This is a genomic window from Brevibacillus sp. NRS-1366, assembly GCF_050467985.1.
Map to the genome: position 1 here is coordinate 1 of NZ_JBITPN010000028.1, position 57,671 is coordinate 57,671.

The 57,671-nt window shown below is 45.2% G+C and carries 51 protein-coding genes, 1 pseudogene, 1 riboswitch and 1 other annotated feature (1 of these 54 running past the window's edge); of the genes and pseudogenes, 34 read left to right on the forward strand and 18 right to left on the reverse strand.

Going from position 1 to position 57,671, the window contains the following annotated elements; all coding sequences use genetic code 11:
* Positions 1-56: 56 nt before the first annotated feature.
* Positions 57-323 (reverse strand): KTSC domain-containing protein, encoded by a 267-nt coding sequence (locus ACIFQN_RS23475; protein WP_429835456.1) that lies wholly within the window; start codon positions 321-323, stop codon positions 57-59.
* A gap of 450 nt (positions 324-773) precedes the next feature.
* On the reverse strand, positions 774-1,700 hold the full coding sequence (locus ACIFQN_RS23480) for a LysR family transcriptional regulator (protein WP_429835457.1): 927 nt from the start codon (positions 1,698-1,700) through the stop codon (positions 774-776).
* 140 nt (positions 1,701-1,840) lie between these two features.
* Here ACIFQN_RS23480 and ACIFQN_RS23485 point away from each other — a divergent pair, with 140 nt between their 5' ends.
* The 6 genes from ACIFQN_RS23485 (at position 1,841) to ACIFQN_RS23510 (ending at position 8,875) form a co-directional block, all read left to right on the forward strand.
* Positions 1,841-2,596: an SDR family NAD(P)-dependent oxidoreductase gene (locus ACIFQN_RS23485; RefSeq protein WP_429835458.1), complete on the forward strand. Its 756-nt coding sequence runs from the start codon at positions 1,841-1,843 to the stop codon at positions 2,594-2,596.
* A gap of 35 nt (positions 2,597-2,631) precedes the next feature.
* Positions 2,632-3,375, forward strand: a complete 744-nt coding sequence (locus tag ACIFQN_RS23490) for an SDR family NAD(P)-dependent oxidoreductase (RefSeq protein WP_429835459.1) — start codon at positions 2,632-2,634, stop codon at positions 3,373-3,375.
* A 150-nt stretch (positions 3,376-3,525) separates the two neighbouring features.
* Positions 3,526-3,801, forward strand: coding sequence for a spore germination protein (locus ACIFQN_RS23495; protein WP_429835460.1), 276 nt, complete (start codon positions 3,526-3,528; stop codon positions 3,799-3,801).
* Positions 3,802-4,147: 346 nt separating this feature from the next.
* Positions 4,148-5,293: an alpha-hydroxy-acid oxidizing protein gene (locus tag ACIFQN_RS23500; RefSeq protein ID WP_429835461.1), complete on the forward strand. Its 1,146-nt coding sequence runs from the start codon at positions 4,148-4,150 to the stop codon at positions 5,291-5,293.
* Positions 5,294-5,553: 260 nt separating this feature from the next.
* Entirely contained in the window at positions 5,554-7,704 is a 2,151-nt protein-coding gene (locus ACIFQN_RS23505) for an EAL domain-containing protein (RefSeq protein ID WP_429835462.1), read from the forward strand.
* Positions 7,705-7,960: 256 nt separating this feature from the next.
* Positions 7,961-8,875 (forward strand): DMT family transporter, encoded by a 915-nt coding sequence (locus tag ACIFQN_RS23510; protein ID WP_429835463.1) that lies wholly within the window; start codon positions 7,961-7,963, stop codon positions 8,873-8,875.
* Between the two features lie 68 nt (positions 8,876-8,943).
* Here the strand turns inward: ACIFQN_RS23510 and nadD are convergent, their stop codons facing one another.
* From nadD to ACIFQN_RS23535, 5 genes are all read right to left on the reverse strand, one after another.
* Positions 8,944-9,573: a nicotinate-nucleotide adenylyltransferase gene (gene nadD / locus ACIFQN_RS23515; RefSeq protein ID WP_429835464.1), complete on the reverse strand. Its 630-nt coding sequence runs from the start codon at positions 9,571-9,573 to the stop codon at positions 8,944-8,946.
* A gap of 37 nt (positions 9,574-9,610) precedes the next feature.
* On the reverse strand, positions 9,611-10,168 hold the full coding sequence (locus ACIFQN_RS23520) for a cysteine hydrolase family protein (RefSeq protein WP_429835465.1): 558 nt from the start codon (positions 10,166-10,168) through the stop codon (positions 9,611-9,613).
* A gap of 43 nt (positions 10,169-10,211) precedes the next feature.
* Positions 10,212-11,000 (reverse strand): NUDIX hydrolase, encoded by a 789-nt coding sequence (locus ACIFQN_RS23525; protein ID WP_429835466.1) that lies wholly within the window; start codon positions 10,998-11,000, stop codon positions 10,212-10,214.
* Positions 11,001-11,187: 187 nt separating this feature from the next.
* Complete coding sequence (locus ACIFQN_RS23530) at positions 11,188-13,326, reverse strand: RNA degradosome polyphosphate kinase (RefSeq protein WP_429835467.1); 2,139 nt, start codon at positions 13,324-13,326, stop codon at positions 11,188-11,190.
* A gap of 76 nt (positions 13,327-13,402) precedes the next feature.
* Positions 13,403-14,938 carry a hypothetical protein gene (locus ACIFQN_RS23535; RefSeq protein ID WP_429835469.1) on the reverse strand — a complete coding sequence of 512 codons (1,536 nt, stop codon included), beginning with the start codon at positions 14,936-14,938 and terminating at the stop codon, positions 13,403-13,405.
* 151 nt (positions 14,939-15,089) lie between these two features.
* Positions 15,090-15,330 (forward strand) — a binding site (T-box leader).
* 84 nt (positions 15,331-15,414) lie between these two features.
* Here ACIFQN_RS23535 and ACIFQN_RS23540 point away from each other — a divergent pair.
* On the forward strand, positions 15,415-15,915 hold the full coding sequence (locus ACIFQN_RS23540) for an Lrp/AsnC family transcriptional regulator (protein WP_429835471.1): 501 nt from the start codon (positions 15,415-15,417) through the stop codon (positions 15,913-15,915).
* Complete coding sequence (locus tag ACIFQN_RS23545; protein WP_429835472.1) at positions 15,912-17,093, forward strand: aminotransferase; 1,182 nt, start codon at positions 15,912-15,914, stop codon at positions 17,091-17,093. Before ACIFQN_RS23540 ends, ACIFQN_RS23545 begins: the two co-directional genes overlap by 4 nt.
* 190 nt (positions 17,094-17,283) lie before the next feature.
* Here ACIFQN_RS23545 and ACIFQN_RS23550 read toward each other — a convergent pair whose 3' ends face one another.
* The 4 genes from ACIFQN_RS23550 to ACIFQN_RS23565 form a co-directional block, all read right to left on the reverse strand.
* Entirely contained in the window at positions 17,284-17,787 is a 504-nt protein-coding gene (locus ACIFQN_RS23550) for a DinB family protein (protein WP_429835473.1), read from the reverse strand.
* Positions 17,788-18,032: 245 nt separating this feature from the next.
* The gene (locus ACIFQN_RS23555) at positions 18,033-18,521 is read right to left on the reverse strand and encodes a GNAT family N-acetyltransferase (protein WP_429835474.1); all 489 of its coding nucleotides are present in this window, start codon (positions 18,519-18,521) and stop codon (positions 18,033-18,035) included.
* Between the two features lie 238 nt (positions 18,522-18,759).
* Positions 18,760-19,434: an LrgB family protein gene (locus ACIFQN_RS23560; RefSeq protein ID WP_429835475.1), complete on the reverse strand. Its 675-nt coding sequence runs from the start codon at positions 19,432-19,434 to the stop codon at positions 18,760-18,762.
* On the reverse strand, positions 19,431-19,802 hold the full coding sequence (locus tag ACIFQN_RS23565; protein WP_429835476.1) for a CidA/LrgA family holin-like protein: 372 nt from the start codon (positions 19,800-19,802) through the stop codon (positions 19,431-19,433). Before ACIFQN_RS23565 ends, ACIFQN_RS23560 begins: the two co-directional genes overlap by 4 nt.
* A 110-nt stretch (positions 19,803-19,912) precedes the next feature.
* On the opposite strand from ACIFQN_RS23565, the gene cidR reads away from it, so the two are divergent.
* On the forward strand, positions 19,913-20,794 hold the full coding sequence (cidR, locus tag ACIFQN_RS23570) for a cidABC operon transcriptional activator CidR (protein WP_429835477.1): 882 nt from the start codon (positions 19,913-19,915) through the stop codon (positions 20,792-20,794).
* Positions 20,795-21,017: 223 nt separating this feature from the next.
* Positions 21,018-21,455 carry a hypothetical protein gene (locus ACIFQN_RS23575; RefSeq protein ID WP_429835478.1) on the forward strand — a complete coding sequence of 146 codons (438 nt, stop codon included), beginning with the start codon at positions 21,018-21,020 and terminating at the stop codon, positions 21,453-21,455.
* Positions 21,456-21,547: 92 nt separating this feature from the next.
* Here ACIFQN_RS23575 and ACIFQN_RS23580 read toward each other — a convergent pair whose 3' ends face one another.
* The 3 genes from ACIFQN_RS23580 to ACIFQN_RS23590 form a co-directional block, all read right to left on the reverse strand.
* A complete protein-coding gene (locus ACIFQN_RS23580) occupies positions 21,548-22,996 on the reverse strand; it encodes an amino acid permease (protein WP_429835479.1) in 1,449 nt (482 codons plus the stop codon).
* A 119-nt stretch (positions 22,997-23,115) separates the two neighbouring features.
* Positions 23,116-23,301, reverse strand: a riboswitch (Lysine riboswitch).
* 95 nt (positions 23,302-23,396) lie between these two features.
* On the reverse strand, positions 23,397-24,746 hold the full coding sequence (gene speD / locus ACIFQN_RS23585) for an adenosylmethionine decarboxylase (RefSeq protein WP_429835480.1): 1,350 nt from the start codon (positions 24,744-24,746) through the stop codon (positions 23,397-23,399).
* Positions 24,747-24,911: 165 nt separating this feature from the next.
* A complete protein-coding gene (locus ACIFQN_RS23590; protein ID WP_429835481.1) occupies positions 24,912-25,406 on the reverse strand; it encodes a DinB family protein in 495 nt (164 codons plus the stop codon).
* Between the two features lie 170 nt (positions 25,407-25,576).
* Here ACIFQN_RS23590 and ACIFQN_RS23595 point away from each other — a divergent pair, with 170 nt between their 5' ends.
* Positions 25,577-26,131 (forward strand): CGNR zinc finger domain-containing protein, encoded by a 555-nt coding sequence (locus tag ACIFQN_RS23595; RefSeq protein WP_429835482.1) that lies wholly within the window; start codon positions 25,577-25,579, stop codon positions 26,129-26,131.
* Positions 26,132-26,277: 146 nt separating this feature from the next.
* Complete coding sequence (locus tag ACIFQN_RS23600) at positions 26,278-27,018, forward strand: alpha/beta fold hydrolase (protein WP_429835483.1); 741 nt, start codon at positions 26,278-26,280, stop codon at positions 27,016-27,018.
* Here ACIFQN_RS23600 and ACIFQN_RS23605 read toward each other — a convergent pair.
* The 3 genes from ACIFQN_RS23605 to ACIFQN_RS23615 form a co-directional block, all read right to left on the reverse strand.
* On the reverse strand, positions 27,008-27,406 hold the full coding sequence (locus ACIFQN_RS23605) for a hypothetical protein (protein ID WP_429835484.1): 399 nt from the start codon (positions 27,404-27,406) through the stop codon (positions 27,008-27,010). The genes ACIFQN_RS23600 and ACIFQN_RS23605 overlap by 11 nt on opposite strands.
* 48 nt (positions 27,407-27,454) lie before the next feature.
* The gene (locus tag ACIFQN_RS23610) at positions 27,455-27,979 is read right to left on the reverse strand and encodes an ImmA/IrrE family metallo-endopeptidase (RefSeq protein WP_429835485.1); all 525 of its coding nucleotides are present in this window, start codon (positions 27,977-27,979) and stop codon (positions 27,455-27,457) included.
* 75 nt (positions 27,980-28,054) lie between these two features.
* Positions 28,055-28,501 carry a helix-turn-helix domain-containing protein gene (locus tag ACIFQN_RS23615; protein WP_429835486.1) on the reverse strand — a complete coding sequence of 149 codons (447 nt, stop codon included), beginning with the start codon at positions 28,499-28,501 and terminating at the stop codon, positions 28,055-28,057.
* A gap of 299 nt (positions 28,502-28,800) precedes the next feature.
* Here ACIFQN_RS23615 and ACIFQN_RS23620 point away from each other — a divergent pair, with 299 nt between their 5' ends.
* From ACIFQN_RS23620 to ACIFQN_RS23690, 15 genes are all read left to right on the forward strand, one after another.
* Positions 28,801-30,723: a hypothetical protein gene (locus ACIFQN_RS23620; protein WP_429835487.1), complete on the forward strand. Its 1,923-nt coding sequence runs from the start codon at positions 28,801-28,803 to the stop codon at positions 30,721-30,723.
* An 18-nt stretch (positions 30,724-30,741) separates the two neighbouring features.
* A complete protein-coding gene (locus ACIFQN_RS23625; RefSeq protein ID WP_429835488.1) occupies positions 30,742-36,153 on the forward strand; it encodes an RHS repeat domain-containing protein in 5,412 nt (1,803 codons plus the stop codon).
* Between the two features lie 15 nt (positions 36,154-36,168).
* Complete coding sequence (locus ACIFQN_RS23630; protein ID WP_429835489.1) at positions 36,169-36,495, forward strand: hypothetical protein; 327 nt, start codon at positions 36,169-36,171, stop codon at positions 36,493-36,495.
* Positions 36,496-36,902: 407 nt separating this feature from the next.
* Entirely contained in the window at positions 36,903-37,364 is a 462-nt protein-coding gene (locus ACIFQN_RS23635) for a hypothetical protein (protein ID WP_429835490.1), read from the forward strand.
* 520 nt (positions 37,365-37,884) lie between these two features.
* Positions 37,885-38,058, forward strand: coding sequence for a hypothetical protein (locus ACIFQN_RS23640; protein WP_429835491.1), 174 nt, complete (start codon positions 37,885-37,887; stop codon positions 38,056-38,058).
* Positions 38,059-38,713: 655 nt separating this feature from the next.
* Positions 38,714-39,124 (forward strand): hypothetical protein, encoded by a 411-nt coding sequence (locus tag ACIFQN_RS23645; protein ID WP_429835492.1) that lies wholly within the window; start codon positions 38,714-38,716, stop codon positions 39,122-39,124.
* 412 nt (positions 39,125-39,536) lie between these two features.
* On the forward strand, positions 39,537-40,943 hold the full coding sequence (locus tag ACIFQN_RS23650) for an MBOAT family O-acyltransferase (RefSeq protein ID WP_429835493.1): 1,407 nt from the start codon (positions 39,537-39,539) through the stop codon (positions 40,941-40,943).
* Between the two features lie 21 nt (positions 40,944-40,964).
* The gene (locus ACIFQN_RS23655) at positions 40,965-42,251 is read left to right on the forward strand and encodes a DHHW family protein (protein ID WP_429835494.1); all 1,287 of its coding nucleotides are present in this window, start codon (positions 40,965-40,967) and stop codon (positions 42,249-42,251) included.
* Between the two features lie 146 nt (positions 42,252-42,397).
* Complete coding sequence (locus tag ACIFQN_RS23660) at positions 42,398-42,769, forward strand: BlaI/MecI/CopY family transcriptional regulator (protein ID WP_103109708.1); 372 nt, start codon at positions 42,398-42,400, stop codon at positions 42,767-42,769.
* Positions 42,762-44,627, forward strand: a complete 1,866-nt coding sequence (locus ACIFQN_RS23665; protein WP_429835495.1) for a M56 family metallopeptidase — start codon at positions 42,762-42,764, stop codon at positions 44,625-44,627. Before ACIFQN_RS23660 ends, ACIFQN_RS23665 begins: the two co-directional genes overlap by 8 nt.
* 241 nt (positions 44,628-44,868) lie before the next feature.
* Positions 44,869-45,642, forward strand: coding sequence for a DeoR/GlpR family DNA-binding transcription regulator (locus tag ACIFQN_RS23670; RefSeq protein WP_429835496.1), 774 nt, complete (start codon positions 44,869-44,871; stop codon positions 45,640-45,642).
* A complete protein-coding gene (locus ACIFQN_RS23675) occupies positions 45,639-46,730 on the forward strand; it encodes a four-carbon acid sugar kinase family protein (RefSeq protein ID WP_429835497.1) in 1,092 nt (363 codons plus the stop codon). Before ACIFQN_RS23670 ends, ACIFQN_RS23675 begins: the two co-directional genes overlap by 4 nt.
* A 21-nt stretch (positions 46,731-46,751) precedes the next feature.
* Entirely contained in the window at positions 46,752-47,123 is a 372-nt protein-coding gene (locus ACIFQN_RS23680; protein ID WP_429835498.1) for a hypothetical protein, read from the forward strand.
* A gap of 346 nt (positions 47,124-47,469) precedes the next feature.
* Positions 47,470-48,096 (forward strand): hypothetical protein, encoded by a 627-nt coding sequence (locus ACIFQN_RS23685; RefSeq protein ID WP_429835499.1) that lies wholly within the window; start codon positions 47,470-47,472, stop codon positions 48,094-48,096.
* Between the two features lie 616 nt (positions 48,097-48,712).
* Entirely contained in the window at positions 48,713-49,579 is an 867-nt protein-coding gene (locus ACIFQN_RS23690) for a replication initiation factor family protein (protein WP_429835500.1), read from the forward strand.
* Positions 49,580-49,582: 3 nt separating this feature from the next.
* Here ACIFQN_RS23690 and ACIFQN_RS23695 read toward each other — a convergent pair whose 3' ends face one another.
* Positions 49,583-49,783, reverse strand: a complete 201-nt coding sequence (locus ACIFQN_RS23695; RefSeq protein WP_429835501.1) for a helix-turn-helix domain-containing protein — start codon at positions 49,781-49,783, stop codon at positions 49,583-49,585.
* Positions 49,784-49,958: 175 nt separating this feature from the next.
* Between ACIFQN_RS23695 and ACIFQN_RS23700 the strand changes: the two genes are divergently transcribed.
* The 7 genes and pseudogenes from ACIFQN_RS23700 to ACIFQN_RS23730 all read left to right on the forward strand — a co-directional run.
* On the forward strand, positions 49,959-50,735 hold the full coding sequence (locus ACIFQN_RS23700; RefSeq protein WP_429835502.1) for a recombinase family protein: 777 nt from the start codon (positions 49,959-49,961) through the stop codon (positions 50,733-50,735).
* Between the two features lie 140 nt (positions 50,736-50,875).
* On the forward strand, positions 50,876-52,111 hold the full coding sequence (locus ACIFQN_RS23705; protein WP_429835503.1) for an IS110 family transposase: 1,236 nt from the start codon (positions 50,876-50,878) through the stop codon (positions 52,109-52,111).
* 45 nt (positions 52,112-52,156) lie between these two features.
* Positions 52,157-52,276, forward strand: a pseudogene (locus ACIFQN_RS23710) (RHS repeat-associated core domain-containing protein); the annotation flags it as partial.
* Between the two features lie 593 nt (positions 52,277-52,869).
* A complete protein-coding gene (locus tag ACIFQN_RS23715; protein ID WP_429835504.1) occupies positions 52,870-53,388 on the forward strand; it encodes a hypothetical protein in 519 nt (172 codons plus the stop codon).
* Positions 53,389-53,633: 245 nt separating this feature from the next.
* Positions 53,634-53,933 carry a hypothetical protein gene (locus tag ACIFQN_RS23720; RefSeq protein WP_429835505.1) on the forward strand — a complete coding sequence of 100 codons (300 nt, stop codon included), beginning with the start codon at positions 53,634-53,636 and terminating at the stop codon, positions 53,931-53,933.
* A gap of 551 nt (positions 53,934-54,484) precedes the next feature.
* The gene (locus ACIFQN_RS23725; RefSeq protein ID WP_429835506.1) at positions 54,485-57,583 is read left to right on the forward strand and encodes an ATP-binding protein; all 3,099 of its coding nucleotides are present in this window, start codon (positions 54,485-54,487) and stop codon (positions 57,581-57,583) included.
* A 4-nt stretch (positions 57,584-57,587) separates the two neighbouring features.
* On the forward strand, positions 57,588-57,671 hold the beginning of the coding sequence (locus ACIFQN_RS23730) for a response regulator (protein WP_429835507.1). The gene runs 1,020 nt beyond the window's last position; the window shows 84 of its 1,104 coding nt (coding positions 1-84); its start codon is at positions 57,588-57,590; the stop codon falls past the right edge of the window.

Genomic DNA, 57,671 nt, shown 5'->3' on the forward strand with positions numbered 1-57,671 from the left:
TACCCGAAAGGGAGCATATCACTCTCAGAGGGCTTTTGACTTGAACAGGAAGCAGGCTACATCACTTGGTAATTCAAGTAGCGCTTGTTGATGAAGGAGTGAAAATGATCGCTGAACGAATCAGCATTCAAAAAAGCATTATAGGCGTAGGGCGTGACACGACAGTAGACGAATTCCCGGCCGTCGTGAAAGCGGATGTAGAGATGGTTGGCATCGAGGTCATAACGTGTCGATTTGATTAGCTGTGAATTTAGTTCTTTGTACGTGTACTCTTCTGTTTCTTGCGTTTGACTTGAAAATAACTGGCGAAAAAATGATCTCACTTCGCTGCAAACTCCTTTTGCGTAATCTAATGAGGATTTCGATTTCTTCGAGCCTTTATTTTACTCAAAAATTTGTATTCGGAATACAAAAACAGCACACCGATCGCAAAATAGGCCAAGAGAACTGTATTCAGGATAATGCCCGAAAAGTTGGCTAGTATGTAAGTTCCTCCTGTTTGAGAGCATGAAGTCACTATGTAGACGTGATCTACTCGAAATAGGTGGGAATCTCCTTTTTGCTTCATTCTAAGGACCTATCATCAACCTACTTATTGCTTTGTCGAATTAGTCTATATTACTTATTTGTAAATTGTCAATAATTACATAGATTTAAAATTAGGCAAACCTTTATTGCGTAGGCAGCTACTGGTCTCTGTTTCACATTAACCTTCCAGGCATCTTCAAAATAAAAAAAGGTTGCCCCCGGATTAATGGCTCCCTTTTTCCATACTAAGGAAGAAGCGAGGGGCTCTTGTGCTTCAGAGCGTATTGCAAGCGATTGGTAAAGCTCGCAGAAATGCGGGAAAAATGACGTTCCTCAGAGCGAACCCAGCCGAGATAGATGGGCTGCTGGCCGGGAACTTCCAAATCGAGGGTGACCAGGTCGATATTTTGCAAATAAGGCTCGTGAATAAAGGAGTAGTCCAAGCCGATTGTGACAGCCATGTTTTCGCGGACAGCATTGCGGATGGCGTCGGTATTGTTTGTGGTAAATAAAATATCGACAGGGCCGTACTTGGCGGCAAAATCCTCGACAAACCATCTGACGTATTCGTCATTGTACAGCACAAACGAATGACGGCGCAGTTCCTCGGGCGTGACGGAGTCCTGAAAGGCCAGAGGAGAGCTTTTGCTCACACCTACGACCATTTTTCCCTCCAGCAGCTGCTCGAAGGCAAGGCCTAGTCCAGCGCTTTTCTTGATGAGGCTCTCGTACATGATGATCAGACCGATATCAATTTTGTCACGGCGTATGTCTTCTAAAATTTCTTGCGTTCCCTTTTCGGCGATTTCCGTTCGGATGTGAGGGTAATCCTTTTTGAAGCTGGAAATGGCATTTACAAGCAAATTCATCGGGCCAGGAATCGTCGCTAGACGCAATTCACCGCTCAATGTATTTGTATAGTTTTGCGCTTCTTCCTGGATCTCCTGAATCTTCATGAGGACTTCAAACGCCTTCTTGATAATGATGCGTCCCTCGGGTGTGGGAACCGCTCCGAGACGGGAACGAGTGAACAGAGTGACACCGAGTTCCGCTTCCAGGCTGGAAAGAGATTGACTAATCGCAGATAGCGTGACGTGCTTGTTTTGAGAGGCTTTGGTCAAGGAGCCTGTTTTCGCCACTTCGACGATGTATTCAAGCTGCTCCAAATTCATGAGAGTAGATTCACTTCCTTTAATGAAACTTAAGGAACGGTAAATATGTTTACATATGATTTAATATAATAGAGGTTTATAATGGAATCAAGGCAAAGGAAAAAAGCTTGCCGTGAACATTTGAAATGGAGGCGTTTGCGATGGCGAGATTGGAAGGAAAAGTAGCGATTGTCACCGGTGGGGGCACAGGCATCGGGAAGACCACTGCTCTTCGTTTTGCAAAAGAAGGGGCAAAGGTAATCGTTACCGATATTAATCTGGACAGCGCCAGTCAGACAGTAGCCGAAATAAAGGAAGCGGGTGGCGATGCGCAGGCACTTGCCCACGATGTCAGTCGTGAGGAGCAGTGGGAGCAAGTCGTCGCAACAACCGTAGAACAATATGGAAAAATAGACATTCTGTTTAATAACGCAGGTATTTATATTATCAAACCACTGGCGGAGATTACGCTGGAAGAATGGAACCGTCTGATGGCCATTAACGTCACAGGCGTATTTTTGGGAATGAAGCACACCATGCCAGTCATGGCTAAACAACACAGCGGATCGGTGATCAATGCTTCTTCGATCGCTGGCTTGATCGGTGCCCCGGGACACGTCTTGTATGGAGCGAGCAAAGGGGCTGTGCGCATCATGACCAAGGATGCGGCTATCGAATATGCAAGACAGGGTGTGCGCGTCAACTCGATTCATCCCGGCTACATTGATACAGGCATGGTTGCTTATGCATCGGAGACAACTAAACACTCGAAGGCAGAGTTGGCACAAGGCGTTCCGAGCGGTCGACTGGGTACCGTAGAGGATGTATCCAACATGGTATTGTTCCTTGCTTCTGATGAATCAGGACATGTCACTGGAGCCGAATTTGTAATTGATGGTGGGGGAACTGCACAATAAGCGGCCACATTTATTTGAGAAAGGAGAGAGGAAGAATGAAACTGGTTAATAAAGTAGCGATTATAACAGGAGGAGCTAGTGGAATCGGTGAGACTACGGTACGTCTGTTTGCTAGTGAAGGGGCAAAGGTAGTGATTGCCGACTTTTCCCCACGTGGGATTGAGCTGGCAGACCAACTGAGCGCAGAGGGCTACGAAGCCTTGTATGTGAAAACGGATGTAACCAAGGAAGATGAAGTCAAGCATATGGTGAGCGCTACGGTTGAGAAGTTCGGAAAGGTGGACATCCTATTCGCCAATGCGGGTATCGCCAAAGACAGTGCTGCTCACAAGCTGAGTCTGGATGATTGGCAAAGAACGATTGATATTAACCTGACCGGTGTTTTCTTGTGCGATAAGTACGTCATTGAGCAAATGCTTGCGCAAGGAACTGGCGGGGCAATCGTTAACTGCGGCTCGATCCATAGCCATGCCGGGAAAGCTGGGGTCACCGCTTATTCATCAGCAAAAGGCGGGGTGAAACTCCTGAGCCAAACACTGGGAATTACCTATGCCAAACAAGGCATCCGCGTCAATGCTGTCTGCCCTGGTTATATCGATACGCCGCTGATTGCCGGACGTAACGAAGAGATGAACCAGCACCTGATAAACTTGCATCCAATGGGTCGTCTGGGCAGACCAGAAGAAGTAGCCAAAGCCGTTCTGTTCCTCGCAAGCGACGATGCTTCGTTTGTGACAGGGACAAGCTTATTGGTAGACGGTGGGTATACAGCACAATAACATAGGAATGTGGCTAGAGAGAAACCGGACCAGGCAACTGTGTCTGGTTTTTTTCATTTAATCACACCTATCAACCAACGTCCAATCACCGAGAATTCCTCTTTCATACAGTATAAGCAGTCCCATCGTGGAGCAAAGGAGGGAGGGAGCTTGCCGGCGAGTGTTGGGAGTGTACATATTCAAAATAACTTTGGCACGATTCAATTCGGGGATACGGCAAACAACTCTCCGAAAAGCAGCACCAAAACTTTTTCCGGTGCAGGAGGCGGCAACAACGGGAATAATGTGAGCGTCACCAATGAACAGAGTGAAACGAATACATGGGTGTACGGAGTGGATAGCAGAAAGAGAGGAAGCTGTCCGAGGAGGCGTCCGACCAAAAGATTCAAAAAACGCGAGAGAAAGTACCTGAAAAAACGAACTTGATGTCCGGGAAGATGGAAAAGAAGATGACTTTGTAAGCAACACATCGTATCACATTGGCGGCCAATATAAAAAAGAGTAAGACAAGGACGGAAGGTATAGACAAAGGATAGGAGAAAAAGCTTTATATATCGAAAAAGAGAATGCGATCGCAACGATTGTGATCAATCGTTTAGACAAGCGAAATTTCTTTACACGGGTATCTTTGCCATTACGCCGGCCAAGCTGGGAATCGGCTATAATTAACAAGTATGAAGCATTGGTCGATCTCATCGGGGCATCGCGCGCAAATGAGCGTTTCTAAAGTTTCTAACGAACAATTTCAACGCAAATGGAAGGAAGAGAAATTATGGCTGAATCAAAAACAGAATCCCTCCTGTTTACCCGAGTGAACAAAGATACCCAATCGCTGCCTATCTCCATCGAGGATTGGGAGCAAAAAGCGCGAGAAATCTTGCCGGATGGACCGTTCGACTATATCGCGGGAGGATCGGGTGCCGAAGAGACGCTGGCCGCGAACCGGACAGCATTTTCGAAGTGGGCAATCGTACCGCGGATGATGCGTGATGTGACGAATCGTACACTTGGCATTACGCTGTATAATCAGTCGCTGCGTGCACCAATCATGCTGGCCCCTGTAGGGATGCAAGCGATTGCCCATCCGGAAGGCGAGCTGGCGACAGCCAGGGCAGCGGCAGAAGCGGGAGTCCCGCTCGTAGTCAGCACGGTTTCCGCTCATTCGCTGGAGAGAATTGCAGAAGTCATGGGTGATGCTCCGCGCTGGTTCCAGCTGTATTGGTCCAATGATCGCGAGGTTTCCGCGAGTATGGTCAAACGGGCCGAGGCGGCAGGCTATTCTGCTATCGTCCTGACGGTGGACACGATCATGCTGGGCTGGAAACGCCGCGACTTCCGCAACGGATACTCACCACTGCGCGAAGGAAAGGGACTTGCCAACTATATCACAGACCCTGTCTTTTGCTCGCGACTGACTGAAGTCACCCCTGAGAATGCAGTCGAGGAAATTTTGAAAAATATTTATCATCCTGCGTTGAACTGGAACGATATCGCCTTTTTACGCGAGCAGACCAGTCTACCGATTCTTGTAAAAGGCATTTTGCATCCAGAAGACGCCAAGCTGGCTATAGACCATGGAGTGGACGGCATTATCGTCTCCAACCACGGAGGCCGCCAGATGGATGGCGCGATTTCGACGCTGGATGCCCTGCCTGCGATTGCAGAGGTAGTGGCGGGCCGGATACCTGTTTTGCTGGATAGTGGGGTTCGCACCGGAGCTGACGTTGTCAAGGCAATCGCGCTGGGAGCGAATGCTGTCCTGATCGGACGTCCATTCCTGTTCGGCCTTGCTGTGGCAGGAGAGAGGGGCGTAGCGAGCGTGCTCGATACACTAAAGAGCGAGTTTGATGTTGCGATGGCTTTGTCCGGAAGCAATTCTGTAGCTGATCTGAACAAAAGTATTCTCGCTCGCATGTAAAACTCCGTTGAGAGGCCAAAAGTCATGTAACAAGCGCTGCAAAAGATGAAGGAGATCGATTTTGACAAACAGGGACAGGATCTAATGTTATTCTCCAGAAAGAAAGATTTTGAAAATATGTCGCGCAAATCGCTCGTCCTCTCGTTGAAGTTTGGTAAATACATGGTAAAATGAATCGAACTTACCATTCCAAATAATTCGATCCTTCCAGCAAGGATCTTTTTTTTTTGAAATTCTACTTCCGCAGATAGGTGATTGAGATGAAAAACGAGATAATAGCTACGCTTGGGCCACAAGATTGGGAAGATCTTTTACACGAGAAAGACGAAAAACTGAAAGGTGCACTGCGTGAGCTAGCAGATGTCAGATATGCGTTGGATCAATCGACTATCGTAGCTATGACTGATCAACGTGGTGTGATTTTGCGCGCCAATGATCAGTTCTGTAACATCTCCAAATACGATCGCAGTGAATTGATCGGTCAGGATCATCGCTTGCTAAACTCAGGCTATCATCCCAAATCATTTTTCAAACAGATGTGGGCCTGTATCGGCTCAGGACAAATTTGGCGAGGGGAAATCCGCAATCGTGCAAAAGACGGCAGCTTTTACTGGGTGGACACAACCATCGTGCCGTTTACGAATCAGAATGGGAAAATATATCAATACGTATCGATCAGAAGCGATATTACAGCCCGCAAGCAAATGGAAGAGGAAGTGCGAAAAGGCGAAGAAAAGTATCGCATTATTGCAGAAAACACCTCTGACATTATTAGTATGGTGGATAGGGAAGGTCAGTTTCTCTATTTGTCTCCAGCACATAAATCGGTTTGGGCACATGACGTACCAGACGATGAGATTCAAAATATATTCAAGTGGATCGCTGAAGTCGATCGAGACAATTTGGCGTATGCCATCGAGCACACCTTTGCTACACGAAAAGAATACATGGTGGAATGCCGTCTTAACTCGAAAAGAGAGACACCGATTTGGACGGAAACCAAAATCAATCCACTCATGGACGAGCAAGGCAATGTGAACAGCTTGATTATGGTTACGCGTGACATCACGGATCGCAAGCATTCCGAAGAGATCATCCATTACCTGGCTTACCACGATGCGCTGACAGACTTGCCGAATCGCCGGATGTACGTCCAACAATTGACCAAGGAAATCGTGCAGGCCAAACGCTTCCAGTCGAATATAGCGGTGCTTTTCCTCGATTTGGATCGCTTTAAGGATGTGAACGATTCGTTCGGACATGATGTAGGCGATATGCTGCTGGTAGAGGTGGCGAAGCGATTGCAAGATTGCATCAAGCCGCAAGATATAGTTGCCCGCTTGGGCGGGGACGAATTTACGATTCTTTTAAGTCAATTGAACGATCGCGAGGAAGCGGCGGCCGTGGCCGAACAGATCATGAGTGAACTGCAGAGGTCCTTCTCACTGAATGGCCAAGTACTTAACGTTTCCAGCAGCATCGGTATTTCCATGTTCCCGCAGGACGGAGACAATGCGGAAGACTTGTTAAAGCGTGCGGACACTGCTCTCTACACCGTAAAGTCTCGCGGCAAAAACGGCTATGACTTTTTTGATCCGTCGATGGAGGCCAAGTCGTTGGAGCGCATTCTGATGGAAAATGAACTGCGCAAAGCGATTGAACAAGAACAGTTCCAGATCTATTACCAACCCAAAATGGACATCATCACAGGGTCGCTGACAGGAATGGAAGCACTGGTACGATGGGTGCATCCAGAACTGGGAATTATCTCACCCAATCGCTTTATTCCGATCGCCGAAGAAAGTGGAATGATCATTGCTTTGGGCGAATGGATATTAAAAGAAGCGTGCAAGCAAAACAAGCTTTGGCATGACGAAGGATACGAGCTAAAGGTGTCCGTCAATCTGTCCGCACGACAAATTTACCAAAAGGATTTGCTCTCCATGATCAAGGCGACTCTGGCAGAGACGCAGCTATTGCCGGAGTGGCTGGAGCTGGAGATTACGGAGAGTATTTTTGTCAAAATGGAAGAGGCAACAAAAGTACTGCAGCAAATACGGGATATTGGCATCGAGATCTCTATTGACGACTTTGGGACGGGCTACAGCTCCTTTAGCTATATCAAGAGCTTGCCTGTTGATACGATCAAAATTGACGCTTCCTTTATCCGGGATATTCATCATAATCAAGAGAGTCAGGCTATTGTAAAAGCGATTGTGACCATCGCACAGAGCCTGAACTTGAATGTTATCGCCGAAGGCATCGAGCTGAGCGATCAAGTGGAAGCCCTTCAGCAAAACGGCTGTGGCCACGGGCAAGGCTACCTGTTCAGCCGGCCATTGGCTACTGCCGATTTTGATCGTTATTTGCGAAAAGATCAAGAAGGCAATGATCGTACACTACCGCACTAATAAAACGAGCGAAAAGCTAAACATCCGTATGCTTATATTCATGATAAGCGTACGGATGTTTTCAAATTTTTGAAGGTCCACAGGTCGATCTATTTTATTTTGGATATGCCGTTAGACGTAAGCTCATAAATAGTCGTTGCGACTTCAAATAAGTTTTCTAGCTAAGTTTTTTACCCGGCGACTTGCCACCATGAGCGCAAATTGTATGGTACTATGAACTGTATTTTATTTTCAGTGAGCGAAAAGGAGGCCCCCTGTGGGAAAGTTTTCAATCAATACAACGATAGCGATTGCGAGTTTAGTATTCATCTGGGGGATTAGCTGGGCGATCTATAAAATGTCGCTGGCATACACCCCTCCCATTTTGTTTGCAGGCATGCGCTCTTTGATTGGTGGCGTATTACTAGCCCTCTTTTTGTTGCCGAAGTGGAAAAAGATCAATTGGCGTGAAAACTGGCCGAAATACTGTATTTCTGCCGTATTAAATACGCTGTTCTTCTACGGAATTCAGACAGTAGGTCTCGTGTATTTGCCCGGAGGTTTATTTTCTGTCCTCGTCTATTTCCAACCGATTCTCATTGGCCTGTTTGCCTGGATGTGGCTGGGGGAGAGCATGACTTTGATGAAAGTGGCAGGATTGATCATGGGCTTTATCGGGATTGTATCCGTGAGCGCAGATGGATTCACTGGCCAAGTATCGATTGTGGGGGTTGTCCTCGGCTTATTGACGGCGCTGACGTGGGCGCTTGGCGTCATTTATGTAAAAAAAGAGAGTGCCAAAGTAGACTCGCTCTGGATGGTGGCCATGCAGAGTATCCTCGGCGGTGCGGTGCTTACATTGATGGGAACAGGCTTGGAGAACTGGTCTGACATCGTTTGGAATACGCCCTATGTAGTTGGATTAGGGTACGGATCTACCTTTGGTGTACCGATTGCGATCGCGATTTATTTTGGTTTGGTCAACTCGGGAGAGGCTAGCAAAGTAGCTGCTTTTACTTTCCTGGTTCCGCTTATTGCTGTTATTACGGGAACGATCTTTATGAACGAACCGATCACGTACACGCTGCTTGCCGGATTAATCTTGATTGTTGTGAGCATCTACCTTGTGAACTACCAGGGAAAGCCAAAAAAGAGCGGGCAAAAAGCCGCTCAGGTAACGAACGCAAGCTGAATACAGGAAAAACAGCCGATGCTATCATGTCGGCTGTTTTTCTTTTTCGAGGCATATAGTAGACGTAGTTACCCGCGATAAATTCCCTGCTCGTAAATATACTTCAAGCACTCATCGGGCAAGAGGAAGCTGGGATCTCCGCCTTTGCGAATTTCATCGCGAATGTATGTGGAGCTGATCCCCATGTTGATGCCTTTGCTCATGATATGGAAGTGCTCATCGTTATTTCGCAAGAGTGCGTCTTCGGCGATCAGATCGGCAGTCGGATAGCCTTCACGCGACATGACGATAAAATGGAACTGGGTTATCAGCTTTTCGGCATTCCCCCAATTGGACATTCCCGCGAGCAGATCAGAGCCCATGATAAAGAAGAGTTCGTCCTCCGGATACTTTTTTCGCATATGGATCATGGTGTCATACGTATATGTTTCTCCGGGGAGAGCGTTCATCTCGACGGTTGAGATTTCAAACAGAGGGGCGCCTTTGCTGTTCGTTTTATTCGTGCAGGTCGCGAGCGCAAGTTCCAACATGCGCAACCGATGGACGTCCTCTGTCTGCAGCTTCTTGTCATGGCGCTTGGAGGAGCAGGGGACAAAAATTACTTTGTCCAGCCGCCTCCGATGGGCAACTGTAGCCGCGGTAAATAAATGACTGTAGGTGATCGGATCGAAGCTGCTGCCGTAAATGCCGATTCGCATAGAGATCCCTGCCTTTTCACATAGTAGAGGTCGAAGGTTATGACTGTTTGGACCGATTGATGACAGACATGCCGAGCTGGTTTTTAAAATGTCCGAGCGCCCACTCATGTCCTGCGGGATTGAAGCTGGCGACTGCGTCTTCGTGGATGACGACGCGAAATCCGTTGTAGAAGCCTTCGATAGCCGTGTGCAGGACGCAAATGTCGGTGCATACGCCTGTAAGGTGTATTTCGGTGATTCCGCGCGTCCGCAAGAGCAGGGCCAGATCAGTACCTTGAAAAGCGCTGTAACGTGTTTTGTCCATCCAGTGGATCGTTTCTTCGAATTCCTCATAGACGCCCTGGATGCTGCCGTACAGGTTTCTGCCGGCTGTTCCGATGATATTATGCGGCGGGTAAAGCCCCGTCTCCGGATGGTAGGGGTCCTGCTCCTTATGAGCATCGACCGCCATGACGACATAATCGCCCTCTGCCAAAAATTCGCGGATCAGCCCTCCGATGCGTGCCTCAATCGCCTGACCAGGCTCCCCACACGTCAAGGCACCATCTGTTGCAACAAAGTCGTTGGTGTAATCAATGACAATCAGCGCTTTCATACGAAAAACCTCCTCAGTCTTCATAGGAATTGTATGTCTATTTCTAATAAATCATGGCAACCGGCATGTAGTCGGTAAAGCGATACAGCTTGGCAGGGGAGTTGGAGTACTCGGTTGAGTAGAACGGCTGGCCGTCGGCTGATAGCACTGGCTCAAGAATTCCCTGCCTTCTGGTAGTCGAGAGCAGACGGCGTTCAAAATTTCCGCGATCACTCACTTTAAACGCAGGTACGACGGTTTCAATTACCTGCAACAACTCGCTCAATGTAAATTCGTCAGGCAAAAAAGCTTTGGCAATATTCGTCTGCAGCATTTTTTCACGGACACGCGCGAGGGCATCGGTGAGGATGTCGCCATGATCAAATGCGAGATTCAGACGAAGCGCATCCTCGATCGGAAAGAGGCGTGCCTCCGAAGCATCGTCATCCGCCTTGGCATGCTTCAATAAATCCTCGTGGACAAGTGATACATAAGCGACACTGGGAATCCATCCCCGCGGGTCTCTGCCTGGTTTGTAGTACGTCCCCAGCTGTTCGATATGAACATCGCGGTCGATGTTCGTCTCTTCTTTTAACTCGCGGTAGGCGCCCTCATCCAGCGTCTCTGTTTCCTTGGAAAAGCCGCCAGGCAAGGCCCATTGCTCCCCGAAAGTCGTGCTTTTTCTTTTAATCAACAGGACGGCAAGCTGCTTGATAGGCAGAGACTTCGTCTTGGTATGGCGAGGCTGGGAAGTGATCGTAAAAATACAAATGTCTGTAGGGAGTCCGTCTGGAGTGCGGTGCTTCCTGGTCCGATAAAACATGCGCTTGGCTGGCAAAGGTTTGATGCTCATAAAACCATTCCTTTCACAACAGGAACTCTTCGTTGTCTTACTTTGTATATTATGATACCGTTTTAACAATGTCAATATAACAATGTTAAAAAGTTGTTCCTATGTTACTCTCCTAAAAAAAAAGCGAGGAAGCATGCAAAGAAAAAAGACGTCTACATAAAGCAGACGTCAGTGAGGATAAATCGGTTCATTTTGGGCTCTCATGTTCGAGTAGTGCGGTAATTGGTTTCATTCGCTGCGAAGGAAGTACTTTTTCTCTGGACTGACTAAGCCGAAATGCTTCATCCCAAAAAAAGAGCTGGCTATTTTGGGGAAACGGGCTTTTGGGCTGCACACGCACGTAGGACCCATCAGGCATGAGCATGGATGCCTTGGCATCATCTTGCAGCATGGTCTTCAAAAAGTGTATCACTCGCGTTTTTAAGTCGCTCTGTACGATCGGGAACATGATTTCGACGCGTGCGATCATGTTGCGTGTCATCCAGTCGGCGCTTGCGAGGTAGACTTGCGGATCGCCTCCATTGCAGAAAACATAGATGCGGCTATGCTCCAAATAACGGCCAACGATGCTGATGACCCGTATATTTGCACTGACCTCTGGAAGACCTGGGCGAAGACAGCAGATTCCGCGGACGATCAAATCAATTTTCACGCCTGCACAGGATGCTTTGTACAAGGCTTCGATGATTTCTTTATCTGTCAATGCGTTCATTTTCGCAATGAGAAACGCAGGTTTTCCGGCCAAGCTGTTTTCCATTTCTTTTTCGATTAGCGCCAAAAAAGTCTCTCGCATGCCGAGTGGTGCAGTGGAGATTTCCCGCCACGCAGGGGGATGAGAGTAACCCGACAAATGATTAAAAAAATGGGAAGCATCAATCCCGATTTCCTCACGGCAGGTAAGCATGCCAATATCCGTGTAGATTCCAGCGGTTTTGTCGTTGTAGTTGCCAGTGCTCAGGTGCACATATCTTCTCAGTTGGCCGTCTTCCACGCGAACGATCAATGTGATCTTGCTGTGCGTTTTCAATCCAGCCACACCGTAAATGACATGGCATCCCGCATTCTCCAGTTTTTTTGCCCAAACGATGTTGTTCTCTTCGTCAAAGCGGGCCTTGAGCTCCAGTAAGACGGTCACTTGTTTTCCGTTATCTGCCGCTCTTAAGAGGGCATTGACGATAGGAGAATCTCCGCTGACGCGATACAGCGTTTGTTTAATCGCCAGTACACTCCGATCTTCTGCGGCTTCCTGAATGAATCGGACGATTGGATCGAATGATTCGTATGGATGATGAAGCAGCACATCCTTTTTTTGAATGGCGGAAAAAATATCATCCTCGTTAAACAAATCAAGCGGTTGCTGAGGAGTAAGCGGTTCGAATCGCAAATGATCATAGCCACTGAGCGTATGAAAACGGAAAAAGAAAGTGGGATCGAGAGGACCGTCTAATCGGAAAATTTCGAACGTTGTAAGCTCAAGCCAATCTTGCAGAGTCGCTTGCAAAAAATCACTCATGGACGCGTCGACAGCTAACCGGGACGGCTCCCCCATTTTTCTTTTTTTCAATTCTTGCTCGATCGCTTCCAGCAAATCTTCTGTCTCGTCTTCATCAAAGGTCAAATCTGCATTGCGAGTGATGCGAAAGGGACTGGTCTCCAAAATGTGGTAGCCTTGAAACAGACTGTCCATATGCTGTGCGATGACGTCTTCCAGCAGAATGAAATGAGCTTCTCCTATGGGGGAGGGCAGCTCTAGAAAGCGGGGAACAACAGCTGGAACCTGTACGACGGCAAACAATGGTCCCTCGCTTTCTGGGTCGTCGTCCTCCAATAACACGGCTAAATTCAAGCTTTTGTTCAAAAGCATCGGAAACGGATGGCTCGCATCTACCGCCATTGGTGTCAAAACGGGATAGAGATGATCGTGAAAAAAGTGATGGATAAACTTTTCTTGTTCATCACTTGCTTCCGTTGCCTTCAAAAAACGGATGCCTGCGACTTGCAAATCTGGAGTAATCTCATTCTTCAAGATGGTGTACATGTTTTCCATCACTTCTTGGGTCCGTTCCCAGATGGCCTGTAATTGTTCCTGGGGGGTCATCCCCGACTTGTTGTCTGGCTTGGTGAACCCAGCCTTCACTTGGTCCTTTAACCCTGCCACCCTCACCATAAAAAATTCGTCGAAGTTGCTGCTGGTAATGGCAATAAATTTTAATCGTTCAAACAAAGGATTATCTGGATTTGCAGCTTCTGCCAGCACGCGTTCGTTAAATGCAATCCAGCTTAATTCCCGGTTGATATAATAATCCGGAATACTGAAGTCCTTCATCCATGCCCAACCTTTTTATAAAAATAGATGATTCAACTGATGAGGACTAGTATAACAGGCTTCTGTTAAGTGATTGTTAAGTTTTGGATATGTCTGAAACAGCTTCAAAAGCGAGGGGAATCTTCCACGCCTTGGAGAGCTTATTCAGCGGTTCGTCCAGCAGGGAATACTCCAAATAATCGCCTCTTTGACCAGCGCACCGCAACAGATAAGAACCGCTTGCCTTGACGAGCTGAAGCGCAAAGATAGATTGAGTCATGGACCGATCTAGCGTTCGAGACAGTAATAGGACATGCCCCAGCTTTTCGATCAAGCTCTTGTCCTGCTTAGAGATGATGTCGGCATGGCGTGCGATTTGGCTTTGCAGCAGTTTATTGGTTTTATAAGAGGCGAGCATCGCAATCAGCAAGCGTTCCCGATGGGTGTAGCCTGTCATCAACACTTGAGAAAGCAGGTAAAAGGTGTGCTCGGATGACTCGTAGATGTTGATGCTGCGACCTACGTCATGGAGCAGGGCAGCGGTTTCCAGAAGATCTCGTTCCCACGCTGAAAATGAGTGAAGGGACAGCGCCCCGAGCTGATCGAAAAGCGATAAGGCCAAGCTTTTTACGTGATGGGCATGGGGTTTATCTACGTGATAACGGTTCATGAAATGTGCCGCACACCGTTCGTGAATGTGGCGGACAGTCGCCTGTGGTTCTGCGCCCCAAACGGCTTCGTACAGGACGCCATCGCGCAAGCCTTTGTTGCTGATAATGAGTTCATCACTGCCACAATACACGAGCAACGCTTCAAAAGCGGCAATTCCAGAGAGGACAACATCCGCCCTGTCTTTGGACATCCCGGGGACTTGTCGTCGGTCTTCCAGAGAGAGAGTACGGATGCTTTCCAGAATACTGCTCACATGTTCTCCAAGAATTGGGTAGAGGTGCAGGCTATCCATGCTATAGTAGACAGAGCGCTGATGAATTTTACCCAGATTCCGGGCTGTGCCGCCAATCGTGATGACAGGACACTTTTTATTGGCAAGCCATGGCTGGGAGGCGAAGGAACTGGCTAAAAAGGCGCGCATCTGCGCGAACTCTGTCTCAGTGGGAATGTCGCTTTGCAAAAACAGCTTGGTGAGCGTAACAATGCCAAATGGAAAACTATGGCTTTCCTTTAATTGGCGATTTTGAAAATAAGTAACCTCTGTACTTCCTCCACCGATGTCAATGGTAACGCCCTCGTCTACGTTCATGCTGTCCATCACAGCGAGGTAGCCGTAACGAGCTTCTTCCTCGCCGGTTAAAATCCGAATGGTCACACCCGTTTCTTTTTTGATGAGCCGGGTCAGTTCCAATCCATTTTCTGCTTGTCTTACAGCAGCAGTAGCAACCCCGATCGTTTGGCTCACCTGACGAGCATCCAGCAGTTCCTTAAATTGGCGTAAACACTTCAGTGTGATAGCGATCCCTTCTTCATCAAGACGGTTGTCCCGCAGATGATTGCTCAGTCGCAAACTGCGTTTGATATTGTCCACTTCCGTCACATTTCCCTGCTCATCTTGTTTATAAATAACCAATCTGGCTGTATTGGAGCCGAGGTCAATAACGCCGATGCTTTTATTCATGAGATTCCCCACTTTTTGGTTGGTACCATTTTTGGATCTTTCCATTATGCCATACAAAAGGGCAATTCTTTTCAATAAGTTGTTAGTTGACAACAGCGGAAAACCTTTTTATAATCGGAGACATTCAACCAAGCACCTAACACGAATAACAACAATTGCCGTGAAAAGGAAAGTAGAAAAGGGATTTGACGTCCAGAGAGCTGCCTGATTGCTGGGAGGGCAGCCGCGAACTCTTTTTGAAAGCCACCTTGGAGCTCTGCTTTTGAACGAATGATGTAGAAAGCAGCGATTGGCCCACGTTATCGGGCGCATGTCAATTACGACTGCACAAGTTTGCTTTTTGTGAAAAAGGCAAAAAAGCTGAGTGGTACCGCGATACCTTCGCCTCAGCAATCAGAATCATGGGAAACCGTGGATCTGGTTGCTGGGGCTTTTTGCTTTTTCGACGAAAAAAGAGAGAAATGGAGTGGTGGGGAATGGATCGACTGAAACAACGAGAACTGCTGCATCTTTTGGAAGAAGACAGCCGCGTAAGCGCCGAACAAATTGGCAAAATGCTAGCAGAGCCGACCGAGGTCGTCGAACAGGCGATTGCCGCACTGGAAGCTGATAAGGTCATTGTGAAGTACCCAGCCCTGGTAAACTGGGAGCGGGTAGAGGATCATCCATACGTGAATGCTATGATCGATGTGAAAGTAACGCCGAAACGGGATGTAGGCTTTGACGAGGTGGCGGACCGCATCTGTCGCTTCCCGGAAGTAAAGGCTGTCTACCTGATGTCGGGTGCGAGCTACGACTTGTCGGTTGTGCTGGAAGGGAAAACCATGAAAGAGGTGGCTACCTTTGTTTCGCAAAAGCTGGCGACACTCGATTCGGTGGTTTCGACTGCCACCCACTTTATTTTGAAACGCTACAAGCACGATGGAATTGAGCTCGAAGATCGTGACGAAGATCGCAGGATGGTGGTTACGCCGTGAGTACACAAGTGACAGTCAAAAGCAAAAGCCGTTTATCATCTACAGTCGCTTCCCTAAAGCCCTCGGGCATTCGTCGCTTTTTCGATTTGGCCGCTTCGATGGAGGGAGTCATATCGCTTGGTGTCGGTGAACCTGATTTCGTTACACCGTGGCGTATGCGCGAAGCATCTATTTCGTCATTGGAGCGTGGACATACTGCTTATACTTCCAATGCTGGTTTGCTTGAGCTGCGAGTCGAAATCCAGAAATACTTGGAGGAGCGCTTTTCAGTCAGCTACCACCCCGAATCCGAAATTTTGATTACCGTAGGGGCGAGTGAGGCCATCGATATCGCGCTGCGTGCCATTTTGGATCCAGGGGATGAAGTCCTGGTCGTAGAGCCGTGTTACGTATCTTATGAGCCAGTTATTCGCTTGGCTGGCGGGGTACCCGTGTTCCTCAAAACCACGATGGAAAACAATTTCAAGCTGACTCCCGATGAGCTGGAGAAACATATTTCACCACGCACCAAGGCTATCATCTTCTGCTATCCGAACAATCCGACCGGTGGGACGATGACGGCAGACGAGTGGAAAACCTTGTTGCCGATTATTGAAAAGCACGATCTCTTGGTGATCTCTGATGAGATTTATGCGGAGCTGACGTACGGACGGATGCATGACAGCATCGCTGCACTGCCGGGGATGAGAGAGAGAACGATCCTGATTTCCGGGTTTTCCAAAGCCTTCGCAATGACAGGCTGGCGTCTCGGATATGTATGTGCTACACCTGACCTGTTGGCAGGCATGCTGAAAATTCATCAATACACCATGCTGTGTGCACCGACGATGGCGCAGATGGCTGCCTTGGAAGCACTCCGTCATGGGCGCTCTGACATGGAGAGGATGATTGAGAGCTACCGTCAGCGTCGCAATTACGTCGTAGACGGTTTCAGACAGATTGGGCTCACGTGCCACGAGCCGGATGGTGCCTTTTACGCTTTCCCATCCGTAGCTTCAACGGGTCTCACCTCTGCTGCCTTTGCCGAAAAGCTCCTGATGGAGGAAAAAGTAGCAGTCGTTCCAGGCGATGTTTTCGGGGAGAGCGGTCATGGTCACATTCGCTGCTCCTACGCGACTTCGATGGATCAGTTGAAAAAAGCATTGGATCGGATGGGCAGCTTGATGAGCCGGCTGTAAGCTAAATACAGGACAATGAAAAAGGGACAGCCCTAAAGTTGTCCCTTTTTTGTCAATAGGAAGGATGAAGTACATCACCTATTGTTCAAGGAAAATAAAGCAATCCTTCCGAACAAAAAGCCAGTCAATACACGACAATATAGTGTTAGATAGCTAACTAATTTTGACTAAACTTTCCGTTATGCTCAGGTTACATTTTCGGGGCTTCCATACCAAAATTAGCCCATTCTTCTTTTGACGGGCCATAAATACCTGGAACGGTTAAGCCTGCTTGTCGCATAAGAACCGTCATTTGTCCTCGATGGTGGTTTTGATGCAGAAGCAAAAACATCAAAAGAGACCCATTTGGCATTTTTTGACCTAAAAAGTCTATACGTTCTTCTAAGGTATTATCGATCCATTGAGTTTTTAATGCCCGAACAAATGCATCACTTGCTTGATGATAGCTGTCTGCTATAAATTGAGCCGAAGCAGGAACAGGCCAATCTTCAGCTGGGGCTTCAAACGTTAAATTTGTATTTGAGGCAATTATGTGAATGGCAGCTACGGTATGCCAAGCAATACGTCCTAAAGTCCAATTCTGCGAAGTGATTTCCTGTTTAAGTGACTCATCCGTTAGATTATTTAGTAGTCTCTGTGTTGCCCCGGCTTCGTACTCCCAAGATTTTAAAAAATTGTCTAACGTTTGGAACATAACAAACCTCCCTATGCGTTTTTATATAATAATTTCGCTAAATTTTTGGATTTTCCCCCCAATTATCTATGAAAACACGAGTAACTATACGGACATGTTAGTTCAACTAAACTCCCGTTACTTTAACAAACAACAAAAGAGCCGTGACGAAGCAGGCTCCTTAACTATCGAACCCGTAGCACAATAAGCCGCTCTTACGCCTCTTTTTTTGAATTGTCAATAATCATGGTCAATACCCAATAAAATTACGGTAATTTTTTAATCATGTTATACCACATCTCTCCAGCATGTTCAGAACTAGAGAGGCCATTGTTTAGGTATCCATGCTTTTCATAATAACGAATTAAGTTTTCTTTACATGTAAGTGTTATGCTTTCACGATTTTTCATCCTTGCTTCTGATTCCAGATGCCTCAGTAACTTTGATGCTATGCCGTGTTTTTGAAACTGTGGGTGGACCGCTAATCCTAAGATGCTTTGATACCCACCTGTTGAAGGATTTTTCTTTATATTACTAAACAAATCATCATTTATAAATGCTGTTTCTATGACTGGTCCATTGATTAAACCCACGATTTCACCGTTTTCTTCAGCAACATAAAAACTATCTGGGATTATCCGAATCCGTTTTTCAAATGCCTCTCTAGTTGCAGCCTCTTCTTTCGAAAAACAAAGATGTTCAATTGATACAAGTTGAGACAAATCTTCTATTTTTACATTTCTTATTTTTATCACTTGTACCACCCTTTTTTTTTTGGCATCATACCGGCAGGATTATAACAATAATTATATCATCGAATTTATGAAGGTTGTCCAATGCAAAGTGGAAAAGTGAACATTGAATGTTTCTTGTAATTTAAGAACTTATGATTTCTGCACACCTATACGCAGGGGAGCGTGAACGGAATTACCTGGGTGCTGAATCCGGTTTCCTCCTTCCACTACAGCCTGACGACAGTGACGTTTTTTATTTTTAGGAGGCCATGACGATCGTGGCAACCAGCTGTGTCACGAGAGCTGCCAAGATCATGGAAATACTAGAGACAGTTCCTGAGATCGGACTCAATTCAAATGCCTTCGAGGTGCCTGCTCCATGCGCACTCGTCCCGAGCAATACCCCCCGAGCGATATCGTCGGAAATCCGCAGATACGAAATGATATAAGGGCCGATGATCGAGCCGAGCAGTCCCGTGATCAGAACAAGTACGGCTGTAATCGAGGGAACGCCGCCGATCATTTCAGATACATTCATGGCAATAGGTGTAGTGATCGAGCGTGGCAGCAAGCTGTACAATACTTGACTGTCCACGTGCAGCAATAGCGCCAGCAGAGCCGATGAAACCACAGCTACAGCCGAGCCTGACACGACGCTGATCATGATTTGCGCTGCGTGTTTCTTCAATAAAGGATAATATTTGTACAATGGAACGGCAAAGGCAATCGTAGCAGGCTGCAGCATATAAGCTAGCCATTTTCCGCCAGCATTGTACGTGTTATAGGAAGTATGAGTGCAAAGCAGCAAAACAATCAAAAGAATCGGTGTAAGAAGCAACGGTGAAAACAGCAAGGTCGCTTTGTAACGATAAAGCCGCTTGGCGATGATATAGATGATGATGGTAAATAAGAACCCCAAGATTCCGGGAATCATGAACGGGTATGCTCCTTTCGTTTGGAGATGCTCTGGGCTACCAGTCCACTGCAAGCCATGACAAAGGCTGTGCCAATCGCAATCACGAGAAAGATTTGGATGCCCTCATGCAGCATCAGGCTTTGATACGAAATAATGCCGACAGACGGCGGGATGAAAAAAAGTAACAGCTCGGCGAGTAACCAGCTTGCTCCAGTTTCAATCCATTCCAGGCGAAGCACCTTTGTCTGAAGCAAGAAAAACACGATGAACATCCCTAAAATACTCCCGGGAAAATTCCAGCCAAGGATGGCAACGAGCTCATTCATCACGATAGAAATAAGGATGAAAAATCCAACTTGCCCCAAGAGTTTGATCCATTTTTTCATGTTGTTCTCTCCCTTTGTGAAAAGTGTACACCACCTCTTTTCATAGGTAAAATGCATATATAGAATCATTGGCATTCATCATATCTATACGTGATTCGGAGGGATGTCTGATGGATATCCGGCATTTGCAGTATTTTTTAGAGGTAGCCCGCCACAGCAGCTTTACCAAGGCCGCAGAGTCACTCTATATCACCCAGCCGACAATCAGTAAAATGGTGCGCAACCTGGAAGAGGAGCTAGGGGTCGAGCTGTTTGAACGACTAGGCAAACGAGTGGTGATGACGGATGCAGGCTGGGTGTTATTCTCGCAGGCGGAAGTCATGGTGAAATCATTCGAGAGCATGACGGTCCACATCAATGAGCTGATGGAATTAAAGAAAGGCAGGATTCGGATCGGATTACCGCCTATGGTAGGGGCCAATTTTTTTCCGCGGGTCATCGGGCAGTTTTGTGAGCAGTACCCAGGGATTGTGCTGGAGCTGTTGGAAGCAGGGTCAAAAAAGGTAGAGGCGGATGTGGCATCGGGGATGCTGGACAGCGGGGTTGTGTTATTGCCTGTAGATGAGGACTTGTTTGAATCATTTTCGTTTGTAAATGAAAACATCAAAGTAGTGGTGCATCCAACCCATGCATTGGCATCGAGGCAGGAAGTGTCTCTGGCTGAGCTCGCAGGAGAGCGATTTTTGGTATTTCACGAGGATTTTGCTTTGCATAAGAGAATCATTGACGAATGTGTCCGTGTTGGATTTCATCCCAATGTCGTCTACAAAAGCTCGCAGTGGGACTTTCTGAGTGAGATGGTAGCGGCCAACATCGGGATTACCTTGTTGCCACAAACCGTCTGCAGCGAGCTGGACCCCAAGCGTTTCCATGTCATGTCGCTGGTGAACCCGCAGATTAAGTGGCATTTGGCGATGATCTGGAGGAAGAATGCCTATCTCTCTTATGCCACGCGGGAATGGATTCGTTTTACTCAAGGCATGCTTCCTTAGGGCATGAACAGACAGAAGGATAACTAAAAATATGGTCTGGAGAGCACCCCGTAGGAAACATCGGAAAAGCCGATGACGCGAACGGGGTGCATTTTGTTCAGGAGAAGGGAAAACGTCTGAACTATCAAAATAAAAGAATGGAAATAATGTACAGAAAATTCATTTACTTATAATTGTATTTATGGTAAAAATAGGTTGTACCAAAAAATAGGAGGTAATAGATGTGAAAAAAATTGCACTAGGACTTACTAGCCTTGCTTTAGTTTTCAGCATTACCACAAGCGCTTTTGCTGCCACTACTTATTACGAATCAGAGCCAAACAATTCTATAGCTAAGGCTGATCCTTTCAGCCTCACTACGGGGGAAACTCTTCTGAGAGGTGTATTGGAGCCGATTGAAATCGAAGAAAATTGGGATTATTTCACAGTAACTCCCGATAAAACATATCAGGCCACGATCAAGTTCAATAATCCTTCTTCTCTGCCTAGTAAATTCCATTTCAAAATCCGAAATTCTTCGGGTCAAATCATTTCTAGAACTAGCACGAGCACAGAATCACTCTCTTTCTCATTTCAAAGGGGAATATCGTATTATATTGTGATCGACGGTAACGCTACCGATGACTATGTACCATACACGTTGAGTATTACGATTCCTTAATACGGTCACACAATTATTGAGATAATAGCTTCAAAGTAAAATAGGAAACCCCCTAGAGATGTGTTCAATAAATCTCTAGGGGGTATTTACACTTAAAGAGTATTTTCATCCATGCTGAAATCAACTTTATCAAGCGGCACCAGCTTGCTCTTTTTCGTGTATTTATAAACGAGCCAGACGATCAAGAAGAGTGGCAGGCCAATGTACGAGACCATCAATCCATTCCAGTCGATGCCGTCTCCGGTAAAAGCAGAGTAATTTTGTCCAAGAATAACGATACAGCAAATGATAAAAGCGAAAATCGGTCCAAACGGGAACCACTTTGCCCGATATGGCAGCTCTCGCAGGTCGCGTCCTTGCGCGAGGAAAGCTTTGCGGAAGCGGTAATGGCTAATAGCGATACCAAGCCAAGCGATGAAGCCTGACATCCCAGATGCGTTTAACAGCCAGATGTAAACCTCTCCTTCTCCAAACAAAGAGGACAAAAAGGCAAGCGCCCCGATCAGAGCGGTCAGGATCAAAGAGTTGATCGGTACACCGTTACGTGTGACTTTGGCAAACCATTTTGGAGCTTTTCCTTCCTTTGCCAGTACCCAGAGCATACGGGTGGAAGCGTACATTCCAGAGTTGCCTGCTGATAGAACAGAGGTGAGAATGACAGCATTCATCACCGATGCAGCAAAGGCAAATCCAGCTTTTTCAAAAACGATGGTAAATGGACTGATGGCAATGTCTGTAATGTCGCCGCTGATTAAGTTTGGATTGTCGTACGGAACCAGCAGGCCAATGATGAGAATCGCGAAAATATAAAAGAGCAAAATGCGCCAAAAAATTTGGCGAATCGCCGTTGGAATATTTTTAGTGGGGTTTTCACTTTCGCCGGCAGCTACACCAACGAGCTCAGTTCCTTGGAAGGAGAACCCTGCAATCATAAAGACACCCAAGAGTGCCATGAAACCGCCGTTAAATGGTGCGTCGCCTTTGGTAAAGTTCTGGAAACCTACCGATTCTTTGCCCATGATCCCAAAAATCATCAGAACACCAATGATGATAAAGACGATAACTGTCACGACTTTAATCAAAGCAAACCAATATTCCGATTCTCCATAGCTTTTGACAGATAAGAGATTAAGACTAAACATAAGGACGAGGAATAAAGCACTCCACATGATCGAGGGAGTATTTGGGAACCAGTATTTCATAATAAGGGCAGCCGCTGACAGCTCGACGGCAATGGTAATCGCCCAGTTGTACCAGTAATTCCAGCCAAGGGCAAAGCCCAGGGAAGGATCGACGAATCTGGTTGCATAAGTAGAGAACGAACCGGAGACAGGCATGAATGCTGCCATTTCTCCCAAGCTGGTCATCAGGAAGTAAACCATGATACTAATGGCGATATAGGCGACCAAGGCTCCACCGGGTCCGGCAGAGTGAATGGAGCCGCCACTCGCAAGGAACAATCCCGTACCGATCGAACCGCCAATGGCGATCATGGTCAGATGACGGGCTTTTAGACCTCGTTGCAATTGATTTTGTGACATACCTTTCTTGCACGACCTTTCTCAAAATGGTTTAACGGAAGGAAGGTCGGAAACGAAAAAACCGCCTATAGCCAAAAAGAGGCATAGAAGCGGTATCATCAAATCCCCACCAAGCCTTCACTGAAGATAGCACACCACATTTGCCGGCAAGCAAACGTGACAGTTCTGCCCCTTTCGGGTACAGCCCCAGCCCACGCGTACAGAGATACGCTATGAACTTCGGCGGATTTTCCTTTTCCAGTAGTCATTGATTTCTTCTGAATCTCGTACAGGAGCATATAAAAGCCGCGACCTCTATCCTCACCGTGAAAGATGAGGATAACATGTATGAAATTGATTTATTTATAAACTATATAGGATTGTGCGACATTAAGCAATGGTGAATATAGTCAGTCCCTTTTTAGCTGCCGCTTACCGCTTCTTGTTGATAAAATTCATGCAAAACCAGATTCTCCATTGTATTTTCGATTGCATCGGCTCGTTTCTCGAGTATACCCTGTTTGAAAGTAAACATGGTAGCCAGATCTTTTGGAAGGGTACGGGTCTGTACGGGAATGGTATCCGTCATTTGGGCCAGTGGTTTGTGTCCCGCAAGATGAAATCCCCAATCTCCAAAGGAGGGAACGAGACAGTGGTACGATTGCGTATCCAATCCTGCACTGTTTAATGTGAGCCCAATACTCCAATAAACCGTTGGCGCAACTTCCGGTGAAAAGGATTGGCAAACCAAGACACCGTCACCGGACAGATTTTGCGCAAGGCTTTGAAAGAACTCTTTGGTGTAGAGCGTACAAATCACTTCATCGGCTGGGTCAGGAAAATCCACGATGATGATTTGGTAGGGAGCATGCTGCGCGTCTAAATACTGGACAGCGTCCTGGGGATGAATATGCACACGCGGATCGTGGAGCGAAGCCCCATTCAAAGAGACGACTTCGGGCACGAGCTTGGCAACATCCAACACCATCGAATCCAGATCGACGAGATCAATATGCTTCACATCCGCGTACTTCAGAACTTCCCGAACGGCCAGTCCGTCACCGCCACCGACGATGAGCACTCGTTCATGGGAAGGAGCAAAAGCGAAAGCAGGATGGACAAGTGCTTCGTGATAAACTCTTTCATCTATTGAACTGAACTGCAACTGCCCATCCAGGTACATGCGTATATCTGTAGCCTGTATCAGTTCGATCTGCTGATATTGGCTGGTTCCTTTGAACAGCATGTTATGTTTGCCAGACAGCATTTCATTACGCTCTATCTGGTCATAGATGTCACCCCGGTTTGAAGCTGAATCCATTTCAAGCGCTACGCTGGAAAGAGAGTACTCTTCGGTGCTGTCTGAATCGCTTGACGATTCAATCTCGGAAAGCATAGCCCAGATGGCAGGGTCACCGTCGTCGTTACTGATGGAGCGATCCAGCCCGTATATAATCGCTCTTTCTGATGAAAGTCCACGTAAAAGTGTTTCTATTTCCGTAGCTGGATCATCGTCGCCACAAGTAAACAAATCAAAGGCGACATAGGAATACTCAGGCCACGTGTGAATCGAAAGATGCGATGTGGAGAGAAGAACAATTCCGGTTACTCCTTGAGGTTCAAAACGATGGAAGTTGGTTGCTAGAATCTGCATGCCAAGAGATGAGACAATTTGACTGAGCAGCTTCTCCAAATGAACGAGATCATCTAATAAAAGAGGATCACAATCGTAGGCATCTACTACTATATGGCGCCCTTTTACTTCTTTCAATGTACATCCCCAACCCATTTGCTCAAAGCGAACAACTCCTTTATCCTTGTGTACAATTAGGATACGGTTATGACTCGATAAAGGTTTGTACGATTGACACAGGAGAGCAAGAAATAGGTTGTACTTCGCCGCCAATAGCTACAGTAGTACAAAGACAGTAATGGTTTACAGAAAAGAGCGTCTTTCGGGCCACGAGCCTTGCAGCTTGCGAATTTGCACGATTTGTCCTGTGTGAAAAGCATCATGTAGGACAATGCTCATCACGCTTTGTCCTAAAGGGGTGGAGGGCAGCGGCTGGTCGAAGGCTTCTTCGCTAAGTAGGGTCAGCTTTTCGTGAATCTGCCGGTGGACATTTTTCATCCGGTCGACCGTGGCTTGCCATGCGTTCTCATCTTCAGGACCACCAGAGGGCGTAAAAGTGTCATCGTTGGACTCAGCGGAAAGAGGAAAATCAGTACCCAGTAAACGATGCAAAAGCCGTTCCTTGAAGTATAAAAGATGACTGACATTTTCCCAGATCGTGTTCGCTGCCAAGCCATCGGGACGCCAGCTGGCCTGTGCTGCAGTAAGGCCAGCGAGGGCATCCTTCAATGGCGGATACCAATCTTCCTTGTCATAGGTGCATTCCCATTCATGCAATAACAATTCCATCCGATTCATGTCCATCCTCCTCGTCTGTGAAACAGTTTAGGGAAACAGTATAATGACTCTAAGAATAAGGTTTGTAACTATCCAAAATGATTTTGGTGGTTACAATAAAACAATACCATATACTGGGTATAGAAAACAAGAGGGACTAATGCGTTTCGTTCAGATTGGGGGATCACACAGTGGAATGGCTGTGCATTGATTTTTTAAATAGTGATTGGCGCGATTGGCGTGGATCGGGAAGACGGGAAAACCGGCTGGAAAAACAGGAATGGCTAGAATCATTTTTACAGAAATGGGGATTGACTGCGCCTGTTCCCGCGGCTGAGGAAGTCGGCACGTCCCTGTTGCAGCTTCGGGAACAGATGCGGAGCATGGTGGAAGCGGTAGTCCAAGGAGAAGCTGTAAAAGCAGAAAACCTGGATACGTTGAACAGGGCGTTGGCTCTTGCCCCTGTGCATATGAAAGTAAGCAAGGGAGAAGGAGCGGACTACAGGCTAGATCAAGTGAGCTCAGTAGAGGGGTGGCCATATGTCATGGCGCGGATCGCAAGCTCTTTTGCCGAGCTTTTGACGAGTCAGGATGTGCAAAGGATCAAACTTTGCGACAATGACGATTGCAAATGGGTCTTTTTTGATGAGAGCCGTAACCGGGTACGCCGTTGGTGCGATGACAAAATGTGCGGCAATCTGATGAAAGTACGCCGATTCCGCGAGCGGCAAAAAGAAAAAGGGTGAAGCGCAAAGGCGTTTCGCCCTTTTATTGCTTGAAGATCCAAGAGCAGTGTCATACAAAAAATGGATTTCATGCAAAAGACGCACATGCAAAAGAAAATATAGACATAATAAGAAGCAGATAGAAGGGAACGGGATGGTGGTGACAGATGAGTCGATATCGGAAGCGATGGTTTCAGGCGCTTGTCTTGGTTGTACTGCTTGCAGCTTGTACAGCGATATGGTACCTGCGTCCGTATCAGCCTGATCAGGCGGCAGTTGTAGCCATGCAGGGAGGTGAAGGGATCACCGTCATAGATACGGGAGACTGGATTGCCTTTGAAGGGGGGGAAACACACGATCCGGGCGTGATTTTTTATCCTGGATCTCTGGTGAAACCGGAAAGCTACGCTCCACTCGCCAGATCCTTGGCGGGTTCTGGCTATCGCGTTTTCATCGCTCGGATGCCGCTTAATTTGGCAGTAAGTGACATGGAACGGGCCAATCAGGTATTAAAGGCATATCCCAAGCAGCCTTTTGTGATCGGAGGGCATTCCCTTGGAGGAGCTATGGCAGCTCGGTACGCATCTGATCATACGGACCGGATTCGCGGCGTGTATTTGCTGGGGGCTTATCCGGATAAACCAGGACGCTTGAAAGAAGCAGGAATTCCTGTCCTTTCGCTTTTAGGATCGCGTGATGGCGTGGTCAATCGGGAGAAATTCGAGGCGGGAAAAAAGTATTTGCCTGACGATACGAAATACATGTCCATTGAAGGAGGCAATCACGCCCAATTCGGCAGTTATGGCCAACAGAGCGGAGATCAGCCAGCTGCCATTACCCCGCAGGAGCAGTGGCAGCAGACAGCAGCGGCCCTAAAAGATTGGATAGCCAAGGAAGTCATGCGTTAAGATCAGAGAGGATGCCACTGACCACTCCGACAATACGGATGTTCTCAGAGGGAAGGACGAGCGGATCGTCCGTTTCCCGGGTCGTGGTAAACAAACATTCAACCGGATTGACTTCGGTTGCAATACGTACAAGGAATTGTCCTTCCTGTCTAATCAGAACAGGTCTGTCCTTGATCGGCTCCATGGAAAAGGTGGAAATCAGCAAGGTGTTTCCAGGCAAGATTCCGAGTCCGCTCAATCCCGCATCTCGCATAATAAGGGCGAAATTGGCTGCATGATAGCTGGCAACCTGAATGGAAGGATACAGCGACAGCTCCTCGTCATTCTCCAATGCCAGGTCAAAAAAGCGAGTGCTGTACGCATCTCCCGCAACGAAGACGTGCTTCATTTTACCTACATCCTCCCTTTCAATTACGGCAATAGACTGCCGAGTGATTCACCAAAACAATGGAATGCCTTTTGCGTGCAGGCGAGCGAGAACGCGATCAAACCGTCTTTGAGCCAAAGAGAGCGGGACCCGAAAGCGCCGGGCAAGAAGAGCCGGGGCGTCAAAGCGGGAGCAATCAGCAAGAAGCGGACGCATCATGAAAAAGGGCAGCAATAGATGCTCAGCAAAGTGGTTGGCTTGCGACTCTTGCCAATCAATCATCCATTCGGTGCTTTGCGGCTGCACGCCTTCGTGCAAAAGCAAATGTCCCAGCTCATGTGCGATTTTGACTCGTTTAGCAGCAGGGTCCAGTCGATTATCGATAGCGATTACATAGCGGTTTTTTAGAAAAGGATGCGCGTGAGCCCTGCTACGGCCCCTGATTTCCTGTACCTCGATGCCATATGTTTCGCAAAGGAGATGCAAGTTAATTTGTTCGGGCTGCTCCATGCCCAGATGACGAAGCAGCATGTACACCCGACTTTCCAGCCATGTTTGCGGCTCACAGACTTCTTGCAAGATGGGTCCAAGCATCAGATTGTTCGACCTCCCATAATATCCGGAACGTACGTTCTGTTTTGTGTTGAAAAGAAAACCCCGAAAATGGGGTTATTTTTTTTTCATTTCCTCGGTTATGTCGAACAAAGAAGGCGGACGTGTTTCTCGCACCTGACGCACTTTCATTTGCTTTTTCAAGTCGTACCAGTAGCGGCGAATCTCTTTTTTTTCCTCTTCGGTCGCCTCCAGATAGCCATCCAAAAAATAATAGTCATCCGGGTCATCGATTTTCTCCTGCAAGAGCTCGTCCAAAGAACGCTGCTCCTTTGCAATGGATGCCGATGCAGCATAAGACGTTACTTCATTTGTGCGACCCAGTAGCCAGTCCGTCGTGACTTCTAGTATATCTGCCAACTGCCGCAGCATATCGTTAGGCGGCGTACTGTGATTATTTTCGTAGTTGCTGATCGTCCCTTTCGTCGTGCAGACATGCTCTGCCAACTCTTCCTGGGTCAGACCTTTTGCCTTACGAGCTATGCGCAAGCGCTGGGATAGCATGAGCGAGCCAGTCCTTCCATAGAGGATGTACAACATTATTGTACTAGAGGAGAGCGGAAAAGAAAAGAATGTATAAGTATTTTATTATTTTCGATTGACTTACAAGAATATTGTACATTATGATGTTTGTACAAAAACAGGAACATTTGTTCTTGTTTGATTCAGAAAAAAAGGAGGGAATACCATTACCCAGGAAATGCTGCGAGCAAAAAGAGAGGAGGACACGCCAACAGTGAAGTGACGGAAAGAATCAATGATCAGCATGATCGCAAAATGAAAAGGAAAGTGGTGAAACGAAAATGAGAAACAAAAGCTTTGTTTTTGCGCTGCTTTTGATCGTACTTGCCGTCGTCTCATATCCTGCGGGAATGACGACGGCGGCTCAAGGTGCAGTGGATGAAATTGCGCAAATCGACCAGGAAATCAAGGGACTTCAGCAAACACTCGACTTTTTCCAGAGCGTTGCAGCGAGAAAAGGGGAGGACGAGCTGGCGGGTCAAATCGAGCAGCATGCCTTCGCGTTTTTTCAGAGAGCCAAGCAGCTTCACGAGGTTCCTCCGGTTCCGCAAAACCAGGAGCGAAAGAAGCAGCAGTTGGCCGTAGACAAGAAGCTCGGGGCACAAAAAGAGAGCTTGAAACAATTGCAGATGCAGTATGAGCAGCTGACAGCTTCCTATTGGGAGCAGCTTCTTCCCGAGCTGGCTATACATTCCCAGGGACCGAGCAGAAAAGCAGCCGCCGCCATGCAAGCTGCTGACCCCGTATTCGATCCATTTGAGCCGAATGACACTTTGGCGACGAGCTATCCCGTCACCAGTGGAAATATTTACAATTCCAAGATTTCCTCGAGTACAGATATGGACCACTATCACTTCAACTCGGGAGCACTCACCGGGACACTCGACGTTACGCTGTATGTCCCTGCATCAGTGGATTATGACCTGGTTGTCAGGGAAAGCGAGAACAAGCTGGTAGATTTTAGCATTACCGAAGAGCTCGGTGGAATCGAAACCGTCAGTTTTCAGGTCAAGCCGAATACGACTTATTACATCACGGTTTACAGTATGAAGCAGCATTTCAGCACGACAGAGACCTACGCATTACGATTCGGCAAGGTAGCGACGGTCCTAACAGTGGCTGCACCGATTGATATCAGCCTGCCCGCCGGTGAAGTTCCTGCCTACCGTTTTACAGCTCCAGAGACGGGAACGTACCGATTTTACACCGGGCCTTACGGTGGATTTGGTGCACTGAACGATACGATTCTGTATCTGTTTGAAAATGAGGAAATGACAAAACTGCTTGGCTACAATGACGAAGCGACGGACGGCTCGCTTTTTTCCGAAATCAAGATTCCCATGACACAAGGCGTCACTTATTTTGTCTTTGTCTCTCACTACGAAAAGGAGAAGGGCGTACATGCCAGGCTGACGGCCGCTTTGGATACAAAAGCAGCGGTGTCCTCCCCTGTGATCCATGAAGCGGCAGCAAACGATGGCAGCATCACCGAGCAGCAGGTCGTCACTTTGAGCAGCGGTGTGCTTGCAGCGGACGTGGCGGCAAGTGTGGCAGTCAGCCATTTGCCAGCTGGACTCCAGCCAATCATAACGCGAAGTAGCGATCAGCAAATCACGATTCGATTCGGTGGAAAAGCATTGGAGCACGAGAAGAAGCATAGTGTGCAAAACGTAAAGATTACGATTCCGAAAGCGAAAATTTCCGGGGCAGATGCAGATCTTGTGACCAGTCCATTTGCCATTGATTTTACGGATACAGAGCCCCTGCTCGCGGGGACACCGCAAGATATCCATCTGGCAGCGGGAATGAAAAAAATCCTGAAGTTGACGGCCCCTTCCACGGGAAGCTTTGAAATTTTCACGGGCTACTATGGGGGAAATCCCGCAGAGGGGACAAGCAATACATGGCTGGGGGTGTATGAGGATTACGCCCAGACTAGGCTCCTCGCATCCAACGATGACGGAGACCAGCCGCCCTTTTCCAAGGTGAGCCTTTCTCTGCAAAGCGGTCAGGATTATTACGTTGTCTTGACTTCTGCAAGCAGCAGCACAGTGCATGCACGTCTTACAGTCCGATACCTCGGTGTGGAATACGTGTATAACGCGAAAGGACAGCTTATCCAAATGAAGCAAGGCGGAAATATTTTGACTGAATTCACCTACGATGGCAACGGAAATCTCATCAAAAAACAGGTTCGTAAGTAAAAAAGAGGAGGGAAATCCATGCGACTCAAACGTTGGACCCATAGCACCCTGAGCATGGTGCTGATCGGTGCGCTGCTTCTGCCCACTGTCGTTTATGCGGAGCCGGGAAGTACCATGTCGTCACGGACATCCAGTGATGTAACAGCTACAGGCTCTACGACTAAACAATGGCTCGCCGCCTACCAGAATGCGATCCAGGCGAAAGCTTTGCAATCAAATAAACTGCCAGACGAAACGACATCTTACACCAGGGAGCAGATCATGCAGATGGACTGGGATTCGGTCAAGCCCGAAGCCGTGTGGCAGCTGTACCAGACCGCAGACCCTGAGCTGATCAAAATCGCTGCCTATTTTTATCCATCCTTTGACCGGTTTTTGTCTCATAACGAACAGGTCGAGAAAAATCAGTGGAATGACGATGAAATCCTGAAGCGGATGAAAGGGCTGACAGCGACGAAAAAAGAGCAGTTGAAGGCAAGTCTGCCACAGCTCGAGCCGTTTTTCGCCTCCGCAGCCAACAAGGCGCCGACTGAACAAAGAAGCCAGCCGCTCGATGCTTCGGCGCAAGCAACCATTCCCGATGCGATGTACGATCCCGAAGGCTTGACGTACCAGTATAAGCGCACGAATACGGATAATCCCGTGGACGAGCTGTACAAGACGGCCAATGTCAAAGAGGTTGATCTTCATTTGGCGGGTAAGCATGGGCTGGATTTTATCTTGGAGCGAAGCTACTCGTCGTTGGAAGCGATGAACGAGAAGATCTATTATGATTCTAACGAGGTAAACAGGACAGTGCCTGCGGGTGAAACGCTTTCCTTTTTGCCAAGAGGATGGAAATTCAATTTTCCGCAATTTGAAGAAATTGATAAATCGAATATAGGGTGTTCCTATAGCGAATATGGTGACTCTTATAGGTGCCAGCGTGAAGTAGAAGGCAAGCGATACATCTTTACTCTGGAAGATGGAACTGTATTGGAATCTTCTTCAAAATTAGGAAAATGGGTGAATACTCCGTATCAAGGTCCTGATATGAGTAAATATCATGAGTCTTACGGGGAATTTGGAGAGAACCACTTAGTTACCCTGCAAAAAGATGGGATAACGTATGATTTTGGCAGGGATTCCAACGCAATGGTGGTCAAGAAAACCAATACCTACGGAGACTCGATCTTCTATCGGATTCCGGATCAGTCTACTGATCGTATTGAAATTACAGACAGCGTCGGCCGCCTGATTGTCATAGAGGGAGGAGGAGACACCCAGAGTCATCTGAAAGTCTATCAAGACACTAGCAAAAGGACATTGCTGAGGCATATAGAGTATGATTGGGGCTTAGATGCGGACAAGCATCGAGTATGGGAGCGTAACGTTTCCGGAACAGATAAAAAGCTCGTGGCAGAGTATACCTATTACAACTCACAATTATATGGAACGGCAGAATTTAATTTGCAACCCAAATACCTCATCCCTGCCTCTAACGGTGTGATCGATTTTGACGATAACGGGTTGGAATCGACGGTGTATACAAACCAGGACAAAACCAAGAAGAGGACGATGACATACAGACTCTTGAGACAGGTCGACTATCCTGTGGAAGGCTTGTCCATGACGTATTCCTACAGCTTGTATCAGCCTTCTGCTCCGGGATTTTTGGAGCGGGGAGTAGTTCGTCTCTACTTCGACAAGGAAGCGCTGACGTACAGAAGTTATCATCCGGTAACAGCAGTCAATTTCCGCTTTGCAAAGACTCCTCATCCAGATCAACCAGCGACGGAGTGGTACTCGTACACCAAGTATTATCCGCAGACAAACAAGGAAATCTGGAAGTCGCCGAAAGCTTTATCTGTACGTTTGACGAACCAGCCGGTGACCAGAGATGGCTCCAGAATGGTGACCAGAGCCGAGCACGAAGGACTGCCGGGCACGGAGAAAACCTTTTTTGTAAACGCGGACAGAAACGTTTTGCTTCAATCCGAGAAAACTTATGTGGGAAGCGGAGCAGATACGGATACGATCCAGGGCGAGCTTTCGCTTACAGAAGACGGGAAAACGTACCGCTACTCCCCTACCACGTTTATGAGCTTCCTGTACTATGACAGAGAGACCAAGCCGACGTATGTGTACTCCTTTATGGGACGCCCCAGCTCGATGAATGCGGACGCAGACGTGTACCAATTTTTGCTGGCACCGACAACAGAGCGGTTGTCCAAGGTAAAAGCGCGTTTAAGCCGTTATGCGCAAATCAGCGAGTACGGCTACAATGTCTACGGGGATGTAACGAAAGAGATTGATCCCAAGGGCAATGTGACCACCAGAGCGTATGTCTTTCCGAGCGTGCTCTATACGCTGCGTGTGCCGTCCTTCGTGAAGAAAACAGCAGCCAGCAATCCGGACCATTATCACGAGGAAACGTATACGTACGGAAGCAACAATTTGCTGGCAACAGAAAAAATCGTGGATTCCTATCCAGATGGCAAAACGACGAAGGTAGAGCAGGTAAATCGGACCTATACGTACCAAACCAAGCTTTTGAAGTCGATCACGGAAACGAGCACGGCGCCTGATGCCAAGACGATCACGCAAAATATCGACTCCTATGATTATTTCAACCTGTTCCCGCGAGAGATCACCATGCAGGTGGAGACCGCAACGGGTCAAAATGAACAGCTGTACCACTACTTTCACTACGACGGGCTGGACCGCCTGATCTTCCGTATGTACCCGGATGAAATCTATGTCCGGTACGAATACGATATGCTTGGACGCCGAACAAAGGAATTGCTGACCAACAAGGATCAAACGAGAACGACGACGTTTGCCTACGACGATGCGACCCGCAAAGTCACCATGACCTTGCCGGATGGCACGAAGGAATTTTCCCAATTCACGCCATTTGGCGAGGTCGAATACAAAGGGCAGGTCGGGACAGATGGAACGATTCGTCCGCTTTTATACAATACGTATTCGCTGGACGGAAACCATCTGTTGTCCAGTGCACCATTTGCGCGAAACGAACGGGCGACAACTTACGTCTACAATGCAGATGGAACGGTTTGGAAAAAACAGGATCCCATCGGCACCACCGTCTACCTGGCAGCCAATACCCTGAGCGACGCCGCAAATTACGCTCCGGCCATGACGCGATTGATCATGGTGCCGAATGGTTTGCAAACCATCCAGTACCACGACCGCCAAGGCCAACTGGAGAAGGAAGTAAGCCGCACGGGGGATGGTACCCAGAGCAGAACGACACAGCTTGTTCGCAACGACTTCGACCAGGTGATGCACAAGACGGAGAAAGATCAGACGGGCAAGAGCCGGGCATGGGAATACCGGTATAACAACAACGGCAATCTCGTCCATTTGCTCGATCCCGAACAGAACAAGTATCAGTACGAATACGATTCTCTCGGAAATCTGGTAACGGTCAACGAAAACGGCGTATTAACGACCCAAAATCACTACAATGCGCTGTCCTGGAAAATCAGTGAAAAGGACGTTCCGTCGGGAGCGATCGAGTCGTATCGCTACAATCTGAACGGTACCCCGGATACCTTTACGGACAAGGCAGGCAATCGCCACACCTATGCGTATACGCCGTTTTACGAGCTCTCCAGCCTGACGACGAAAAACGCGGCCGGTGCGGTGACGAACAAGGAAACCAAGGAATACGTCCCGAACACCTCGTTGATCCAAAAGGAAACCAACAGCAACGGACCTGACCTCAGCCCAACGGCCAGCACCCATCGCGAAGTCTCGTTCACCTATGATCCATTTTTGCGCTTGAAAAGCCAGACCGTTTTTGGCCGCGTCTATCAGATCGGGTACACAGATCGAGATGACTTCATGGATTCCCTCACGTATCCAGATAACACGGCGGTGAGCTATCAGTACGACGCTGCCGGGCGTTTAGTGGAAGTAAACAGTCCGCTGACCAGCAAAGTAGAATACAGCTATCAGGTGGACAGCACAGGCGAAAGCTACCTAGCGAAATACCCGAACGGACGGATCAACAAGCGAAAAGCCGACTCGTTTGGCCAAGTCGCCACCATCGTCCACGAAAAGAATCAAACCCCAATCTGGAGCGAATTGAACCAGTATTCCTTTGGGAATGTGGTATCCATCCAGCGCAATGGCACGGCGTATCAGTATGAATACGACAAAATTGATCGACTGACCAAGGAAGTCATTCCAGGGACGACGAATCAGTATTCCTATGACAGCCGCGGAAACCGCTCGGCCTTTACGGGTACTTTGCCGACAGACACAGGAAGCTCCACCTACACCTTTGACGAGCGAAACCGTCTGCGCAGCGTCTTGAACGAAACAACAGGAGACACCTCCACGTATACGTATTATGGAGACGGCCTGCGCGCGACCAAGACCGAGAATAGTGCACAGACAAAATACGTCTACTTGAGCGGCAAGGTCATCGAGGAGCTGGACAGCACGAACGCTGTCAAGGCGCGAAACATCTGGGGCAATGAGCTCCTGCTTCGCAAAGACATGCCAGCAGACAAAAGCGGGTATTACCACTACAACAGCCACGGCGATGTCGTCGCGATCTCGGACGGCAATGGCCAGGAACTGAACAGCTATGAATACGACACCTGGGGCAACGTCATCGCAAAGACGGAGGGGATGTCCAACCCGTACCAGTACAGCGGTGAGATGCACGATGAGAAGACCGGGTTCTACTATTTGCGGGCACGGTATTATGATCCGAAGGTAGGGCGGTTTATTTCGGAGGATACGTATAAGGGTGCGGTGGATAATCCGCTGTCGTTGAATCGGTATACGTATGTGGCTAATAACCCCCTTAAATTTGTTGATCCTAGTGGACATATTAATGTTATTCATTCTGATGGAAATGGTAAGACAAGTTTCTTGTTAAATCCTTGGGTAAAAGGTTTTTCTTTGGGAATATCAGAAAGTATTTATAAGGTTCAATATACACAACCATACTCTTTAGAGAATTTGGCAGCAAATGTTGAACTGTTTGTATCAATAATTCCAGCCATTAAAACGGAGGAACAGGCAGGGAAGTTAATTTCTTCTGGTACGAAATCATTAATCACTTCGGGTAATAAAGCAGAGGATGTCTCGAAGGATTTAACAACCTTATTTAGAGCTGTTGGACCAGAAGAGTTTTATGATGTAATAAAAACAGGAAAGTTTAGCGTAACTCCTCAAGGATTACAAGCGAAACAGTTTGGTCTAAGTTTTGATGAAACTCTGAAATTTGCAGATAAGTACTCTGATATTGGTGCTATCATCGAGGTTAAAATTCCAACAGAACAACTAAATAAGCTAGCTGACTTTACACAGGTTGATAAATTTATCTTTAAAAGTGGGACAGTGACAATTCACGTTGATAAATTGGATGATTTTAATAAAATGATTCAAGAAATATCTCATAAATTTTAGTAAGGTGGGGATGAAATGCTAATTTTGAAAGCAGAAGTTTATTTTGATAACCCTAATGATAATCAAGAGGGATTACCCAATGATTTAAGTACTAAAAACATCATTAGACCTTCACTAAATTTTGGGAATGACGTTCTATTCTCGGGGACTATACTAGCGGATGAAAATATTGAATCAATCATTAGAGGACAATATTATACTGTAACTATTGAAATGCCAAGTATAGGGAATGAAGAACTTGAATGTATCCGGGGTTATTTAAGAGTAGGTAGCCCATTTAAGATACAAAGCGCCTCAAAAAAGATCGGTAAGGGCAAAATTTTAGATTACTTATATGGATAATTTTTTAATTCATATTAATAATCCTGAAATTAATTTGATATGAAGTCTGCTGTTACCCCAAACGAGAAGTCTACCCTCGTCTGAGACCACTGCAAAACGGTTACAGTTTCTGTAAAAACAAACCCAGTACCGCGTAGGTACTGGGTTTGTTTTATACTGGAAAAAAAAGCAACGAGAGGAGATGAAACTGTGCTAAACCACGCTAAGCAAATGTGAGCTTCCTTTCACGCTGAACTATATAATTTCATTCCACAGGAAGGCTTTAAAATTGTTTCAAATATTAAATGTAATTTTTTTGAAAATAAAGATATGTTTAGTAAATACTTACTTTCTTCCGATTGGTTATTAACATACATTTATGAGGAGCAGAGTTTAATTTTCTAATATAAGTATTTGGAGAATATAAAATGAAAATGACAATTGATTTTTTGGAACTACTAACTACAGGAGTCGTAGGAAACTTTCAAGGAGGAGAATCAAAAGAAGAAGTAGTGAATCTTATCGGCGAACCCGAAATTTATACACCCGAAAGAAAATCGTACCCCTCATATGTTATCTATGGAGATTTAGAATTTCGACTTCGTAAAAACAGAGTTGAGACCATAGTAATTACTTTCAATGATGAAACGTTGAAGATCCCTAGTAGTATTAATATGGAAAATTTCCCGAAAAGGAACCTCCTTAAATTTGGATTTGTTAAGGGGTTATTAACAGAGAAAGGTGTATCGTGGGAACCCGATATATTAATGTCTGACCAATATCAAGTGAACTATATTTCGGAAAAAGGTGTTCACTTTGCGTTTGAATTAGAAAAATCCGAAGTCTTATCTAAGATAGGAATCGTTTATAAATCTATTTCTATAAACTAGCCTTTCGAAGCCCAAAATTCTCGTGTGAAAGGTAGTCTGTGTATAATTGCAACTATAAAAAGTAATAGTGCATTAGAAACAAATGATTGTGTAAATCTTCAAAGATGTATCATGAATACCACACAATATGTGTATAGAGGAAATACACTACAATAAATTTAGCGTAAACAAGTACATGAGGTATTACGTTCATAAGAGTAAGAGGGTGAAAGTATATTGAACTATTTTACTGAGAATTTTTATACAGTAATCGGCTTCCTATTCGGATTATATATGATTTATTCAGGAATAGATGGTTTAATTACCGGAGAAATATATATCGGGGGAAGGGGAACATCTTCTGGTGCTACATTTACTCGTCCAGAATCGACATACGCATCTTTATCCTTTATTATATTCGGGTGTTTATCAACGTATTGGTTTGTTATGAGTATTCTGAATCATAGAAAAAAATAACCTATTAAAAAACGATGAAATTGTGTAAGTTAATAACTTATCACTTAAAACAAGAAGTATAGATATGAGATTAGGACAAGTATTAGATTTTATAGATGAACTGCAAATGATTAAAAGTAAAAAGCCTTTCGAAGAGAAAAAAGCAAACTTTTTTTCCACTGTTAATTTGTCATTCGGAATTATATCAAAACCAGTTCATTGCGGAAAAGCATTTTGGCGAGAACTGGGAGACAAATGAGTTCATCATTTAACCACTATCTCATTTACACTATACAAATTAGATTTGACTACAGAAAGGGTGAACAAAAATTAAAAAAGTACTCGATGTCACTGGTAAGCTATTTGATCTAGTAGATTTTACGGAAGCGACTTTATTCTTCCGCGGTCATCGACAACTACCAGAGTCAATAGCTATCGAAGCATGGGGACTTTCATTTATCGAGACACAAAACACCAAAGATTACTATGTATCTGGAATTGCTACTATCAACTTCGAAGGTGTGACTTCCGGTCTATTAGAGGTTTCGTTATATCAACCAAACGGAAAAGACTTTATTAAGATCGACCATGAGAATTGTTTAAAGTTAACAAAAAGCTGGGGGAAGCCTCTAGATTTTGAAGAATATCATTATCATCTTGGCGGAGTACTAGACTGGCCTAAAGGTTATTGTCAATTAGGGATTCATGCAACTGGAAAAGTGACGGTGTCATTTGATACAGATGATTGTGTACTTACACGTGACTATGTATTGAATCCAGAAAAATATACGTATATGGATGAATAGAGTCTAACAGTAAGACTCCAAACGGACAATTTAAGTCTAGTTTGGGATTCTTATTTTCATAACTTTACACTTTGATTACGCTTAACGAGGTTGCATTGGAGGAATAACATGAAAGTAGTAAACCCACATTTTTTGGATGAATTTTTAGTTCCAATTACAGGGCTGGCTGATGACAACGAGGCCATTGAACACTACAAAGATGTAGAATTACGGACAGAGGCACAATATAAAGCAGTCATTAGAGAAACACTTGTCGAACATTTTCATACCTTTGAGGAAGTGGTAAAGAAAAAAGCAAAATTAGCACTTAGCTACTATTTAACGAAACCTGCTGTTGATTTTGTAGGTGTATTTGAATCGCTACTTCCACCATTTGACCTCCCGCCTAATGCAAGAGATTTCTTTGTATGGCTTTGGGAAGAATTGTTTATTGGTGAAAGTTATGAGCTACCAGATGTAGATTCTTACAAAGTTGTTGCTGATATGTATGAGCCACTTCGTTCAACTAAAAATCAGTAAAAACAAAGTAATGCCCCGGATGAGTACTCAAAACTCATCTGGGGTTCTTTTTGCTCCATATATAATTATATAACAAAAGCCTACTAACTCGAGTTTCTCAGCCTAGCCAATTCCAAAGTGCAAAACCGTAACCTTTCACGAAGGTTTGACGTCATACTGTCAGGCGTTCCTGAAGTTAATTCTATCTTTGCATGGGATTCTCCAAAACCCCACTTATACTTTTTATATCTAATCTTGGATTTTCTGGAAGGAAAAATAAAAATAGTGTCGAATCTTCTCTACCTATTGTTTTTCTAGCCTATCTACCAATAGAATGCTAAGAGACTCATGAAAGCTTCTCAGTCTACTTTCATGAGTTTTTCCATGTTCGTTAGGCAAATAGTTGAATTGCCGACACCAGGAGGAAATTACTTTGGTCTTCAGTTCCATCAGTTTTTTGTTTTTCTTTTTGCCGCTTGTCTTTGCCTTCTATTTTGCGGTTCCGTTTCGATATAAAAATGCGGTTCTGCTCATCTTCAGCTTACTCTTCTACGCCTGGGGGGAGCCGAGGTACATCGTTCTCATGATCGTATCCATTATCATGAACTATGGCTTCGGGATATGGATCGATCGGGCGGATGAACATCCAAAAAAGAAAAAGACAGCCTTAACGCTCGCGATTATTGCCAATATCGGGCTTCTAGGCTTTTTCAAGTATGCGAATTTCTTTGTAGATGTAGTGAATCAGGCGCTGCAAACGAATATTCATGTGACATCTGTGCCGCTGCCGCTCGGTATTTCTTTTTATACGTTCCACGCACTTAGCTATCTAATCGATGTCTACCGGAAAGTAGAAAAAGCACAACGCAATCTGTTCAATTTGTCGCTCTATATCACGTTTTTCCCGCAGCTGGTAGCAGGTCCGATTATTCGCTACAACTCAATTGCCGAGCAGCTCAGCAAACGCGTATTTTCATCCATCCAATTCGCAGAGGGAATCAAGCGATTTATATTGGGTCTGGCAAAAAAGGTGCTCTTGGCCAACCCTCTGGGCTACGTAGCAGACACTGTGTTCGCTACGTCGACGGTGGACATTTCAACCGGAGCTGCCTGGATTGGGATTATTGCCTATACATTGCAGATTTATTATGATTTTTCGGGCTACAGCGATATGGCGATTGGGCTCGCCAAAATGTTTGGCTTTGAGTTCGCGGAGAATTTCAACTATCCGTATATTTCCAAAAGTGTCTCCGAGTTTTGGCGGCGCTGGCACATCTCGCTTGGCAGCTGGTTCCGGGACTATGTTTATTTTCCGCTCGGCGGTAGTAAGGTGGCGCCATGGAAAATTTATCGGAACTTAATGATTGTGTGGGCACTGACAGGGTTCTGGCACGGAGCCAGCTGGACGTTTATTGCCTGGGGTGTCTACTACGGTGTCTTGATCGCTCTGGAAAAAGCCGGTCTGGAAAAGCTGCTGTACAGGATTTATCCGTTAAACCACGTTGTCGTGCTGCTTTTCGTTATGATCGGGTGGGTGTTCTTCCGTGCCGACAACTTTGGGTATGCAGCGGATTACATCGGGGCCATGTTCCATACAAGAGGCAACGAGCTGTTCGATTCCCAGGCGCTCGCGCTGTTATCGATGAACTGGATTCAGTTTGCCATCGCGATCATCGTTGCCGCACCTGTATTTCCCAAGCTGCAAAAATGGCAGTGGGCAAAGCCATTCGCAGGCGCACAAACAGCTTTTGCCCTAGTGTTCCACTGCTTCCTTTTTGCAGAAGTCATCTTGTATTTGATTAATTCAACGTATAACCCATTCTTGTATTTCCGATTCTAGTTCAGCCAGAGGAGTAGCGTAATGAGTAAATCGGCTTCAATTGCTTATATGGTCGCTTTTTTAACGATTATTTTTGGGTTCTCCATTGCCAGTGGCTTTTCACCGCATAAAGAAGTTTCTGCGATTGAAAACAGAAAGCTGAGGGGGCTCCCTGATGTCAGCTTGGAGGCTGTTACCACGCCTCGTTTTTTCGAAGACATGAATCAGTATTTTAATGACCAGGTCGTGTTACGGAATGAAATGGTTAGTGTTTATCAGAAGCAGCAAAATTCCAAGCTGTTTAACGCCATGCTGTTTGAGAACATGCTTCGCGACCCTGCACAGCACAAGCTAGAGGATGGCACAGTCGTAACAGATTCACGCGTCGTGTCCAATCTGGTTCTGATCAATAGCAAGTGGATTTTGCCAGTTCCCGATAAGGTCGTTCATACAAGCGAAATAGACGCAGCAACGGCAAAACTAAATGACGCAGTAGCATTTGCCGAAGCACAAAAAACAGAAGCGTTTTTCGTCTTTAATCCGTCCCGAACGATATCCCTAATGCATTTGTATCCACCCTATTTGCAAACGGATGCTTATGTCAGATCGAGAGACTATTTCCTGTCCAAGCTGGGCAAACATGTAAACGTTGTGGATCTCAGGAGCAAGTGGGACTCCTTTACGAACGCGCAGCTGGAAGAGCTGTATTTGGAAACGGACCACCATTGGAATATCAAGGGCGCGTTTCTGGCTTATCAAGAGATGATTTGCGAGCTCTCAAAAAGGTCGACGAATTTTAAAGGGGAACCAATGTCCCTCAATGATATTGATGTGTCTACATTTGAAAAGGGCAGCTTCGATGGCAGCTATAACAGGCAGAGCAACTTCGCAGTCGATACACAAATAGCTGATCGAACGATGATTTATGAACCGAAAGTGCCGTTCGCTTTTCAAAAATTCGAAGTGATCAATGGGGATGGAACTCAAACGATTCGAGACTTTAACGATTTCTATGGCTACAAAAAAGGGCAGAATCCGGTTACGTATGGCACCTTCTTTGGCGGGGACAGACGAAAAATCATCTATGAGAACCCGAAAGCTGGCAATCAACTGAATGTCCTGCTGCTGAAGGATTCATTCATGAACCCGATTACGCCGTATTTGGCGCAGAATTTCAACAAGCTTACGGTTTACGACAATCGTTATTATCCTGAATTCAGCTTGAAAAACATCTTGTCCAGCGAGCATTATGACATCCTGATCATTGCCCTGCATGATGATAATCTTTACAGTCAAAATTATGTTTTTGAAAAAAAGGAAACCAAGTAGGAATTAAAGCTCAGTTAGCATTCGTTGCCTCAAACAAGTAACCATCACTTGTTTGGGGTTTTTTGTATTATTGGCTTTACTTTTCGATTCTACATTATGTAGAATAAAAAACAACGCGTAGAAACGAAGGGGTGAATCTATCTGAAATGAACATTACAAAAGCGGAAATGGAAATCATGCAGGTCATTTGGGAAAGCGGGCGGAGAATGACAACGAAGGAAATTGGTGAAAAGCTCCCAGATAAAAAGCCGACGACCATTCTTACGCTGGCAGGCAGACTAATCGACAAGGGTGCGCTGCATGCTGTCAAGCTTGGACGATCCCATGCACACGAGTATTGGGCGGCTATCACGGAAAAGGAATACTTGAACAGGCAAACAGAGAGCTTTTTGCACACGATACATAACGGCTCCGCCAAAAGCCTGATCAGTTCGTTGTTTCAGGCGGAGAAGTTATCCAAAAAGGACATTGAGGAGCTGCGGGCATTTATCAATAGCGAGGCTGACGAAAATGATTAAATGGCTGTTGATGACATCGCTGGCAGGGAGTATTTCAACCCTTTTGCTCATGTTATTCAAGGCAAGACTTGCAGCCAAGTATGGGGGACGCTTGTATTATGGCGCTTGCTTGTCGACACTGCTGCTGTTTATTTTGCCACTCCAATTTCCTGTGCCAGCCCTTTATTCACACTCCATGTCTATTGAAAAGAACTTCGTCGATGACAGGGCAAAAGGCTCGGTAGTCGAGACCAACAAGACGATTAATGAGCAAACTCAACCTTCCAACCCAGTGACCACAGCAACTGAAGAAAATGGCAGTCAGAGTCTCAGCGTTGACCAATGGCTACTGACCATATGGGCTTGCGGTTTTATCGTTACGCTGTGTAGATACTTGCTAGGTTATTTCCTGTATAAACGAAAAATACTGCTTGAGTCCAAGTGGATAGATAGCGTGGAAAAGCTGGATGTAGTCGTTAGTGACGTTGCGACCTCGCCGATGCTAATCGGGTTTATCAAGCCGAAAATCGTCATGCCAAACGTAAAAATGGACAGAGCCGATTATGAAATGGCGGTACGGCACGAATGGATTCACTACAGGCAAAAGGATGCTTGGTTTAAGCTTTTGGCTGTATGGATCAATAGTGTTCATTGGTTTAATCCGTTCTCTTATATGGCTTTGGCGAATTTGAGCGAAGCCTGCGAATATGCGGTAGATGAAAAAATAACGGAACGTATGAAGGCAGTCGAGAAAAAACGCTACAGTGAGATGATTTTACAATTTGCTGCCAATGCTACACCAGCGTTAAATAATCATTTGGTCGACCATAAAAAGCTGCTAATCAGGAGGTTTCGGCTCATTATGAAGAAAAATTCAGGAAGTGGCAAAGCATTCTCAGGTATCCTGCTAGCCATCATGATCGGGGCTGCTTCAGTCTTCACCTCGTCTGTTGTGTTTGCAGAAGCACCAAAACCGCTTACGGAATATAGCGGTGGAATTAAAACCTACTACAATACAGCACAGACACTTGAACAAAATGTCCAAAGCACGCTAGGCATTCCCTCTCCGACAGAGAAGAATCGAGTTATGGTCAAATGGAGGAATTTGTATATCGATAAGGAAGGGCGAAAAATAGATTATTTCAACCGCACAGCGCCTTACTATAAGGTGGAGCTCAAATGGCAGGAAAAAGGATCGGCTGTTGCCAGCATGACAAACAAAACGATGACCATCGGCGGGCAGACTGTGACGGTTGCATTCGGTGATAAAGCAGTCGCGTACAAGGATGATCCTGTCATTGAAAAAATGATTGATAACCAAATCACGTTTGAAATGAACTACCAAACCACCGATCGTCGGTTTATGTATGACCATAAGGCTTTTATGAATGAGCTGATCAAGCGGGGAGCCTATGTGATTGATGAGGTTGTGGCACCGCAGCAATTTACGTATGAGTTCAGTCAGACAAAAGCTGGAGGACAAGTAGGGGCAAAACCGCTAACAGCCTATGACAAGGTGGAGGTGCAGACTCCTATTTTCAAGGGGAGCGTGTTGCTCCCTAAGCAACCAGATGACAGCGACGGAAGCAAGGGACTGCAAATTGGCAATTCCTTTGTCTTGAAGCCAGGAGAAACAGCAGCGATTGATCTAAAAGAAACCACTGATAAGACCCCAACAATCAGCCTGGCTATTTTGGATGAAACAACAGGTGATATGACGTACTGGAATCCGGCGGCAGCAAGTGGATACCGCTTTATTTTTACACCGGGTCAAAATGGCGTGAACCATACTTATAAAATGGTCGCTAGCGGAGAACAGCAGGATACGGTCAAAATTGAAATTTTTACGTACCAGACAAATAGCGAAACGGCGAAGTAACGAGTGGCAATTGAATAGAGGATAAATGACAAACGAAATCCCAAACGAGTATGAATGTACTTGTTTGGGGTTTTTTCAGTACTGCTTATAAGTCGGCAATGTTCAAAAAACACAGCAGGGCGCGAAAAAATTGAGTTTTATGTTCGTTTTTAACACTGAATGATTTGTTTTATTGAAAAAGTTGTTCAAAAATAACATAATATCATCATGAGATGTTCTAAATTAACAAAGGGTGATGTCTTTGTTACCACAAGAGCGAAGAAAATGGATTTTGGAACAGTTAAGCCAAGATGAGAAAATCGATATCGACCAGTTAGCTGAGCGATTGAATGTATCAGCCATGACGATCCGCAGAGATTTGTCTACCTTGGAAGAGGAAGAGAAAATCATTCGGACGTTTGGAGGGGCAGTTCTTAACAAGCCTTTGATTCACGAAACCCCATTTCTCACAAAAGAAGGCAAATACAGCAAGCAAAAAAGGCAAATTGCTCAGAGAGCCGTGGAATTCGTTCAGGATCATTCCACCATCCTGTTGGATTCGGGAACGACCAATCTGGAGATTGCGAGATTACTCAAGCATAGAAAAAATCTCACGGTGATTACCAATGATATTAAAATCGCGGTCGAGCTTATGGACAGTGAGGTAAAAATCATTGTGGCAGGCGGAGAGCTGCAAAATAATGTCGGGGCTTTATTTGGACCCTTGACGGAGCAAATTCTGAAAAACATCAATGTAGACTTGTTTTTCTTGGGGGCACATGCCATTCATCTCGACGCTGGCGTTACCGTACCTACGTTTGAAAAGGCTTCCATAAAAAAACTCATGATAGAAGCAGCTGAGACTACCTGGTTAGTGGCGGATTCGAGCAAGTTTGACCAGAAGGCTTTTACAAAGGTCTGCGATCTATCTGGCATTGATGGCTGGATTACAGATGATGGGCTAGCAGAAGAAGACAAAGAAAAGCTAAACGAGCATCTGAGAGTTGTAACAGCAGAGGTGGGAGAGGCCACATGAAAATTGGAGTCATTGCAGATGACTTGACAGGGGCTAACGCGACTGGAGTGAGACTCGCCCGGCAAGGCTTTGAGGCAGCAACGATGGTTCACTATAACAATCTGCCTACATCTGATGCGTATAACGCGGTATGTATTGATACAGACAGTCGTTATGCGAGAGAAGAAGTAGCCCAGATAAGAGTCAAGACCGTGCTGGAGAATCTCACAAAATGGGGAGCTCATGTCATCTGCAAGCGAATTGACAGTACCGTCCGGGGCAATATCGGGGTGGAGCTCGATACCGTTTTGACTGAGCTTGGTGAAAAAGCGATCGCAGTAGTAGTTGCGTCCTATCCGGAATCAGGGCGGTTTATATCGGAGGATACGTATAAGGGGCAAGTGGATAATCCGCTGAGTTTGAATCGGTATACGTATGTAGAGAATAACCCCTTGAGTTTTATTGACCCTACTGGGCATTGGAGTACTGAGGTCACTGCAAACTGGTCTATTAATGAGGCTAAATGGAAATGGGCAGAAGCTACTTCCAATTCAGACAGGGCATATTGGGCAGGACGAGCAGAACAAATTAGGGATCAGTTGAGGCAAAACGGAACTGCTGAAGCAAATATTATGCAATCAACGGATTATATGATTCCAGAAGACGTAGTAAATCAGATTGCTTGGGATGCCACAATTAAAAAAATTGAAAGCAACCCATACGGCTTCGGTTTATTCGTTCATTCAGCTAATGCAATTCAATATGCCCCTTTAGGTGGTCTAGCCGCTGGGAGTTTAAAGATTGTAAAAACAGCAACCTCAGTCATAAAAAATGATAAGCGGCTTGTGAGAGCAGCAATGGAAATGGGGAAAGACCCAAGAGTCCAATCTGAGGCAGATAATTTAGTTAAGAGTTTTCTAAGTGGAAACACAAATCCGGGTAAAGGCTCAAAATCGCTTGGATTTGGAGGGATATATGAAATGCGTGGTGCAAATGGGGCTAGGGTATACTTTAAGAATGTTGAAAGTGGAATCGAGATTGTGGGTAAATCTAATAAGGCAAATCAGGCTGATGTTATTAAAGTCCTGAGAGACCTTTACGGTAAATAACCTAGAGGGGGAGAGATTTAATTGGAGAATTATGTGATAAAATATCCACCGTATTTTGATGAAATTGAGGATATAGAAAACGATAATATTGATGTTTTTATTGAAACAGTAGATGGATTTACGTATACCTTAATCGTAACAACTCCAAAATATTTATTTTCGTACATGGATAAAGAAGGGGTAGACTTTATTGCTGCTGCACCGCCAGAGGTCATCGTAAAGAAACTTTCAAAAGAAGTAATAGAAAAAGCAGTAAAGACCTATTTGGAAGATGATGCTTATTGGTTAAAGCTATACTTTTTGGCAGGAACGAATGAAGGATTATTTGATGTGAAGGAAATGGACAAAATATTAGACAAGATTGAAAGAACAAATAAAGATATTTTTGGATGATTTTATCCCCCAACCGAGTGATCAACGCTCGTTTGGGGGGATTTTTTTGCCCTAGAACTCGTCCTTGAAAAGGGGGCAATTGAAATTACAACGGGACTATCATACTTCTTAGCACCAGGGTCTACCAAATATACGTTCACCTCTATAGATGCTGTAAACGCTACTGGAGTTTTGAAGGCTGTGGTTGACAATCCTGCTACAGGTCATGTTAGTATCTTTGCAACGAATCCTGCTCATCATAAAGCGTGGATTGCGTCGAGACCTAACGCTGAGACAAATCCTTATTACCTAACTACCGTGCTGAAGTCTATTTCTATAAAAGGAAGATAATGAAAGGAGGGGTAGTATGAACGAGAAAATCGTTTTTACACAGCTAATTGACCATGAGGGACATACTCAGGAGACAAACCTTTATATAGGTTTTACAGAAACCGATACAGTAAATCTAACTCTTATTGGCAGGGCTGTGGACATTGAGAGTGAAGAATCTAATTATGTTCAAAGCCTTCTTGCGTTGATGACAAAACTACCAGAAGGTTATCGGCTAAAATTCTCGAATAGCTTCCAAATTGAAAATATGGATGCAATAGAAGTAATTAAAGTAGAGGAACTTGTATCTGTTACGTTTGATTACGACCCTGACGAGCCACAGTTGAGATACAACCTCTTATGTCACTACGGTGGGAAAACTTTTACATCTGAATCAGTTGAGGACTTTTCTATTGCTTTACAAGCACTTCAAACGAAAATGGACATAAACTTTAGTATCTGTGCATTCTGCTCAAATGCTGATTTCAGGTCAACTGGTGGAGAAGACTTGAGGCATGGTTGGTATTGTTTACGTGATGTTGAGAATCGTAAACCAGAGTTACCTTGGTTTCAACGAGAAGAAGAGTTTCAACAAGCATATCCGAATGTCAGTGCGTTTCATTGGTGTCCAAGCTATGCAAAGGCAGTAGATAGATTATTGTAAGAGTAAGCCAATAAAAGACCTCATTCGAGTATTCAATACTCGTCTGGGGTTTCTTTTTTTGCCTCTTGTAATCGTCGGGCGGCGAGTGAGATAGACCCCACCCAGTGCCGAATGAATCACTTTATCTCACGATTATAAACATAACCCTTGTTTTACCTGTACATAGTTTTCATGAAATTGGATGTACGCACATAATGCTACAAAAATATAACCTATTTCCACTTTCCGATCTCGGTCTTTAATCTTAAAAACTCCCAGTTACCATCATTTATCCACGTAATTTTCTTATCCTCGTTTTCTGCCGTTTTTCCAAAAATCCATAAAAACGCAACTTATAGCCTGACTATTTCGATAGGGCGGTTGAGAGGACAAAAAAATTTCCTGATCGCAACTATCCAGATGGATGCAACGATTATTACTATGCAAAGGGATATGAAGCAAAAAGGACTCTCGCAACTAATGAATCTGGTGTCCCGACTATAAATAGTGTAAGGGGCAAAAACAATCTGGTAACGTGCCAATTTACATATAGCATTTGGGAAGGACATGTGAAAGGCTAGCCACCTCCCCTCTAATTTAGCCAGAAATTCATCAAAATTTTTGGAGGGGGAAGAACATGAGCAACATCAAGCTGTCGATTGATAAGATTGTCATTGAATACAAAGACGTGCATTGGAAATTCTTTAATCCATTTAAGCGAAACATCTGCGACTACTACGGTGTCACCGAGTCTATTGCAAAAACAGATTGGGGATTTAAGTATCATCTTCACATCGAATTGTCTCATGAAGCCTACTTACATATCTCCTATCAGCCATACCATGAGCCGAAATCATTCAAACACTCTTTGCGTATCGAAACGCACCCAGACCATCTGTCAGAGTTCAAGCACCTTTTAGATACGCTTTATCAGAACGCAAGTTCGATATGGTTTGTTCGCTGTGATGTCGCATTTGACATTCCTAGCCCGATAACAAACGTGTTTACTTCATCAAAGACGGGGCGGCGGATGAATCTGTATGAGGGGACAAGATACTTTGGTAGAAAGAGTCAGCGTCAACAGGCAGGCTACTGTAGGGTGTATGACAAGAGGAAAGAACGAGAGGAACGGAAAGGCAAGAAAACAGTGGGGGAACTAACCAGAGTGGAAATTGTTTATCGACCTGCTGAAAAGATTCCATTGGAGTCGCTCATTCAGCTTCCCCCTCAGTTTAACAACTTGTACTTCTGTCAAGTTCTGAATGACCTTGCTCCATTGAAGCCAGAGAAACGGGCAATTGTATTTGCGATACAGCAAGGTTTAATGACAATGGATGAGTTTACTCCACATCATAAGAGAACGATTATGCAATTGCTTGCCGATCAAGAAGCAGTTGATTTCGATGAAATTGCATACGAACAATGGGAAGAAAACGTACTTGTTCCATGTGCATTGATATGTGGAAAGGTAAATCGAGGAGTGACAACAGAACAGGTTAGCTAATGTTTAATCAATCTCTATTAGTTCCTCGATATGGATGTTTAATGTTTTGCAAACCAGTTCCAAGGTATCTAGGTATACCCTGTCTACCTTTTCGGAACAAAGATGATTAACAGTGCTTGCCCTAAGACCTGTCAAGCGTGCTAATTCACGTTGAGAGATTCCCTTCTTATCCAAAATCTCTCTCAGTCTGACCCGAATAGCCATGCGAATGCTCCTCCTCGTTCAGTAACGCTTAAGCGTACAAAAATCTGACTACATTATAGCACCATGATAGGAGTTAGTCATTGTGTGTTTCGGTTAAGCGGTATATAATGAAATTAACGATTCGGTTAAGCGTTACATTAATCTCAATTTCTGTAACGGTGGGGGAGAAAATGCGATGAAAGTCATTGGATATGTACGGGTTTCCACACAAGGGCAAGCAAAGGACGGCTACAGTTTAGCTTATCAACTAGATGAAATTCTAGCTTACTGTAAGGAACAAGGATGGAATCTCCTGCATGTGTTTTGTGATGAAGGCATATCGGGGGCAAAGGTAGACGAGGAAGCGTTAGAAGTGGATAGAGAGGGCTTTCAGGACATGTTAGCCGCCCTCTCTACCGAAACCATCGACAAAGTAGTTGTCCTCAATACAAGCCGTTTATGGCGGTCTGACATCGTTAAGGTATTGGTACATCGGGAGTTCAAGAAGTATAACGTGGATGTGAGAAGCATCGAACAGCCGACCTACAGCATCTATAAGAAAGACCCAAGCGATTTTCTGATCAACGGACTGATGGAATTACTAGACCAATATCAGAGACTTGAAATAGCCCTCAAGCTAGGCAGAGGACGCAACAAGAAGGCACAGCAGGGCGGCTATGCAGGAGGAAGAGCAACCTTTGGCTACACAGTGCCAAAAGGTCAGAAGGCTTTACAGATAGACCAGAAACAAGCAGAAACGGTTAGAAGACTGTTTGCCATACGTGAGCAGTATCAAACATGGTCACTCTCCCAAATGGCTCTACAGCTAAACGTGGAGGGCTACAGAACCGCACAAGGCAAGTCATTTACAAAAGTTCAGGTGAAACGAATCCTAGACCGTGAGGGCTTCTACAAAGGGCAGTATACATACGGTCACATTGAATCACAAGGCATACATCAACCGATTATTTAGAACCTTTTCAGTTGTCTAACAGAGAATGTACTAGCTGACGTATCCGTGCGTGGTCATTTCCATGATTAACGCTTGTTCGGAGGGTGCTGACATTCTTTGCATAGACAACTGAAAACAACTAAGACGAGGGGGGAATGAATATGAATCGTAAATTGACATTGCTTTACATTGGCGTAGACCTGCATAAGAATCATCACACAGCTATCATGATGAATTGCCTGCATGAAAAACTGGGTGAATTGAAGTTTGACAACAAGCCTTCCGCTTTCCCTGTGTTTCTAAAAGAGGTAAACAAGATTGCCAAAAAGGAAGGTCTGACACCTGTTTTCGGTCTGGAAGATGTGGGCGGCTACGGAAGAGGGCTTGCCATGTTCCTTATCGAAAACAAGTATGAAGTAAAAGCTGTCAATCCTGCACTTACGGTATCAATGCGGAGAAGCAGTCCAAACAACAAGAAAACAGATGCTTGGGATGCTGAATGTGTGGCTCGTATCTTGATTTCCAACTTGGATACATTGCCAAACGCTAATCCGCTTGACCTCTACTATGCAATCTCCCAATTGGTAACGAGAAGAGCCAATATCGTAAGCGTTGTGACGGGAATCAAGCTACAGCTTCACCAATTGCTAGGTTATCACTATCCAAGTTACAAGAAGTTTTTTTCACAGGTGGACGGGAAAACAGCACTAGCCTTCTGGCGAAAATACCCTTCTCCCAGTTGTTTGAAGGGGGTGGGCGTGGATGAACTTGCTAACTTCCTTTACAAGAAAAGCAATCGCTACTTATCCACCAAGAAGGCAGAGGAAATTCTCTCTCTTGTGGAACAGGACGGAGACACATCGAAGGACTACCAAGAAGCTAATGACTTCCTGGTGAAAGATGTGGTTCGAGACATCATCATTCGTGAGCATCAGCTAGACCAAATTGACGCTGAGTTGAAGAAACACATGGCTTTACTCGATTACAAGCTAGAAACGATGCACGGGATTAGCACGGTAACGGCGGCGGAACTGATAGCGGAGATTGGCGACATATCACGCTTCTCTAGTGCAGACAAACTAGCCAACTTTGCAGGAATTGCACCAGTTCAGCATAGTTCAGGGAACAAGCAGAAGGCAAAAAAGAGCAAGCTAGGTAACCGTAGCTTATATGACATCTTCTATAACCTTGCTATTCGGATGCTAGGCGTATCGAGGGGGGAGAAGAAGCCGAATCATCCTATGTATTATGCTTATTACGAGAAAAAGCTAGCAGAAGGAAAGACCAAATGGCAAGCCATTATCTGTGTCATGCGTAAACTGGTCAATGTCATCTACAGCATGATGAAGTACAAGACGGAATACAAAATGCCAGTCCTTCCAGAACGGGCGGCTTAGTCTACAGGGTGGTAACTCTAACAAGTTGCCACCTAACTTTTATCCATTGACCGTTTTATCATGGAGGATACGTATAAAGGGCAAGTGGATAATCCACTTAGTTTGAATCGGTATACGTATGTGCATAACAATCCACTAGCTAATATTGATCCAACTGGAAACTATTGTGTTTCAGCTAACGGAGATAATGCCCATGGAGGAGATTGTAATTCAGACAGTAGTATATATTTAGGTAAAGACAAGGATTTTGCAGGTAGACCAATCTTGGAAAATGGAAAGATCAAAGGATATATTGGGGTATCTGGGCCAGGATATGGTTCAACGAATTATTGGTCAACATACAAAGATGATTACAGCTATGTTAGATGGGTAAGTGGTGACAACGATTATTACTATAGTCTAGACAGTGACACACAGCAGAGACTTAAGTACAAGCTACTTTCGGGGTATATGCAAGAACAGATTGAAATGGGTTTTCCTGATTTTAGAGCAGGTCTTGAACTAGCAAAAAATCTTAGATCGGGGTCAGGAATAGTTTTAAGCTTTGCAAAAAAAGGTGGAAACATAGGGAAGCAATACAAGGGGACTCCTGGGAACAATCAGGCTCAAAATAAACAGGTAAGAGACATTGTCACCAAATATAAATTAAATAAAGAGCAACAAAGAAAATTACACGATGAAATTTCGGGACAAAATTACGATTTCCATACTATTGAAGATATAGCGAAAGAAATAAAAGCAGGGAGATTTTAATTTTTATGAAAGAAAGGTGTAATATGAAAAGTAGAATTGAAAATAAATTACATGTACTGATTGGATTACCACTCAAGAATGCTGGAAGATCGGGAAACCTAACGTGGTTTAGTTTCGGTCAAACAAAAAAAATTATATCTCTAAGAGGAATTGAAAAAAGAGTTGGAGAGTATACACTAAATATTCAATGCACATGGAGGCTCACAAAAGAACATGAAATAATTGTTGCTGCGAAAGATATATATATACCAAGTAAGGAATGGACGGGAACGGAAGAAGAGTTTGAATGGGATATGCAAGGTATGAATCGTTATGATGAGCGAATTGTAGAATTCAAGGCTATGAATATACTAGTAGAAAAAATTGAAGCTGACGATCTTGGTGGTGTAAAAATTTATTTTAGTGATCGTCATTTGTTAGAAATATTTCCTGATGATTCATCAGAGGAGGAGTTCTGGAGATTCTTTGTGCCTGGAGAACTTAGCTCGCATTTTGTTGTAAAAGGTAACGGGATTGAAGAATAGCCTTGGAACCTCAGACGAGTAACAATTATTCGTCTGGGGTTTCTTTTTGTGAGCGTTTCGTGTGAGAGATAATACGCAATCGGGTTTACATCTTAGTAGCAGGATCGTACAATACAACCAACAAACTAAACACTAAAAAACTTGAGAATCACACTTAGACTAACTTTCAAAGGCTTATTCCCATTTGAACGATGAGGAGGAGTGAGCCTTTTTTGCATGCCCAAAATCAAAGGGGGAAAAGGAAAATGGCAAAACAAGTACACCCAGTTGCAGAAAAGTTGGGATTGATCGCTCAAGCGGAAGCAGAGTATGAGGCTTTACTGGAGGAAATACGGGAGCATTGCCAGAAGGCGCGAGAATTACGGCAACAGGCGGACAAAATGAGTCGTTCTGGCAGTAGTGAGCCGCATGTGGCAACAGAAATAAGGAAGTTAGTAGAACAGGCTGAATACTTTGACCGGTTGGCTGACCAAAAAGACGGACTACCAAGGTTGGAAGCCATTCGACGTATTGAAGATTTACAACGTGAAGTCTGTTGTTTTTGAGCTTTGTACAGCCAATATTTTAACTGATGTATAGGCAATTTCTACTCGGCACACCAGGTTTTCATCGTTTGCCCACTTTCCTGATAAGACACGATCCGTTTTGCCCATATTTGATGTAGGGTTTCTTCCATGCTGAATCCATCCTCTCGTAATAACGATGGATTCATTGTGACAGACTCTGTTTATCAGGAACAGGTGGGGTGGATCTGACGCTTACTATCATTCTGGTCTGCTAAAAACAAAGTATTGCCTGCTAAACGCTGGGGTTCCAGGCGTTTTTTTGTACTATTGGAAAGTATAAAAATTTGAAGGAAGATAGTATAAGTGCAACATAGCGAGACTTCGAACGAAGTGAGAATGCGAGACTTGTGCCCTTTGGGTACTAAGGCTTTGCCTGCGCCAGAGGCTTGGCACCGCAAAGTTTTCTAATTGGGATGACAACGTCATGATCAATAGAATCAAGCGAGTCGAAAATTGTTGAATCGTTCGCAATCTGTAAGTAAAATCGAGAAGAAATGTAAGAGACGCATCCTCATTAAGGGGTGATACGATTGCTCAGAAGGACTTTCATCATCATTATTATTAGTCTGCTCTCTTTTTCGTTCATTCCTTTCTCTATTTTCGTGGACAATGATGAGCTAATGAATGATTTCGTTGTACATCAGGGCGTAATGGATCTTGCGACGTGGGATTATGAGCATGATAAGCGAATCAAGCTGGACGGCGAATGGGAATTTTATTGGAATCAGCTGTTAACCCCCGACGACTTCAATCGTACAGACAAGCCCTCTCCGACTACTTTCATGACAGTACCCTCTCAATGGAACGGAAAAATAATCGATGGCAAGCTGCTACCTGCCTATGGTTATGCGACCTACCGGATGGTCCTGAAAAACGTGCCCTACAGCGGTGTTTTTGCATTGAAAAAAACAAATATTCGCTTTTCGAGTGCGGTTTATGTCAATGGTCACCAATTGTTTGAGGATGGCAAGCCTTCGATTGAAGAAGCTACCTATCGCCCAGGGAATGTTCCGCAGCTCGACTCTTTTCAGAGTGAAAAGGGAGACGTCGAGATTATTGTTCAGATCGCCAACTTTGATTACATTAATGCAGGCATTCCGTTGTCCATCTACTTTGGCGGGCAAGCAGATATGTATGAAATCCAGCAACGGAATATGGGATATGAGCTGGGCGCTTTCGCGATTCTTGGTACCCTCGCCATTATCTACTTTATTTGCTTTGTAACAGCGACGTTATACGGGAAAAAGGACTATTCCCTACTTGTCTTTGCCATTGTTTGTTCGCTTTATGCTATCTACAACGGCTTGATCAGCGAACGACCGCTACTGTTGTTTTTACAAGGCTTTTCATTTGAAGCACTGTATAAATGGAAGGATATCGTTTCTACTACCTGCTTCATTGTTCTAGCAATCTTTTTCTATCAATTGCAAAAGAGCATGATGTCTTTGAAGTTTACGCAAACGTTTTGCGCCCTGTTGGGAGCGTATCTGGTGCTGATCATTTTTTCACCAATCCGTGTTTATATCGAATATCAAGTGTATATTATGGTTTTGTATGAATTGATGCTTATCTGGCTCTTGATCAGAGTTGCTATATTATTTATCAAGAAAACGAATAGCCCGTCTTATAAATCCTTTCTGATGTTTATGGCAATCCTGACCATTAATTTATATTCCTTTGACCTTATCCTGTTTGCTTTTTCAATCAAAGACAACGTTTGGCTAGGACAGCTTTATATCGTTGTGTTTAACATTATCATGATCTTTTTGATTGTCCTCCGTTTTTTCGAAGCCTATCAAACAATCGATGAAATGAAAGACCAATTGCTTCAGTTAGACAAGATTAAGGACGATTTTCTATCGAATACGTCACATGAACTGAAAACGCCGTTAAATGCCATCGTGAGTATTACGGATACGCTGATCAAAGGAGTAGAAGGGCCCGTAACAGAAAAGCAGGCGTACAATTTGGCAGTTGTTTTAGAGAGCGGGAGAAGGCTGACTCATCTCGTAAATGAGCTGCTTGATTACTCAAAAATGAAGCATGGAGACATTTCGTTGTTTAAAAGCAAAATTGACCTGAAGGCTGCTGTTGATTCGGTCATCGGAATTCACATGTTCCTGCTTGGGGGAAAGCCAATTACGCTTGTGAATCATATTAGCGAGGATGCTCCAGAGGTGTATGCGGATGGGAACCGTTTGATCCAAATCTTGCATAATTTGCTCGATAATGCTATCAAATTCACGGACAAGGGCACAGTTGAGCTCAGTGCCGCTGTAGTCCGTGATATGGTAGAGGTTCGTGTAGCAGATACCGGGATTGGGATCGATACGGAGATGCAAGAACGTATTTTCTATGCATTTGAACAGGAAGATGCCTCGGTAACGAAAAATTATGGTGGAACAGGTCTCGGATTGAGCATAACCAAGAAACTGGTAGAGCTTCACGGGGGAGAGATTCGAGTAGAATCAAGCCCTGGACGAGGCTCGGTGTTTATTTTCACGATACCGGTAGCTAAAAATGCAGATCGAGCCATCAGGCGGATTACGGAGCAGCACATGCACAAGCTTCCACCAATCACTCATGGAACATATCCGGTTTCAATCAAAGGTACGAGGGATGAAACCATTTTGGTAGTGGACGATGATTTTGCGAATTTGCAAGCGATGATCAATTTGCTCAAGTTGGAAGGGTATTCGATTGTCATCGTCAATCGCGGGCGATTGGCGCTGGAGGAGCTCACCAAGAGAACCGATTTCTTTTTGGTCATATTGGACATCATGATGCCGGATCTATCGGGTTATGAAGTACTTAGGCTGATTCGAGAGAGATTCTCGACCTCTGAGCTGCCTGTGCTGATGCTTACGGCTAAAAATAGGGTTAGTGATAAGATGGTAACCATGGAAAATGGAGCGAATGATTTTGTCAGTAAGCCATTCGAAGCGGATGAGCTGATGGCCCGTGTGAGGAACCTGACCCGATTGAAAGCATCCGTAAAAATGGCCAAGAATGCCGAAATTGCCTTTTTGCGGTCCCAAATCAAGCCTCACTTTTTGTTCAATGCCTTAAATTCCATTGCAGCCCTGTGCATGGATGAACCGCAAAAAGCAGAGGAGCTAACTCTGCAGCTCTCTGAGTATTTAAGAGGCAGCTTTGATTTTAAGCAGCTCGATTCTCTGTCGACTATCGAAAATGAATTAAGTCTTGTAAACGCCTATATTATGATCGAAAAGGCGCGGTTTGGAAGCAGGCTTCACGTGGAATATGATATAGAGGCGAATCTGGAGTTCCAGCTTCCACCGCTTATTTTACAGCCATTGGTAGAAAATGCAATCAGACATGGGCTGATGTCCAATTTCCGCGGAGGGACTGTAAAAATCGAAGTAAAGCAGGCAAAGGAAGATGTGGTCAGCTTTTCAGTAGAGGACGACGGATGCGGTATGAACGATAAAAAAATCGAAGAAATCATGGTCGGCGATGTCCACAAAAAAGGAGTTGGGCTGTGGAATATCGGGCAGAGAATCAAGCTTCTTTATGGCAGAAACATTCGGATCGAAAGCAAGGAAGAAATAGGGACAAAGGTTTCTTTTGACATACCTGCTCTGCCAAAGGTAGAAATGGAGGGGTAAAGCATTGCTGCGAGCCATCATCGTGGACGATGAAGAACTGTCCGTGAAGCGACTGAAGAAGATACTGTCTGACAACGGTGTGATTGAT

Excerpts from the sequence above, each read along its gene's own strand:
- ACIFQN_RS23715 (WP_429835504.1), top strand. The coding sequence starts at position 52,870 with ATGAAAGAAAGGTGTAATATGAAAAGTAGAATTGAAAATAAATTACAT.
- ACIFQN_RS23700 (WP_429835502.1), top strand. The coding sequence starts at position 49,959 with ATGAAAGTCATTGGATATGTACGGGTTTCCACACAAGGGCAAGCAAAG.
- ACIFQN_RS23720 (WP_429835505.1), top strand. The coding sequence starts at position 53,634 with ATGGCAAAACAAGTACACCCAGTTGCAGAAAAGTTGGGATTGATCGCT.
- ACIFQN_RS23600 (WP_429835483.1), top strand. The coding sequence starts at position 26,278 with ATGAGTCGATATCGGAAGCGATGGTTTCAGGCGCTTGTCTTGGTTGTA.
- ACIFQN_RS23705 (WP_429835503.1), top strand. The coding sequence starts at position 50,876 with ATGAATCGTAAATTGACATTGCTTTACATTGGCGTAGACCTGCATAAG.
- ACIFQN_RS23565 (WP_429835476.1), bottom strand. The coding sequence starts at position 19,802 with ATGAAAAAATGGATCAAACTCTTGGGGCAAGTTGGATTTTTCATCCTT.
- ACIFQN_RS23610 (WP_429835485.1), bottom strand. The coding sequence starts at position 27,979 with ATGCTTGGACCCATCTTGCAAGAAGTCTGTGAGCCGCAAACATGGCTG.
- ACIFQN_RS23520 (WP_429835465.1), bottom strand. The coding sequence starts at position 10,168 with ATGAAAGCGCTGATTGTCATTGATTACACCAACGACTTTGTTGCAACA.
- ACIFQN_RS23535 (WP_429835469.1), bottom strand. The coding sequence starts at position 14,938 with ATGAATAAAAGCATCGGCGTTATTGACCTCGGCTCCAATACAGCCAGA.
- ACIFQN_RS23635 (WP_429835490.1), top strand. The coding sequence starts at position 36,903 with ATGAAAATGACAATTGATTTTTTGGAACTACTAACTACAGGAGTCGTA.
- ACIFQN_RS23640 (WP_429835491.1), top strand. The coding sequence starts at position 37,885 with ATGAGATTAGGACAAGTATTAGATTTTATAGATGAACTGCAAATGATT.
- ACIFQN_RS23690 (WP_429835500.1), top strand. The coding sequence starts at position 48,713 with ATGAGCAACATCAAGCTGTCGATTGATAAGATTGTCATTGAATACAAA.
- ACIFQN_RS23620 (WP_429835487.1), top strand. The coding sequence starts at position 28,801 with ATGAGAAACAAAAGCTTTGTTTTTGCGCTGCTTTTGATCGTACTTGCC.
- ACIFQN_RS23525 (WP_429835466.1), bottom strand. The coding sequence starts at position 11,000 with ATGAGCATCAAACCTTTGCCAGCCAAGCGCATGTTTTATCGGACCAGG.
- ACIFQN_RS23615 (WP_429835486.1), bottom strand. The coding sequence starts at position 28,501 with ATGCTATCCCAGCGCTTGCGCATAGCTCGTAAGGCAAAAGGTCTGACC.
- ACIFQN_RS23665 (WP_429835495.1), top strand. The coding sequence starts at position 42,762 with ATGATTAAATGGCTGTTGATGACATCGCTGGCAGGGAGTATTTCAACC.
- ACIFQN_RS23530 (WP_429835467.1), bottom strand. The coding sequence starts at position 13,326 with ATGAAGGACTTCAGTATTCCGGATTATTATATCAACCGGGAATTAAGC.
- ACIFQN_RS23660 (WP_103109708.1), top strand. The coding sequence starts at position 42,398 with ATGAACATTACAAAAGCGGAAATGGAAATCATGCAGGTCATTTGGGAA.
- ACIFQN_RS23625 (WP_429835488.1), top strand. The coding sequence starts at position 30,742 with ATGCGACTCAAACGTTGGACCCATAGCACCCTGAGCATGGTGCTGATC.
- ACIFQN_RS23500 (WP_429835461.1), top strand. The coding sequence starts at position 4,148 with ATGGCTGAATCAAAAACAGAATCCCTCCTGTTTACCCGAGTGAACAAA.
- ACIFQN_RS23645 (WP_429835492.1), top strand. The coding sequence starts at position 38,714 with ATGAAAGTAGTAAACCCACATTTTTTGGATGAATTTTTAGTTCCAATT.
- ACIFQN_RS23675 (WP_429835497.1), top strand. The coding sequence starts at position 45,639 with ATGAAAATTGGAGTCATTGCAGATGACTTGACAGGGGCTAACGCGACT.
- ACIFQN_RS23540 (WP_429835471.1), top strand. The coding sequence starts at position 15,415 with ATGGATCGACTGAAACAACGAGAACTGCTGCATCTTTTGGAAGAAGAC.
- ACIFQN_RS23490 (WP_429835459.1), top strand. The coding sequence starts at position 2,632 with ATGAAACTGGTTAATAAAGTAGCGATTATAACAGGAGGAGCTAGTGGA.
- ACIFQN_RS23605 (WP_429835484.1), bottom strand. The coding sequence starts at position 27,406 with ATGAAGCACGTCTTCGTTGCGGGAGATGCGTACAGCACTCGCTTTTTT.
- ACIFQN_RS23695 (WP_429835501.1), bottom strand. The coding sequence starts at position 49,783 with ATGGCTATTCGGGTCAGACTGAGAGAGATTTTGGATAAGAAGGGAATC.
- ACIFQN_RS23480 (WP_429835457.1), bottom strand. The coding sequence starts at position 1,700 with ATGAATTTGGAGCAGCTTGAATACATCGTCGAAGTGGCGAAAACAGGC.
- nadD (WP_429835464.1), bottom strand. The coding sequence starts at position 9,573 with ATGCGAATCGGCATTTACGGCAGCAGCTTCGATCCGATCACCTACAGT.
- ACIFQN_RS23580 (WP_429835479.1), bottom strand. The coding sequence starts at position 22,996 with ATGTCACAAAATCAATTGCAACGAGGTCTAAAAGCCCGTCATCTGACC.
- ACIFQN_RS23655 (WP_429835494.1), top strand. The coding sequence starts at position 40,965 with ATGAGTAAATCGGCTTCAATTGCTTATATGGTCGCTTTTTTAACGATT.
- cidR (WP_429835477.1), top strand. The coding sequence starts at position 19,913 with ATGGATATCCGGCATTTGCAGTATTTTTTAGAGGTAGCCCGCCACAGC.
- ACIFQN_RS23505 (WP_429835462.1), top strand. The coding sequence starts at position 5,554 with ATGAAAAACGAGATAATAGCTACGCTTGGGCCACAAGATTGGGAAGAT.
- ACIFQN_RS23590 (WP_429835481.1), bottom strand. The coding sequence starts at position 25,406 with ATGAATCGGATGGAATTGTTATTGCATGAATGGGAATGCACCTATGAC.
- ACIFQN_RS23685 (WP_429835499.1), top strand. The coding sequence starts at position 47,470 with ATGAACGAGAAAATCGTTTTTACACAGCTAATTGACCATGAGGGACAT.
- ACIFQN_RS23485 (WP_429835458.1), top strand. The coding sequence starts at position 1,841 with ATGGCGAGATTGGAAGGAAAAGTAGCGATTGTCACCGGTGGGGGCACA.
- ACIFQN_RS23550 (WP_429835473.1), bottom strand. The coding sequence starts at position 17,787 with ATGTTCCAAACGTTAGACAATTTTTTAAAATCTTGGGAGTACGAAGCC.
- ACIFQN_RS23630 (WP_429835489.1), top strand. The coding sequence starts at position 36,169 with ATGCTAATTTTGAAAGCAGAAGTTTATTTTGATAACCCTAATGATAAT.
- ACIFQN_RS23560 (WP_429835475.1), bottom strand. The coding sequence starts at position 19,434 with ATGATTCCCGGAATCTTGGGGTTCTTATTTACCATCATCATCTATATC.